Source organism: Flavobacterium magnesitis, from assembly GCF_041729735.1.
Classification (GTDB): domain Bacteria; phylum Bacteroidota; class Bacteroidia; order Flavobacteriales; family Flavobacteriaceae; genus Flavobacterium; species Flavobacterium magnesitis.
In genome coordinates this window covers 346,029-403,699 of the sequence record NZ_JBCFQK010000001.1, presented here as the reverse complement: position 1 = coordinate 403,699, position 57,671 = coordinate 346,029, and the positions used below count along the sequence as shown (strand labels likewise).

Sequence of the window (57,671 nt, the reverse complement as noted above, 5' to 3'; positions counted from 1 at the left end):
TAATGATCCTAAGGTAAGCAAAGTTACTGTGCTTAAAGTTCAGGCCTCTATTTCTGCTTTAGAATATAAACCCAATCGCGTTGCACAAAGATTAAGAAGTTCTAAAGGCAAGACTAAATTATTAGGCTTGATCATTCCAGATATTCAAAATCCTTTTTTCGTAGATGTGGTAAGAGGTGTGGAAGATTATGCTTATCAGCATAATTTTGCGGTTATGATTGGTAATTTTGGTCAGGACGAAAAGAAGGAAAAATTATACTTAGATATTTTTCAATCTGAAAATATTGACGGTTTGATTGTTGCACCCATTCATGGTAAAGACAAAGGAATTGAAAACTTAGTAAAAAAAGATATTCCTGTTGTTTGTATCGATAGAGGTTTGACCGAAATTGATGTCGATGTTGTAAAAGTAGATAATGAAAATGGTGCTTTTAATGCTATTGATCATTTGTTGAGCATGGGGCATAAAAGAATTGCATTTATTTCGGGAAATTTTAAAATTCCAACTTACATAGAACGTTTATCGGGTTATAAAAGAGCACTAGATAAATATGGCATTGCTTATGATGAAAGTTTAGTTTTTGCCAGAAATTCAGATTATAAGAGTGGATTTGAAATTGCCAATAAAATTTTAGAGTTGGAAAACCGACCAACAGCTATTTTTTCAGGAAATAATCTATTAACATTAGGAGCGCTTGAGGCTATACATGCTAAAGATATTAATATTCCAGAAGAGATTTCGATTATAGGTTTTGATGATATGCCTTGGTCTATTTCGTTGAATCCGCCATTAACTGCTGTTCGTCAGCCAGGTTTTGATATGGGTAAAAAAGCGGCAGAAATGCTTTATGAAAGAATGGTGGATCCAAGTAAGAAAAAAGAAAAAGTGATATTAAAAACGGAGTTGATGATTAGAAAGTCGACTGCTCGAATAGAGTAATTTTTTTTTACATCAAAAATGTAAACGTTTACATTTTTGATGTAAAAAAAATAGAGTTTAGGTTGTTGTGATAGAGTAGTTTATGTTAAAATAAAAAGAATGAGAGAAATTGTGGTTTTAAATCCTAATCGTGTTGTTTTCGGGGAGGGAAGTATGCAGCGGTTTGTTAGTGATTTTGTAGAAAAAGGTTTTAAACGAATGTTTTTATTGAGTATAGTAGAGCTTAGGACTACTTTAGCACCTTTTCTGGAAGAATTAAAATCACATGGAATTGCAATTATTACCGATGAATCTATAGTAGGAGAACCTACATTTGATGATTTTAGTGCAGTGTTGCTAAAAGCAAAAGATTTTGATGCTGATAGTGTTGTAGGTATCGGCGGAGGTAGTGTTTTAGATGTTGCAAAATTAGTTGCGGCTCAGTTAAAAAATACACAAACCTTAGATGAAATAAAAGGTATTGGGAATCTTAAAGAAAGAAAAATTTATGTGGCTTGTATTCCCACAACTTCTGGAACAGGAAGTGAGGTTTCTCCAAATGCTATTTTTGTAAATAATCTGGGAGAAAAAGTAGGAATCATAAGTCCGTATTTAGTACCCGATGCGGCTTACATAGATCCTGTTTTAACCGTTTCTTTGCCAAAAAGTGTAACGGCTGCAACAGGAATTGATGCTTTAACACATTGTTTAGAAGCATATACTAATAAATTTGCACATCCTTTTGTGGATTTGTACGCCTTAGAAGGCGTTCGAATTATTGCAAAATATTTAAAAAGAGCCTGCGATGATGGAACGGATTTAGAAGCCAGAAGTCAAGTAGCATTAGGAAGTATGTATGGCGGTATGTGTCTTGGCCCAGTAAATACGGCTGCAGTACACGCCTTGTCTTATCCTTTAGGAGTAGAATACCATATTCCGCACGGATTGTCAAATGCTTTGTTGTTGCCTTATGTGATGGAATATAATATTGAAGCTGATGCGAGTAAATATGAGCGAATAGCAGAGGTTTTAGGAGCAGAAAAGAAAAGCAATTCGAGAGAAACCGCTCTGGAAGGAGTAAAAATCATGAAACAATTAATTGTTGATTGTGGTTTGCCTATTTCGTTAAGCGAGGCAGGAGTCAAAGAAGAATTGATTCCTCAATTAGCAGCAGGAGCCATAAAAGTACAACGATTGTTAAAAAATAATATTAGAGAAATTGCGGTTGATGATGCTATTGCCATTTACAAAGCCGCTTTTTAACAGAATAAAATGAAAAATATAAAGAAATATAGTGGAGTGGTTGTGCCAATGGTAACCCCATTGCATACCGATTTGAGTATTGATTTAGATGCTGTTAGTGTCTTAGTTAATCATCTAATTGACGGTGGGTGTCATCCTTTTGTATTAGGAACTACTGGTGAATCAAGTTCAATTACTTTTGAAAGTAAAGTAGCATTAGTGCAAAAAACGGTCGAAGTAGCTAAGGGAAAAGCAATGATTTATGCCGGAATTTCTGGAAATTGTTTCCAGGAATCTTTAGACCAAGCTAAAAAATATACGGAACTTGGCGTTGATATTCTTGTAGCGCACGTGCCTTACTACTATCCATTGAATCAAAATCATATTTTAAATTATTATCAGCAATTGGCATCGGCAGTTTCATTGCCGCTTATTGTTTATAATATGCCAATGACAACTAATATGTCTATTGATTTAGATATTGCGGATGAATTGAGTAAACATCCTAATATTGTTGGTTACAAAGAATCAGAACGAGGAGAAGAGCGTATGGCAAAAGCCATCGGACTTTGGAAAGACCGTGAAGATTTCTCTTATTTATTAGGTTGGGCTGCCAAATCTTATGAAGGAATATTGCTTGGAGCTGATGGATTAGTGCCAAGTACAGGGAATCTAACACCACAATTGTACAGTACCATTTACGAAAGTGTGCTTTCAGGCAATAACGAAGCTGCTCAAAAAGCTCAAGAAAAAAGTGATGCTATTTCTAAAGTATATCAGGAAAACCAAATTTTGTGCAATGCTATTCCCATTTTGAAATTCTTATTGGCAAAATATAATTTATGCTCAAAAGCTGTTTTGTTGCCTATGATTGCTCTAAATGAAGCTGACGAAAAGATAGCAACAGAAAAAATAAATAATTACGGAACCAATTTAAAAAGCTTAAACAGTATTGAATAATGGAGAATAGAAAGCCAATATTAGGAATCACAATGGGAGATCCCGCAAGTATAGGACCCGAAGTAGCTGTTAAAGCCTTGTTGGATTCTAAAGTGTATGAGGTTTGTCAACCTATTTTAGTTGGCGAAGCCGATGTTTTTGAAAAAGCTATCGAGTTTTGCGGATTGGATTTAAAAGTAAATAGAATCTCAAAAATTACCGACGCTAAATTCGAAAAAGGAATTGCCGATGTTTTTGATTTGAATTATATGAATATCGCCGATTTAAAAATGGGCGAAATTACAGCAGAAGCCGGTGATGTTGCTTTTAGAACCGTTGTGAAAAATATCGAGTTGGCTTTAGCCGGAGAAATTGACGGAACCGTTACTGGCCCAATCAATAAAGAATCCATTCAAAAAGCAGGTCATGTTTTTGCTGGACATACGGAAATATACGCGCATTACACCGATACTAAAAAATACGGAATGTTATTGGTGGAAGAAAATCTAAGAGTCATTCACGTTTCTACGCATGTGTCATTGAGACAAGCTTGCGATTTGGTTAAGAAAGATAGAATTCTAGAATGTATTTCTCTTATTGATGAAGCTTGTAGAAAAATAGGAGTTGAAAATCCTAAAATTGGTGTGGCAGGATTAAATCCGCATGCGAGTGATGGAGGACTTTTTGGTTATGAAGAAGAGCAGGAAATACTTCCGGCAGTTCAGGAAGCTTTAAAAAGAGGATTTAATGTAGAAGGCCCTATTCCAGCGGATACGATGTTTCCAAAAGCTATTGGTGGTGTTTATGATGGCTGTGTTGCCATGTATCACGATCAAGGACACATTCCTTTTAAAACGGTAGGCTTTAATTGGGATCAATCCAAAGGGCAAATGAAAAGTGTAAGAGGAGTGAACATCACCTTGGGATTACCTATTATTAGAACTTCTGTAGATCACGGAACTGCAATGGAAATTGCAGGAAGAGGAATAGCCAGTCCTGATGCTATGGTACTTGCCATAGAATATGCTGCCAGATTACATAGAAATAAACAAGACAATCAGTAGTAATGATAGCGGTTATATCAGATGATTTTACAGGTGCTGCCGAAATAGGCGGAATTGCGCTTCGCAACGGATTTAGCGTTACGATAGATACTTGCGTAAATGCAAATTACAACTGTGATGTTTTGGTAATAGCAACAAATACAAGGTCTTTATGTAAAATTGACGCACAAAAACAAATTAAAGAAGTTACAGAAGAATTACTTAAATTACATCCCGATTTTATTTATAAAAAGACCGATTCTTTATTAAGAGGAAAAATAGGAGACGAATTAAATGTGCAATTAGCAATTTCAGGAAAGAAAAAAGTATTGCTCGTTCCTGCCAATCCAGCGATGAACAGAACTATTGTTAACGGAATTTATTATATCAATAATATTCCTTTGATGGAGTCTAATTTTTTTGGTGAAGAGTTTGACAAAGGAACCACTTCCAATGTATTAGACATGATTGGGAATGAATATAAAGACCAATCGTTTTCTATTTCTTTAGGACAAAAAATTCCACATGAAGGTTTTATAATTGGCAATACACCAACGAATGAAGATTTAATGGGTTGGGCAAATGTGATTGATGACACAATGCTGCCAGCTGGAGGTGCTAGTTTTTTCAATGCTATTTTAAAGAAAATTAAAACAGAAAAAGAGCAAATAAAATCCGCATTATTATTTGGTAAAAAAGCTTTGTATGTATGCGGAAGCAATCATTTGCCAAGTAGAGAAGTAGTGCAAAAAGTAAAAGAAGCCGGCGGAAGTGTTTTGTATATGCCAAAATCTATTTTTTGTAAAGAGAATTATAACGGAATTATACAAGATTGGGCTGATGCCATTGTACTTGAAATAGAAAAAAAAGAAAAGGTTATTATTGCAATTGATACCTTAGAATGTGATGATGTTGATGATATTCCTTCTAGAATAAAGGAAATTTTCGCAACAGTTGTAAAAAAAGTGCTTGAAAAAGTAAATCTGGAAGAATTATTGATAGAAGGTGGTGCAACGGCTTATTCGATTATTGAACATTTAGAATATAAAAAGTTTTACCCTGAGCAAGAATTAGCGCAAGGAGTAATCAGAATGAAAATAGAACAAGTAAAAGAAATGCATCTAACCCTAAAACCAGGAAGTTATCAATGGACTGAGTCTATCTGGAAATTTTAATTTTTTTAAATTATGAATCAAGCTTCGTTACATTTTATTGATTATCTAATTATTGCATTGTCATTGGTACTTACTTTTTGGGTAGGGATTCGTTTTTCTAAAAAGCAAACCAATACACAACAATATTTTGCAGCAGGAGGAGATGTTCCAGCCTGGGCAATTGGAATGTCTATATTTGCCACATTAATCAGTAGTGTTACTTTTTTAGCTTATCCAGGAGAAGGATACAAGTCGAATTGGATTCTTTTGGTTCAAGGTTTTATGGTGCCATTGGTACTATTGTTTTCCATTCGGTTTATTGTGCCTTTGTATCGTAACGTAATTGGTTTAAGTGCCTATGAATATTTTGAAAAACGGTTCGGCTATTTAGCCCGGGTATATGGTTCATTAGGGTTTATTTTTGCTCATTTTTCTAAAATGGGTTCGGTATTGTTTCTTTTAGCCTTAGCCTTGTCATCTATGACAGGCGTTGATCCATTAGCAATAATTTGGGTTATAGGGATTGCTATTATTTTTATTACGCTTTTTGGCGGAATGGAAGCCGTAATCTGGTTGGATGTAATTCAAGGTTTTTTATTGATTTTAGGAGGTTTATTAGCCATCGGGGTGATAATTTTCAAAACCGATGGAGGTCTTGGAGCTATTGTAAATTATGCCGTTGATAATGATAAAATAGGGTTTGGGCCTTATGATTTTGATTTTGTCAATCTTACTTTTTGGGTAATGGTGATTAATGGTATCTTTTATGCTATTCAAAAATACGGTGCTGATCAAACCATTGTACAACGTTATCTTACCGCAAAATCAGACAAAGATGCAATAAAAGCTTCCATTATGGGAATTGCTATTACAGTTCCTGTTTGGACCGTTTTTATGTTTATAGGTACGGCTTTATTTTCTTTCTATGCTTTAAATTCAGGTTTGGGATTGCCAGAAGGAATCAAACCCGATGCAGTTTTTCCTTATTTCATTACTACCCAATTGCCTCCAGGATTAGTAGGCTTAATTTTATCAGCATTGATTGCAGCAGCCATTTCTAGTTTGGATGCCGATTTAAATTGTTTAGCCGCAGTAGGAGTGGATGATTATTATAAAAGAATTGTACCTAATAGTTCAGGAATGGATCAACTCCGAATGGGAAAAATTCTAGTTGTTCTGGCAGGATTATCAGCAATTTTAGTAGCTACTGTTTATGTATATTCTGGAGAAAACGAAGGAATTTTGTCAACAGTTTTCATGTTGTATGCTATCTTTTCAGGAGGAATTGCGGGAATGTTATTATTAGGACTTTTTGTAAACAGATCCAACAGAAAAGGATTGAATATTGGAATTGTTGCCTGCGTATTGTTTACAGGATATTCTTTGTTGACTTCTACATATACAGGTTCAGGTAATGACAGACATCTTTTATTAGATATGGGCGCTTACAATTTTACGCACCATAAATACATGCTAGGAGTTTACAGCCACGTTGTTTTGTTTTTTGTGGGCTGGATTGCTAGTTATTTCTTTCCAAAGGTTGAGGTGCCTAACAATCTTACTTATTACGGTTATTTAGAGAAAAAAAGAAAAGGATTGATTTAGAAAAAAAATAATAAATATGGAAAAGCCTTAGTTGTTTATACAAAATAACTAAGGCTTTTTTTGTGTAATTTTATCCAAAATATTTGTAAAGTAAAGTTGGAATAATTAACTCCTATTTATGAAATTAGGTCTTATTTTTGTAAAGTAAAAAATGACTATTTAACCAATTGAATATAAATCGAGTCTAAAATGAAAGATCAAATTAAAAAGTTTTTAAACGAGGAGCAAGATCCCAAGGCTATCGAAAAAATCACTTCAAAGCTGAATGATTTATTAATGAAAAATGAAGAAATAGGGTATATAGGAGTTCAGAAAAAACCAGCAATCACTGTTTTTCCGGATAGTATTGTTTTGACCAATAAAAGAATCATCATTTGCCAGCCTAAGAATTTAGGTCTTTCGATGGATTTTGTAGATTACACCTGGGATCAAATTGAAGGCACTTTTGTAAAAGAGAATATTTTAGGTTCAGAGTTTTCTTTTTCGACAAAAACGGATATGACAGTTTCGATTGATTATATTCCGAAAACCCAAGCCCGAAAGATTTTTACCTATGCTAAGGAACAATTGGATATTTTAAAAACAGGTTCTACCCAAAACCCAGTAGCTGCTCCTGAAGAAGTTGTTGAGGAAGTGGAAGAAATAGAAACTGAAGAAGTAACTCATTATGCTGAAATCATTCCAGCAGCTTCGAATTATGCTGAGCCTATACAAGAAAATACCGCTTCATCAGTAGAAAAACCTACAAGCGAATTGACGCAAGACGAACTTTTTGCCAAGCTTCAGAATTACAAAAAACTCCTTGATAACGGATTAATTTTGCAAGGAGAGTACGATGCTTTTAAGAAAGAGATTTTGAGTTTGATGTAAAAAAGGATAAGTTTTTTAAAAATCAAAATCCCGACAAATTAAAACTTGTCGGGATTTGTTTTTTATAATTATCAAGAAAAATAAATTTCAATTATTTTTCTTAGTAAGCACCTAAGTAGAAACTACCAGAAGCAGCTTTTAATTTAGCTCCTTTTGTAATAGCTTTAGTTTTTGTATTTACAATATAAATATTACCATCTTTTCCAGCAGGAGTTAATGGAAGATATACGTTGTCTCCAATAACACCAATGTTTTGGTATTGACCTAATGTTGTAGATAATCCTGCATCTGTTTCAATTTCGGTAGTTAATTTAGTAGCAGTTTTATCAGTTAGATTTACTAAAGCAACATATCCACCATCAGTACCTGAAATAGTATATAAAACTACAGCGATCCCATCCTTAACATATCTCCAAGCTTTAATTTGAGCACCGGTGATACTCAAAGCTGTATTCAAATTGAAATGGTAAGAAGCATCATAATCATTAGTTGTTTTACTGATACGTAAGATATCTGGACCACCAGTTGCAGTAGCTTGATAAACATGACCATCTGTACCCACATATTGTGTCATGGTACGGTAACCGTGGTTGTTAGTTTTTGTTAAAGTAGAAGTAATAACTTTAGGATTTCTTAATAAAGGATAATCTACTACTAAAGTTTTTGTACCATTAATGTTAGCAGCATCAGATGGCCATACAGGTAGGCCATTAGCATCGATAGTTGGAGCTTTTGTAGGGTCTACTTTACTTACATTACAACCAATATATAATTTGTTTTTAGCAGCATTTAATATAGGAACATCAATACGACTTACACCATAACCAGCTGCTCTTTCTTCATCTGTCCAAGGAAAATTAAATATAGCAGTATTAATAATATATGTGTCATTCAAATCTATTGTTGCAATTTTTACTTCACTATCTCTGTTTTTATAAACAAAGTTTGGGGCAGTTCCTTCATAAGTCAATGTTGCAGAACCTGCATAAACACCCACACCAATGCCTTCTGCTGCTTTAACCCAGCGAGGAGATGTTCCTAAAATAGAGGCGGTATTTACTTCAGAACCTACTTCTTCATATTTTCCTGCTCCCGAAACTTGGTATTTATTAAACACACCACCTTCTGTTCCAGTGTATTGAATATTGTATAAAAATTTACCATCTTCAGATGCTTGTACACGTGCAGTACGACTTGATTTTAAAGCAAAACCTTCAACATAAGCTGCTCCGTTCATTTTAAAAAGATCGACTTCATAGTCTGGGTTGGCAGCATTTTCTGGTGTGATAGCATAGGCACGTGTACCTCCATTACCTGGGGTTCCAGTTGCGTCAGGAAAAGACCCTGTTAATGAAATCCAACGTGTACCGTCATCTATTGGATCAGTTCCTGAATCGTTGTTGTTATCATTACTACAGCTGCCTAATGTTAAGGCTGTAATGGTACTAAATAATACTATTCTAAATAGATTTTTTTTCATGATATTTATTGATTTGATTATAAAAATTTACTAAAAGTGTAATTCAATTTGAAATAGATTCCTCTACCGGGTTTTTGTATTTGAAAATTATCATAGATTTCAGCGTTAAACAGATTTTTTATATCTATACTAGCTACTAATTTCTTAGAAGGAAAACGGTAACTTGCACCTAAATCATGTATAAATTGGTTTGGAGTTAAAGACCAGTCAGGTTGTCCCCACACGATGTAATATTCACCTACATATCCCATCGTGTAATATGCGTTAAGTATGGATTTCTTTTGGAAAACATCATTAAATCGGTATTGACAGTTGGCGTTAACTGTAAAATAAGGTTCGTTAGGTACTTGTTGACCAAAAAAGCTATGTGCCTCACCATTATTGTCTGTTTCCTGTTTGAATACATTATTGAATTTGGAAAAATTCAAAGAAGCATTTAATCTATTGTTATAGATGTAGATGATTTCCGCTTCAAAACCTCTTGATTGTGTTTTACCAAGATTTACATATCGGGTGGTTTGGATGTCGGCATCCTCTTCTTCAAATTCAGGATCTGATGCATCAACTACTTGTTGCGTAATTTTATTAAAACCATTACGCCAGAATGCATTGGCATAAAACGAGATTTTATGCTTACCAAAATCCAATGCTCCATAACGGAAGCCTAAGTTGTAGTTAACGTTTTTTTCTGGATCTAAACTAAGATTTGGTAAAATATTGATTTCAGGAGCTCCAAATAATTGATTTTCAGTAGGCATGATATAAGAGTTCTCTGTTGTGCCAATAATAAAAAGATCGGGAATTATATTGTAAGAAACTGTAGCTCCGTAACCAAAATTATAATCCGTTCTAGTCGTGTCTTTTTTAACTATTGTATTTGCACCTCCGTTAGATACGATCTCATATCTTGTTTGATCGGTACGATTGTTTGTGTATTTTCCTAAAATATTAGTTCTTACTTTTCGATTAAAAGTTTCTGCTTCATAATTCATTGAAATAATATGCTTAGAAACAATACTTTTAGTCGCCAGGTCTCTAGCACCTGGATTCAATAAATCTTCATCTTTTCTATCTGTTGATTCATATTTGTGATTCAATGAAATACGATGCCCGTGAGTAATCATATACCCTAAATTAGAACGGGCATTGGTTATTTTTCTATCGGTATTGGTGATGGTTTTTGGCCCTTGTTGCCCTCCTTGAAGTGTATTTAATGGTATATGTATTGTTTCAGTTACTGGTATTTGATTACCATTTGCATCTGTTGTTGATTGTTCATTACCATTTTCATCAAGAACAGGTATTAAGACAGGTCTGGTTCTTACTTTTCCATCCCAGTTATAAGCAAGTCCAACCGTATCTTGAATGTAGGTACTTCTGTTACTTCGTACTGCATTAATATTTAAAGCCAAGTCTTTTAATAGAAAATCTTTTTTAGTGTAATTTAGGATTAAAGCATGTGCATCAGTTTCATTAAATCGACCCACATAAGGTACTGCCATTGTGGTTCCATGAGGAATTTCAGTATAGTTACTGGATCCATTGTATCCAATAAAAAATTGATCGGCCCATTTGGTATCGGTAAAACCAACTTCAAAACGTCCTCCAAAAGATTTATAGTCGTTGTTAAATCTTTTTGCTCGATACGGTCTAATAATCTCTTGACCTTGATTCACGTATGTTGTAGATCTACCCCATGTTTCATAACTATTGTCAGTGTATGTATAAAAACCTGAACCTCTAAAAGAAATCCCTGTTTTTTTATCACGATAGGTTGCGCTTAAATCGGACTGGAAAGTATTGAATGACCCATAAGATACAGCAGCAGTAGCATTGTTTTGAGATACATCTTTTTTCAAAACTACATTGATAGCACCACCAACATAATCTCCAGTTAAATGAGAAGGTAAAATTCCTTTGTAAACTTCTATACGCTCAATCATTGAGGGAGGTATGTTGTTTAGATTGAAAGATGAACCAAAAGTAGAAACTTCGATTCCATCAAGAAATATACCTATAGTACTTCCAGACATCCCATTAAGATTGTACTCAACATTAGATCCTAATCCTCCATTTTGTCTTACACGAACCCCAACGGATCGGTCGAGTAATTCATTAGTAGTTAAATTCCTTAAAGATGCTTCCTTAGTTTCTATAACATTAACAGCAAAACCGCTAGTTTCTACTTTTTGCTTATGTGATTTCCCTTTGATACTTACATCTTTTAACTCTTCCGCTTCTTCTAAGTCTTTTTTGATTTTCTTTTCTGTTTTCGTCACTTTTTCATTCGCTTTTTTTTCTTGTGAAAAAACAGCGAAGTAAAGTAAGAAAATTACCGTAGAAAAAAGTAGTTTTGTGTTCATTATTAGATTAATATGTATTTTTATTGAAAATCTATTCTTAATTAGATTTATTATAAATAAATTTGTGCAAAAATACTATCAGCATCCAGAAGATGAATAGGGAAAAACGGATTATTACTTTGTAAAAACGGATTATTATTTTGAAATTCAAATCGAAAATTTTAGGACATCAAGAACCTCTCATATTAATTGAATTGGGTGATTTTTACAATCAGAAAAGTCATTTTATAGAAGAAAGAATGACTATAAAAAATGATAAGATCGAAGAAATTACTATTCATAATCAGATTACGGAAGGGATTTTAATTCTGGATACTAAAATGTTTCTTTCCAGTCCGCAAACTATTCAAAACGAAATTATTGGCGAGTCGATAGTAATGAATTTTATTTGTTCTGATAATATAGAAACTCATATTGATGAAGTAGAAAGCGAACAATTTTCAACCCAAAACACGCACAATATTTTGTATGCTTCTAAGTTAAATGCTACTTTTAAAATTCCTGCTTTAGAAGAAATAAATTACCTGTCGATTATTCTATCTCCTGAGTTTTATTCTAAATTGATTAATGAGGACTGGGCGCTTCACAAAAAATTCTCTGAAAATATCAATCAGAAAAAAACAGGATATTTAACTCCTAAATATGCTCCTTTTACTTCCGGAATTCAGTGGGTTATTCACGAAATTAAAAACTGTACTTATCAGGGTGCCATGAAAAAAATGTATATAGAAGCCAAGATTAAGGAGCTTCTTATTTTTCAATTGGATTCTTTGATGGAAAAAACTCAAACTAAGGAACAAATAAGTGAGGAAGAAAGAAATAAGCTGTTGAAAGCCAAATTAATTTTAGAAAAAAATTTTACAAATGCGCCTTCTCTTGCGGAACTTTCGAGATTAATATCGCTCAATGAGTTTAAATTAAAAAAAGGTTTTAAAGCTTGTTTTAATGTTACTATAAAAAGCTATGTTACCCAACTCAGGATGGAATATGCTAAGGATTTATTTAAAAACGAAGTCTCAAATGTAGGTGAGGTAGCGTACAAATGTGGCTATAAAGATGTATCGCATTTTTCGGCAGCCTTCAAGTTTTTCTACGGATTTACTCCTGCCAGTTTTAGAAAAATTAATCTTGGAGCAAAAATATATCTTTTGTGTTGGGACTTTTTTGATATTTTTTATCTAGACTTTCTTTCCGTTGATTGTTGCTTGGCTTAGCCATTTTTCTGTTTCTAATGTTATCTTATTGTAATCAAAATCTTTTATTTAGTCTGGATTGATAACAATAGCTTAATTTTTTTCGGTGTTTAAATTAATGGTTGACGCCTAGTTTTGCCTCAAAATTAATTAAAACAAGAACAATGAAAAAAAATTATTTAGTCGTGATGTTTTTTTTACTAGCACTAGCTGGTTATGCCCAGAGAGGGGTTATATCTGGAAAAGTGCTAGATGGCGATGACAAAATGCCATTGCCAGGTGCGATGCTTCAATTAGAAGGAATGAATAAATATACCATTTCTGATTATAACGGACGTTATGAATTCTTAAATGTGCAGGAAGGTTCTTATACTGTTAAAGTAACTTATATAGGATATGCTGCGGGTTCAGCTACACTTACAGTTGCTAAAGGTGTAAATGCAGTTCAAAATTTTGCTTTAAAAGCTTCAGGAACAGAATTGAATGAAGTAGTTGTGGGTGATATCTTAAAAGGTCAAGCCAAAGCCTTAAGTCAACAAAAACACAATAAAAATATTGGAAACGTAATTTCCTCAGATCAGGTAGGACGTTTTCCAGATGCTAATATTGGAGATGCCTTGAAACGTGTTCCCGGTGTTACTATGCAAAATGACCAAGGGGAAGCCAGAAATATCATCATTAGAGGTTTAGCGCCATCATTGAACTCAGTAACTTTGAATGGAGACAGAATTCCATCTGCTGAAGGAGACAATAGAAATGTACAAATGGATTTAATTCCGTCAGATATGATTTCGACTATCGAAGTAAATAAAACTTTAACTTCTGATATGGATGCGGATGCTATTGGTGGTTCGGTTAATTTAATTACCAGAGCGACTCCTAATGGAGAAAGAATTTCGGCTACTGTAGCGGGAGGTTTTATGCCAATTCGAGAAAAAGCAACTTATACTGCTGGTTTGGTTTACGGAAATCGTTATTTCAATGATAAATTTGGAGCTGTTGTAAGTGGTTCTTATAATAATGTAGATTACGGTTCAGATGATGTTGAAAACGAATGGACAAGAGATGAATTTGGAAACGAATATTTACAAGCTTCAGAAATTAGAAGGTATGATGTACAGCGTATTCGTAGAAGTGGATCGATAGCTTTAGATTATAAATTCAATGAAAACAATACCATTTTTGCTAATGCAATTTACAACTGGAGAGACGATAGAGAAAATCGTTTTAGAACGACTTATGATGATATCGAAGCTATTTATGATGGAGAAAACATCGTGGGTTATGAAGGACGTGTAACTCGTCAAACTAAAGGTGGAGTGGATAACAACCGAAATAAAAACAGAAGATTAGAAGATCAACGTGTACAAAATTATTCACTTCGTGGAGAGCACTTAATCAACTCTAAACTGGATTTAGACTGGTCAGCTAATTATTCTAAAGCCAGAGAATACCGTCCAGGCGAGCGTTATTTAGATTACCGTCAAACAGGTATTGCTATGACTCAGGATTTTTCAGAACACAAATTTCCTTTAGTAACATCTTCTGGAGAAGCATTGAATGCTCTAGAATTTGATGGATTGTCTGAAAACACAGATGAGACTACAGAAAGTGAATTTGGGGCCAAAGTAAATATCCGTGTGCCTTTTAGTATTATTCCAAGTGAAAAAGGAAGATTTAGAACAGGTCTTAGATTGAGAATGAAAGAGAAAATGAGAAACAATATTTTCTATACTTACGATCCAATCAATAACAATATGGCTTCGTTATCTGATGTTCCAACAAGCTTTTTTGATGGAAAAGGATTTAATCCAGGAGAAAAATATGTAGCAGGAACTTTTGCCTCAGCAAATTATTTAGGAAATCTAGATTTGAACAATGCTAGTTTATTCGAAAAAGAAGCAGATCCATCAGAGTATTTAGCAGTAAATTATAATGCTAAAGAAAATATTTATGCAGCTTATGTAAGATGGGATCAGGATTTTAATGATAAATTATCAATGGTGTTAGGAGTTCGTTCAGAAACAACTCATATTGATTATTCTGGAAATCGTGTATTAGACGAAGAAGAATTAGAAGGCGAAATCACTACAACTAATAATTATACTAATATTTTACCAAGTATTACATTGCAATACAATGCTACTAAAGACTTGATTTTAAGAGCAGCGGCAACTACAGCTTTAGCAAGACCTAATTATTACGCATTGGCTCCGTTTGTGAATAACATTGCTGCTGATATGGAAATTACTGCTGGAAATCCAGATCTTGATGTTACTTATTCTTATAATTATGATTTCATGGCTGAGAATTATTTCAAATCAGTTGGTTTGATTTCAGGAGGTGTTTTCTACAAAAGATTAAATGATTTTATCTACAACTACAGCGATAACCAATATACAACAGCTAAGTTTGCTACTGATTTTCCAGATCAAAGCAACCCAATTCCAACAGGTGAAAACTGGTCATTTGTACAATCTAGAAATGGAAAAAGCGTAGATGTTTACGGATTTGAAGTTGCTTTACAACGTCAGTTGGATTTCTTTGAAAGTAAATTTCTAAAAAGATTCGGAGTGTATTTGAACTATACCTATACTAAATCAGAAGCAAAAGGAATTGCGGATGAAGACGGAAACGAAAGAAGAAACATCAGTCTTCCTGGAACAGCACCACACATGTTCAATGGTTCATTATCATGGGAAAACAAACGTTTCTCAGCCAGAGTTTCTACTAACTTTGCTGCTGATTATTTAGATGAATTAGGAGCTGATGACTACCAGGATAGTTATTATGACAAACAATTTTTCTTAGATGCTAATGCTGCTTACAAAATCACGCCAAACATTCGTCTTTTTGCAGAAGCCAATAACTTAACAAACCAACCGTTACGTTATTACCAAGGTGTTGAAGCTAATACAAAACAAGCAGAATACTATCAGGCACGTTTTAACTTTGGTTTGAAATTTGACTTTTAGTACTAACATAATAATTTAGAATAAAGCTGACAGGATTATTTGATCCTGTCACTTTTTCGTTTAAAAAAATGATGAAAAATAAAATTTATAGTATTTTCTTTTTACTGCTTTGTGTCATTGCAACAGCGCAACCCAAAGAAGAAAGAGAACTTTCAGGATATCAGGGCGGATACATTCCGGAATTGCAAACCTTAAGCAAGAGTTTGAATTTTTTATTAATGGGTGATTTTGGTCGTTACGGACAGTTTTTCCAAAAAGAAGTAGCGCAACAAATGGGGAAAGCAGCTGCCACCATCGAGTCTGATTTTGTGGTTGCAGTAGGCGATAATTTTTATCCTAATGGTGTGCAAAGTACTCAGGATTATTCCTGGATTGCTTCTTTTGAAAGTATCTATACCCATTATAATTTACAAGATCCATGGTATGTAGCCTTAGGAAATCATGATTATCGCGGCAACATTCAGGCTCAGATTGATTATTCTAAACTCAGCCGCCGTTGGCACATGCCATCTGCTTATTTTTCTAAAACTTTCGAATTGAAAGATGGAAATAAAGTATTGATGGTCGTGATGGATACTTCGCCATTTATTGATAGTTACCATGAAAAGGGATCGGATATGTATGAGAACATTATTGCTCAGGATACCACTGCTCAAAAAAAATGGATTGAAAAAGAATTAGCTAACACTGATAAATCTATCAAGTGGAAAATTGTAGTAGGACACCATCCATTATATAGCGGAGGAAAACGAAAAGACAATCCTGATACTAAGGGTTTTGAAAAGAAATTTGCTGCTATGTTTGATAAATATAAAGTAGATGCTTATTTCTGCGGTCACGAACATGACTTGCAAATTATAAAACCAAAAGGACGTTACACTACCCAATTTTTGTCGGGTACAGCTTGCGAAGTCCGTCCTACAGGAAGTAGAGAGGGAACTTTATTTGCTGCACAAACAGCTGGTTTTATGACTTTCTCCTTAAATGATTTGAATTTATTGGCACAAGTAGTAGATGTTAACGGAAAAATAATTCACACCACAACAATTAAAAAAACGAAATAAAAATGAACACAAAATATATAGCCATTGCCCTTTTAGGATTAACAGTAGCCTCTTGCGGCAGCAAATTGGCAGCAGTTAGAAAAGATGCTTTAAAACCAGCAGTAGTCACACAAGCATTACCTCATGATACTGATGATCCTGCTATCTGGATCAACCCTGCAGATGCTACAAAAAGCATTATTATTGGTACTGATAAAGATACCGATGGTGGGTTGTATGCTTTTGATTTACAAGGGAAAATCATCAAGAAATCTATTGTGTTACAAAGACCAAACAATGTTGATATTGCTTACGGATTAGTAATAAATGGTAAAAAAGTGGACGTAGCTGTTACCACTGAGCGTGAAACCAATAGCATTCGTGTGTTTAGTTTGCCAGATTTAGAACCAATAGATAATGGTGGAATTGCTGTTTTTGAAGGCGAAGCAATGCGTGCGCCAATGGGAATTGCATTGTACACACGCCCTAGTGATCAGAAAATTTTTGCTGTTGTAGGTAGAAAAAATGGTCCGTCGGGAAGTTATTTATGGCAATACGAATTGACCGATGTAGGTAACGGAAATGCTGGTGCCAATGTGGTGCGTAAATTTGGTAACTACAGCGGCAAAAAAGAAATTGAAGCTATTGCCGTGGATAACGAATTAGGTACTATTTTATATTGCGACGAGCAATTCGGAATCAGAAAATATGTTGCTGATCCAGCCGCTAAAAACGATACTGAATTAGCACTTTTTGGTCAAAAAGATTTTAAATCAGATAATGAAGGAATTGCCATTTATAAAAAGTCAGCTACCGAAGGGTATATTTTGGTTTCCAATCAGCAAGCCAATACTTTTATGGTGTATCCAAGAGAAGGAGCCAATGGAAATCCAAATGAATATCCATTATTAGCCGAAATTCCAACTTCTACCGTAGAATGTGATGGCGCCGATGTAACGAATGTTAACTTAGGTGGAGCTTATAAAAACGGACTTTTTGTAGCCATGAGCAACGGAATGACGTTTCATTATTACAACTGGGATAGCATTCAGCAACTGATTGATGCAGCTAAAAAGTAAATTAGTTTTTAACCACAGATTACACAGATTAGCACAGATTATTTTCTGTGTAGTTTACTCTTTTTTAATTCTTGAAAACTCTCTGCTGGCAGACAGTTCTGTGGCTTTTATAAAAATCAATAGAAACGGGTTTTAACCCGTTTTAAAATTAAAATATTTAATAGGCTTTAGCCGAAATCTACATAAAGATTTGGCTAAAGCCTTATTGTTTTACAAATCATAATCATCTGGCTAAAGCCAGACGCAATTGATAAAAACGTCTATATCCAGAAACTAGAAATCCAGCTTGAAACCTTGAGAGAAATAATGCACAAATAATATAATGAGCTGAATTTTTGTAGGATTTATTTATATATTAGCAAAAAAAATAATATGCTATAAATTAGCTGCAATCTACCCGAATTTAGGTGTATAATAGTGACTATGTTATTACTATATACAAGTTGTGTGCAATTTTTGACAAACATAACGCAGACTAAAATGAAACTATTTTACACTTTAATAATTCTAATTTTATCGTTAAACTTAAATGCTCAAAATTGTAAATGCGAGAATGAGTTAAATTTTGTCATAAACTATTATGAAGAAAATCTTCCTGGATTTATTGATAATGTTGATGACAAGAACTTAAAATTCTACAAAAAAATTAAAAAAGAATTAATAGAACAAACAAAAATTTACTGTAATAAAGAAACTGATTGTTATAAAATTCTTTTAAAATATGTAGAGTTTTTCAAGGATAATCATTCTTCAATATATCAGAATAGCGAAAATATTGATGATACAAATAATGAAAATGTAGAAAATTTTTTAAACTCAAATATTTATAAAGAAAGAGAAGTTATTGATTTAAAATTTCAACCAAAAAATAAAATTGAAAGAATTGAAAATGTATATGAAACAGAAGATGGAACTTATAGAGTAGCAATAGTAAAAAATAAAAATACTTTTAGAGATTATGTCGGGATTATTATTAATTCAAAAACTCTTTTGTGGAAAAATGGTCAAGTCAAGTTCGAACTAAAAAAAGTAGGTAACAATACATTTGATATGTTTATGTATTTACGTAACCATTCAATAAAATATTATACAAATGTTAGGCTTAAAGATGGCGTTTTAAATGACAGTTGGTTTAATATAGAATTAAAAAATAAAAAATCTTATATCTTAATCGTCGAAAGAGAACTGATTTTTAAACAAATAGACAGTGAAACAAACTATTTGTTTATACCAACTTTTAGTGGTAATTTGTATGCAAAGATTAATGAGTTTTACAAAAAAACGATTCAATCATTCAATCAAAACCTTATTTAATTATTGATGTTAGAAATAATGGAGGTGGTAGTGATGCTTGCGTAGGACCATTATTAAAGTATATTTATACAAAGCCATTTTATGACGATAATGTTGATGTTTACTCGACAAAAGAGAATATCCGAAAAAGTATCGAATGGTATGAACAAAACAAAAATGACACAATAAATTTTGACAAAAAAAAATTTAAAGAAATAACAGATGAGATTGAAAACATGAAATCTGTGCCAAATAAAACCTTTATAGCGAGAAGCAAAGGTGAAATAATAAAACTTGACTCAATTTTTGAAAACCCTACTAAAGTTGCAATAATAATGAATAAATATTGTGCAAGTTCTTGTGAAACACTTTTGTTTTGGGCAAAAGAAAGTGATAAAACAATTTTAGTTGGCGAAAATTCTGGTGGTTATGTTGGATACGGGGAAATAAGCGAAGTTAATACACCAAATTTCAATTTTGAATTAGGTTGCACAATGACACGATATAATAAACAAAGAGAATTTGAAGTTATTGGAATTAGTCCTAAATATTATTTAACCAACCAAAAAGACTGGATTGAACAAACAATTGAACAATTGAAAAAAGAATAAAACAGTGTCTTGTCCTAAAATAGGTTTACACTTTTGTGTAAACCTATTTTAGGACAAGACAGTCATAAAAAACCAAAACCCGACATAAATACTTGTCGGGTTTTCTGTTTTATAAAAAAGAAGAATTTACACTTCAGGAGCTCCCGCAAGAATTTCTTCATTAGCATACGACTCAAATTGTAAAAAATTTGCTTTGAATTTTTGAGCTAATTCTATTGCTTTAGTATCGTATAAGTTTTTGTCTTCCCAGGTGTTTCTGGGATTTAAAATTTCGGCAGGAACTTCAGGACAAGATTCAGGAATAGCCATTTTAAAAACAGCGTGATTGTGATACTTCACATGGTCTAGTTCGCCGTTTAAAGCCGCTGTAATCATAGCGCGGGTGTATTTTAATTTCATTCGGTTTCCAGTGCCGTACGGACCTCCCGTCCATCCGGTGTTGATTAACCAAACTTTTACATCGGCATCTTTCATTTTTTTGCTTAACATTTCGGCATATCTTGTAGGATGCAAAGGCATAAATGGCGCTCCAAAACAAGCCGAGAAATTAGGCTGAGGTTCGTTGATTCCTGCTTCGGTTCCAGCAATTTTTGCAGTATATCCCGAAATAAAATGATAAGCCGCCTGACCCGGAGTCAATCGGGCAATAGGAGGGAAAATCCCAAAGGAATCAGCAGTTAGGAAAAAGATATTTTTAGGATTGGTACCAATAGAACCGGGCTGAATGTTATTGATAAATTCAATAGGATAGCTCACTCGGGTATTTGGCGTAATCGAAATATCGGTATAATCGACCTCATTTGTATTTTCTTCTAAAACTACATTTTCTAGTAACGCTCCTTTTTTAATGGCTCTAAAAATATCAGGTTCGTTTTCTTCATTCAGGTTGACAACTTTGGCGTAGCAGCCACCTTCAAAATTGAAAACAGTATTTTCGCTTGTCCAACCGTGTTCGTCGTCACCAATTAATTTTCGGTTTGGATCAGCAGAAAGTGTTGTTTTTCCAGTTCCTGATAATCCAAAGAAAATAGCGGTTTCTCCATCTTCTCCCACATTGGCACTACAATGCATCGATAAGGCATTTTTAAAAACAGGAAGTATGAAGTTTAAAGCAGAGAAAATCCCTTTTTTCATTTCGCCTGTATATCCAGTTCCACCAATGATGATGGCTTTTCGGGTAAAATTTAATATCGCAAAATTTTCCTGACGTGTTCCATCCGTTATAGGATCAGCTAAGAAACTAGGAGCACAAATTAAAGTCCAATCAGCTATAAAATCAGCCAGTTCTTTTGCTTCTGGTCTGAGAAACATATTGTAGCAAAATAAATTCGCCCAGGGTGTTTCAGTAATCACACGAACATTCAATCTATAATTAGGATCAGCACATACATAAGCATCTCTAATAAAGATTTCTTTATTTGATAAATAGTCGGTTATTTTAGTGTATAAAGCGTCAAATTTTGCAGATTCAAAAGGAATATTGATGTCGCCCCACCACACTTCGTTTTCAGTAATGCTGTCTTTTACAATAAAGCGATCCTGAGGCGAACGACCTGAAAATTTCCCCGTATTAATAGCTAAGGCTGCTGTTGCAGTTTCAGTTCCTTCTCCACGACTCAAGGTCATTTCGTGCAATTGGTCTGGCGTTAATTGATAGTGAATTTTGGCGTTTTTAATTCCGATATTTTCGAGTGAAAGAGGATAATTAGTATTCATGAGTAATTGAATTTATTGGCTTTTAGCTTTCTATAAAGATAAAACATCTGTACTAAGTAATGGCTAAATTGATAAGCTTTTTGGATGATATTTTGACAATATTCTACAGATTAGCAAGGATTATTTTCTACTTAGTTTAAAATCTTTTTAATCCATTAAATCCGTGGCAAAACTTTTTATTTACTTAGAGTCTGTTTAGATTTATTAAAAAAATAAATTTTATTTCCCTATCCCTAAAGGGTGGAAAATTTATTCAAAATTCATCAAAATTACACCCTTTAGGGATTTGGGGAATTAATTTTGATGAATTTTAAACAGGCTCTTAACTTTTATCTGATTTTTTTATGATATTAAACAGCAAAACTGTCCAGGCACTGATTAATAATAGTCCTCCAATAGGTGTTACGGGACCAATGAATCTAAAGTCAATAGGAGTAAGGTTATTTGTTGCTAATAAATAAATGGAACCCGAGAATAACAGCACTCCCGAAAGCACTAAATTATAAATGATGTTTTTTGCTTTCAGAGTTAAATTCGGAATTAATCCAATGAATAATAAAAACAAGGCGTGATACATTTGGTAACGAACTCCCGTTTCAAAGGTGGCTAATTGTTCGATGCTGAGTACTTTTTTTAGTGCATGAGCGCCAAAAGCACCTAAAATTATGGCAATCATTCCGAGTAAAGCCGCTGTTGAAATTGTTTTTTTATCCATTTTTGTTCAGTTTAGGTTCTATACAAAAGTATTCGAAATCAAAGGATTTTAAAAGGTTTTTGGAGGATAGTTTGCCGCTTATTGTGCTAAAGTTTTGTGAATTTTGTTCGAGAAATTTGTTTCGCAAAGATTCGCAAAAGTTTCACAGAGTTACGCAAAGATTTTTAAAAAAATTAATTGTTTTCAGAGAAATTAGTGCAAATGAGTTTGTTTTAAAATCAAAAAAATAAAGGTTTTAAAAATCTGCAACCCGAGTGATAGCGAATAGGCGAAGCAATCTGCGGTTTTTTTTTATCCCATTATTTAATAGCTGTCATTTGGCTTAGCGCAAACATTTCCTTATTTTTGAGTTCTATTTTCCAGCTATGAGAGATATTTTAATTATTGGTGCAGGTCGGTCCGCTTCTTCGCTGATTGAGTATCTTTTGGAAAAATCTGAAAAAGAGCAATTGCATCTTGTAATTGCCGATTTGTCTTTGGAATTAGCTCAAAATAAAACCAATAATCATCCTAATGCCACTCCAATTGCTCTGGATATTTTTAATAAAAACGAGCGAAGAGCCGCCATTGAAAAAGCCAGCATTGTCATTTCGATGTTGCCGGCGCATTTACATATCGAAATTGCAAAAGACTGTTTACTTTTTAGGAAAAATTTGGTCACTGCTTCCTATATCAGTGATGCAATGAAGGCGTTGGATGCAGAGGTGAAACAGAACGGACTCATTTTTATGAACGAAATGGGATTAGATCCCGGAATCGATCACATGAGCGCCATGAAAGTAATTGACGAAATTAGAGAAAAAGGCGGAAAAATGCTTTTGTTCGAATCTTTTTGTGGCGGACTCGTAGCTCCTGAATCGGATACTAATCTTTGGAATTACAAATTTACCTGGGCACCTCGAAATGTGGTTTTGGCGGGACAAGGAGGTGTGGCTAAATTTATTCAGGAGGGAACGTACAAATACATTCCGTATGATTCTTTGTTTCGACGAACGGAATTTTTAGAAGTTGAAGGTTACGGTCGATTTGAGGCATATTCGAATCGGGATTCTTTAAAATACAGAAGCATTTATGGTTTAGATGACATTCTTACTTTATTTCGCGGAACAATTCGTAGAGTTGGTTTTTCCAAAGCCTGGAATATGTTCGTTCAACTCGGCATGACTGATGATTCTTATGTTATGGAAGATTCCGAAAACATGAGCTATCGCCAGTTTATCAATTCGTTTTTGCCGTATCACCCGACTGATTCGGTAGAGATAAAAACTCGTTTGATACTCAAAATCGATCCCGACGATATTATGTGGGATAAATTATTGGAGTTGGATTTGTTCAACGATAAGAAAATCGTCGGACTTAAAAATGCCACTCCAGCCCAAATTTTAGAAAAAATCCTCAATGACAGTTGGAAACTCCAGCCCGATGACAAAGACATGATTGTGATGTATCACAAGTTTGGCTACGAAATCGACGGCGAAAAAGTCCAAATGGATTCCCAAATGGTTTGCATAGGACAAGACCAGACTTATACCGCGATGGCAAAAACCGTTGGACTGCCTGTTGCCATGGCGACTTTATTAATCCTAAACGGAAAGATTACAACTCCCGGAGTGCAACTCCCAATCTATAAAGAAGTGTATTTGCCAGTTTTAAAAGAATTGGAAGAATACGGAGTTGTTTTTAAGGAACAAATGCTGCCTTATTTGGGGTATAAGTATAGTTGATGATTTGGGCGTTTCTCGCCAGATTACTTTCTAGTTCCACCTCGAAAGTTGATAAGATTACATTTTTTTAGTGTTTTTAGGTCAAAAAAACTATTGTTTAAATGCTAACTTTAGTATGTAGTGAAGTTGGAGCAATAAACTTACTTTGTGCTAACTATAGTGTACTCAATGAACATAGAATTATCACAGAATTTCGGTAAAATTATTAGGGAACTTCGAAAAGAAAAAAAACTTTCTCAAGAAGAATTAGGTTTTAAATCTAATCTACATCGAACATATATTGGAATGATTGAAAGAGGAGAAAAAAACATTACTCTCGAAAATATTGAAAAATTGTCAAAAGGTCTTGATGTATCTATGAAGTTAATTTTTGAAAAACTTAATAAAATACATTAATGAAAATTACATTTTTAGGACAAGGTTTTGAGTCCGAATCTAAAAAGTCTGTTGGTAACACAATGATTAAATTATTCAAAGAAAATAAATTCACTTCTTTTACTGGAATTTCTGCATTTGCAAGTGAAGCTGGTGTTGTCGGACTTTCTGAATGTATTGCAAGTGGTGCTGATTTTTATGAAACCTTAAACTTAATAGTAGGAATCGATCAAGAAGGAACTTCTATAAAAGCTCTAAAAGAGATTAATGACCTTGGAATAAACAGTTATATCTTCTATCAAAAAGAATCACCAATCTTTCATCCGAAAATATACTTATTCGAAGGTGAAAATGATACAACTTTAATTGTTGGTTCATCTAATTTAACAGCAAGAGGTTTATTTGGCAATGTGGAAAGCTCATTAATGGTTGAATTCAAAAATGACAATCCAGATGGAATAAGATTACTTACAGAAATAAAGGATTATTATAAAACATTATTTGATTTTACAGACCAAAATTTATTTAAGATTTCACTGGAAATCATCAATCAATTTGTAAGTGAGGGAATTGTTCCAACAAGAAAAGTTTGGCAGAAAAAACACAAGAAAAATACATCAAACAAAACTCCACAAGAAGAAAATAACTTGGTAATCCCCAAAAGACCAACAGTTAAAATTCCATTAAATTTTAAAGGCAGATACAAATCAAATAAAATTGTTTCTAAATTAATCACAGAACTTGAAATAGATAGAAGCTTTGAATTTGAAAACGAGGAAAACAATCAAGTTTTATGGCAAAGTGGTGCTTTGACAGAAAGAGACTTAAATATTCCTAAAGGAACAAATACAAATCCAACAGGTTCAATGCTTTTCAAAAAAGGTACTTTAAAAGATATAGATCAAAGACATCATTTTAGAGATAATGTTTTTAATACTCTTGAATGGGAATTTGACACAACAGCTGGAAAAACACATTTAGAAAGAGCAACTGCTCAAATAAGATTTGTAATTAATGGAACAGATTATGGAATATACCCAATTATAATAACTCATAATCCCAGAACTGATACAGCCTCTTACAAACAAAAAAATTCAATGACGCATTTAAGTTGGGGAGAAACAAAAAATTTAATAGCCCAAGATGATTTAATTGGGAAATCAGCAACTCTCTATAAAGACGTAACTGTTGCAGATGCGTTTACGTTGATTATCGAATAAATATTTTCATAGTTAAAAAATTTAATTTACTTTTGGACTGAAGTTGTCCAAAATATTATGGAAATAAAAAAATCATTCGGGGAAACAATTAGAGATTTGCGTATTGAAAATCATCTAACATTACGTGAAGTTGCAGATTATTTAAAAATTGACACTTCAATGCTTGGTAAAATTGAAAAGAACAGTCGTAATCCATCGAAACAATTTATTAAGGATATTTCAAATTTATTTAGCATTGATGAAGACTTACTTACTGTAGCTCATTTAAGCGATACTGTTGCATATTCAATTTTAGATGAGGAATTAGCAACCGAAGTTTTAAAAGTTGCAGAAGAGAAAATCAATTATTACAATAAAAATAAAGCTATCAAATAATGCAATTAATTAAAGAAGCGTCAGACGAAAAATTAAGAGGTGGTTTTTACACACCTGAACCAATTGCAGCATTTATTTTAAAATGGGCTTTTAATGGGAATAAAGAATTAGACATTTTAGAACCAAGTTGTGGAGATGGTATTTTTTTAAAAGAAATTCAAAAGAAAAATTACGAATACAATTCTGTTACTGCAATTGAATTTGATGCAATTGAAGCCGAAAAATCAGAATCAATTGGATTAAATAAATCAACTGTAATCAATGAAGATTTTCATAAATATTGCATTAATACTGAGAGAAAATTTGACTTAATTGTTGGGAATCCACCATACATTAGATATCAATATTTTGATAGAGAACAACAACAATTTGCAGCTGATATATTTAATAAAGCAAATTTAAAATATTCAAAATTAACAAACGCTTGGGTTTCATTTGTTGTTGGTTCATCTTTACTTTTAAAAAAAGAAGGTAAAATTGGTTTTGTTTTGCCAGCTGAAATTCTTCAAGTTTCTTATGCTCAACCTTTGAGAGAATTTTTAGCTCATTTTTATAACAAGATAAACATTGTTTCTTTTGAGAAACTTGTATTTCCTAATATTCAACAAGAAGTAGTTTTGTTGCTTTGCGAAAAAAACAACTCTAGTTCTCATTTAATTGAGCATTTAGAGTTAAGAGATGCAGAAGAACTTAAGAAACTAGATGTTTCTAAATTGAAAAGCCCGAAAAAGAGAATTGATTTCAAGTCAAACAAATGGACTTTTTATTTTCTTGAACAGGAAGAAATTGATTTTTTAGAAAGACTTCAATCTGATAAAAAAATCAAACAATTAGGAAAGTTTGCAAAAGTAGAAGTAGGAATTACAACTGGCTCAAATCCTTTTTTCACGGTTCCACTTTCTACAGTACAATTCTATAATCTGGAAAAGTACGCAAAACCATTAGTTGGGAGAAGCGTACAAGTTCCTAGTGCAATCTTCACAACCAAAGATTGGGATAAAAATAGAGATAAAGAAGCTAGAACACATTTTCTGTCCTTTCCTAAAATAGCAGACTTAAATGGTTCAATTGGTGCAAGAGATTACATAGCTTGGGGAGAAGAGGAAAAAATTAATGAAGGCTATAAATGTAGAATACGAGACGAATGGCAAATTGTTCCATCTCAAAGAATTTCAGAAGCTCTTTTTATTCGTAGAAATAATAAGTATCCGAAATTAATTATTAACGAAGCTAAAGCGTTTACGACAGATACGATGCATCGTGTTACAGTTAAACCAAACATTGAGCTAAAAGCTTTGACAGCTAGTTATTACAATTCTTTATCATTAGCCTTTTCAGAAATTTGTGGAAGAAGTCATGGGGGAGGAGTTTTGGAATTGATGCCAAATGAAGTTGAAAGAATATTATTGCCTTATAATGAAAATAATGCTGATTTACTTCCTCTCATTGATAAAATGATAAGAGAGAAAAAAGATATTTCGGAAATATTAAAAATAACAAATCAAAAAGTGTTAAAAGATAATTTTGGACTTTCTGATTATGAAATAGAATTAGCTGATAGCATTTGGAAGAAACTATCAAAACGAAGATTGAATAGAGGAAAGTAAAACCAATGCTTGAGGGCATACAGATTTACAATTCTATAAACTCAATTCTTTCTTCCGTAACGTGGATAGCTACAATAAAAACGAATTTCTTTCATGAAAACCCATTCGTTTGCGTTAGGGATAGAAGCGGCATCCTTTTTATTTTTTTAAATAAAAAGATACAGCGGATAGCCTGCCCGTAGGGAACGCCCAAATAAAAAATCCGCTCATTGCTGAACGGATTTTGGATCTTTGAACTTGCTGTACTTTGCGAAAAACTTTGCGCACTCTGCGGTTAAATTATTTCGATAACTCCACAAAATAGTTGTAAAACAACGGAATGGTTTCGATTCCTTTTAGGTAATTGAAAATTCCAAAATGTTCGTTGGGAGAATGAATAGCGTCGCTGTCGAGTCCAAATCCCATTAGTATGGTTTTGCTTTTTAGTTCTTTTTCGAATAAGGCTACAATGGGGATACTTCCCCCTGAACGCACCGGAATGGCAGGAATACCAAAGGTTTCTGTATACGCCATATTAGCTGCTTTGTAGCCAATGCTGTCAATAGGGGTTACATATCCCTGACCGCCGTGATGCGGAGTTACTTTTACAGTAACCGCTTTGGGAGCAATAGCGATGAAATGTTTGGTAAATAATTCGGTGATTTCTTCCCAATCCTGATTCGGAACCAGTCGCATCGAAATTTTGGCGAAAGCCTTAGACGGAATTACAGTTTTAGCTCCTTGGCCAATGTAACCACCCCAAATTCCGTTGACATCCAGGGTAGGACGAATGGCGTTTCTTTCATTGGTCACATAACCTTCTTCGCCATAAACATCCTTTAAATCGAGTGCTTTTTTATACTCTTCGATATCGAAAGGCGCTTTTGCCATTTCGGCTCTTTCTTTCAGTGATAATTCTTCTACCTTGTCATAAAATCCCGGGATAGTAATGCGATTGTTTTCGTCATGCAGCGAAGCAATCATTTTGCTTAGAATATTAATCGGATTGGCTACTGCACCACCATACAATCCGGAATGTAAGTCTCTGTTAGGGCCTGTAACTTCGACTTCAACATAACTCAACCCTCGTAATCCTGTAGTTATGGATGGTTGTTGATTAGAAATCATTCCCGTATCGGAAATTAAAATCACATCGTTTTTTAGTTTTGCTGCGTTGTTTTCGACAAAGCTTTTTAGGTTGACGCTGCCTACTTCTTCCTCGCCTTCAATCATGAATTTTACGTTGCAAGGCAGGGTTTTGCTCTGAACCATGTATTCAAATGCTTTGACGTGCATGTACATTTGGCCTTTGTCATCACAAGCACCACGGGCAAAAATAGCGCCTTCGGGATGAATGTCGGTTTTCTTGATTACGGGTTCAAATGGAGGAGAGGTCCAGAGCTCGATTGGGTCTGGCGGTTGTACATCATAATGACCGTAAACCAAAACAGTTGGCAAATTAGGATCAATTATTTTTTCGGCATAAACTATTGGGTAGCCGTCGGTTTCGCATATTTCGACTTTATCACAGCCTGCTTTCTCCAAACTTTGTTTTACCGCTTCGGAGGTGTCAATTACATCCTGAGAATAAGCAGAGTCAGCACTTACAGATGGGATTTTTAGTAATTCAATTAATTCGTTAATCAAACGCTCTTTGTTTTCTTGTATATAATTTGTGATGTTTTCCATTGATTGTGCTGGGTTTTGATACTTTCAAAAATACAAAAAACAGAATTATAATTTTTTTTAATTTTTTACTTTGAATATTGGAACTTATCCTTATATTTGCACCCACAAACACCAGTTCAATGAACTCCTCTTAAAATAAGAGTTTAGTGAATTAATTGAGCGGATATGGTGAAATTGGTAGACATGCCAGACTTAGGATCTGGTGCCGCAAGGCGTGTAGGTTCGAGTCCTATTATCCGCACTTTAAAAATCCTTTAAACGTAATAAACAAGCGTTTAAAGGATTTTTTATTTTATTTTTCCCCCGTTTTTCCCCAAAAATTTTGGATAAACCCAAAAACCTGTAGAGTTTGAAAAAAAATTACCGCAGAGAGCGCTAAGTTTTATACCCTTAGTTTTTATAAAAAGACAAAGTTCGCAAAGCTTTCTATTGACTTAACTTTGCGAACTTTGTGCTTTTAGAAGCATTCCTAGTTGAAAAACTTTGTGCTCTCTGCGGTAAAAAATAATTAGAGCGTTTTTATGTTTCTCCACAACATTTAGCGTTAATCCCAACTTTTGGAATTGGTACCTATTTAATCTCTTTACAATGTATTGCGATATCTAATTTTTATTTTAAACTTTTATAATTATGATATTGATAATAGATGTTAGTACTATAAAAATTATGTGTAATAATATAAAATGGATAGGGCTAGAGTATATTATTTTTACTATATTATTGACTTTATGCTGTTTCATGATTTTTTGAACGACTAAAGTTGAATTAATACTCTTTTTTAATTTAAGGAGTTTGCTAGGTTTGAAAAAGAATGCTTCACCCGAAAGGCAATTATTTACAACTAACAACTAGAAATTTTTTTAAGAAGTTTTAATTATAAAATAAAATATTTGTGATGAACAAAACAATAATAGTATCCAATAGATTACCAGTAGATTTAAAGTTTGACGATGAAAAATTAGTAGTTAAATCCAGTACAGGAGGTTTAGCAACAGGAATGAAATCAGTTCATTCAGAAGGCAATGGAATTTGGATTGGATGGTCGGGATTAGCACAGGAAGAGGTGTCAGAAGAATTGCAAGTTGAGGTGGATGAGGCATTAGCTAAGGAAAAATGCATTCAGGTTCCGCTTACAAATGCTGATATTGATAATTATTATCATGGTTTTAGTAACTCTGCATTATGGCCACTTTTCCATTATTTTCAAGCTTATACCGAATTTGAGTGGAATCATTGGAAATCCTATGTAGAAGTAAATGAGAAATTTGCTAAAGTTATTTTAGAACATGTTAATGATGGCGATACCGTTTGGGTTCATGATTATCAGTTGCTTTTAGTTCCTGAATTGCTTAGAAAGAGCAATCCTAATATTACCATTGGTTTTTTTCTACATATTCCGTATCCATCTTACGAACTTTTTATAACCTGTCCTTGGAGAAATGAATTGTTGCAGGGAATGCTTGGGGCAGATTTGATAGGTTTTCATACTTACGATTATGTTAGGCACTTTTTGAGTTCAGTAAGTCGTATTAAGGATGTGGAAATAAGTTTTAATGAGATTTCTTATGGAAATAGAATTATAAAGGTTGACTCATTTCCTATGGGAATTGATTACAATCGCTATCATGATGCTGCGCTAGAACATGACAAATATCTGGAAGATTCCAAATCAGATTTTATGAAAAGTTTAGATTTTCATAATAAATCGAATGAAGAGAGTAAGTTGATTTTGTCTATTGATAGAATGGATTATACCAAAGGAATTCCAAACAGAATAAAATCTTTTGAATATTTCCTTAATAAATACCCGGAATACAAAGAAAAAGTCAGGCTTGTTATGCTTGCAGTTCCGTCCAGAGAAAATGTACCACAATATCAAAAATTAAAAAGAGAAACAGATGAGTTAGTAGGTAGAATAAACGGGCAATTGTCTACAATTAGTTGGACTCCGGTTTGGTATTTTTACAGGTCTTTGCCTTTTCATGATTTGATAGATTTATATGTTTCTTCAGATGTTGCAATGGTTACACCCGTACGAGATGGAATGAATTTAGTAGCAAAAGAATATATAGCAACCCGAACCAAGGAAAATGGTGTACTTATTTTGAGTGAAATGGCAGGTGCGGCTAAAGAAATGCATGAAGCTCTTATTGTAAATCCTAATAATTTTGAACAAACTGCTGATGCTATTAAAACTGCATTAGAAATGCCGCAAGAGGAACAAAAAGAAAGGCTAGCTGCTTTACAAAAAAGAATTTCCCGTTATGATGTTGAGCGATGGGCAGGAGAATTTTTGAAAGCACTTGAGGTTGCTAAAAACACCGAGCCTATTCAAGTTGCAAAAAAACTTACTGAAGATAAGATTAGTGATATCTCCCAGAGTTATAGAAAAGCTTCCAAAAAGCTATTTTTACTGGATTATGATGGAACTTTAGTGGGATTTAAAAACATTCCTAGTGAGGCTAGTCCAAATCAAGAAATTTTTAGGGTTCTTGATAGAATTCAATCCCAGGAAAATACAGAAGTAGCCATTATTAGTGGGCGTGATCGTAAAACTTTAGAAGCCTGGTTTGGTCATAAAAATTATACACTAATTACAGATCATGGAGCTTCTATGAGAAAAAGAGGAGAGGATTGGGAAATTTTAGATAATCTTAAATCCAGTTGGAAAGAAAATATTCGTCCTGTAATGGAGACTTTTGTAGATAATACTCCGGGTGCTTTAATAGAAGAAAAAGAATATTCATTAGCTTGGCATTATAGAAAAGCAGATGCAGAAATGGCTACTGTGAGAACTATGGAGTTAAAACATGTTTTAAAAAGCTTGTTGTTTAATAATGCACTTTCAGTACTTGAAGGAAATAAAGTATTAGAAGTGAAAAATAGTTTTATTAATAAAGGTATGGCGGCTTCCAAGTTGATTGCAAATGATCAATATGATTTTATCTTTGCTATAGGTGATGACTGGACTGACGAATTTATGTTTGAAGAATTACCTGAAGACGCCTATACTGTAAAAGTAGGGAATGTACAAACGGCTGCTCATTATTACATTAATGATAATTCGGAGGTTTTACATCTTTTAGAAAAAATTATTTCAATAGAATAACGCTTTACATTTATTTAAAAACAATAAAGCCGCAATTGACTCCAATTGCGGCTTTATTGTTTTTATTAAAGAGACTTCATGATAATCGCTGTTCTGCTGGAGGAGCATCATTTTCTAATGCATCGAGTACTTCTTCATCATCTGTAATATTTGATAAGTTAATTGCTGTTTCTACAAGGGCTAAATGAGAATAGGCTTGCGGAAAATTACCTAACAAACGTTTGGTTTCAAAGTCGATATCTTCACTAAATAAACCTAGATGGTTGCTGTAAGTGAGTAATTGTTTGAACAGTTTTTTTGCTTTTTTAGTTTCACCAATTTTGTACAAACTATTAATAAACCAGAAGGTGCAAATGGTAAATGAAGAGGATGGAAGTCCAAAATCATCTTTGTTTTTGTAGCGGTACAAGAGACCATCATTACTTAAATCGCGTTCAATAGCTTTTACTGTAGCAATATATTTAGGATCTTTTGCTTCTATGAAACCATAATTTTCCATTAATAAAACGGAGGTGTCAAGATCTTCTGAGCCATAAGATTGTGTAAAGGATTGTGCTTTTTCATTCCAGGCATGTTCCAGAATATCTTTTTTAATAGCTTCGGCTAGCGGTTCCCATTTAGAAACATGTGCTTTTTTACCAAAAATAGTAGCTACTTTAATTGCGCGGTCTATTGCTGTCCAGCATAATATTTTTGAAAATGTAAAATGACGCTCTTCGGTTCTAAATTCCCAAATTCCTTTGTCTGGCTCTTGCCAGTGTTTAGCAACTACCCATACAATTCCTTTTGTGATGTTCCAAAGTTCTTCTCCATTTTCAATATCATTACTAAAAGTAATGAGTTGTTGGTGAATTACATCCATTAATATTCCATAAATGTCATTTTGACGTTGAGAATAAGCAGCATTTCCAATACGAACAGGCTTGCTTCCCATATAACCACTCAGGTGTTCCAGTGTTTCTTCTGTTAGTTTTTTCTCCTTATTGATACCATACATAATTTGTAGTTTTTCATCCTTATCAGGAATCAAATCAACAATAAATTGCAGGTAATTTTTTGCCATTTTTTTATGCCCTAATTCAGAAATTACTTTTACAACCATTGAGGCATCACGAATCCAACAAAAACGATAGTCCCAGTTTCTTACTTCTCCAATTGTTTCTGGAAGCGAGGTAGTAGCAGCAGCTAATACAGCTCCTGTTTTCTCATAACTAAGTAGTTTAAGGGTTATAGCACTTCTTATAATTTCCTTGTTGAATTTTTTATATTCTGTGGTTTTGTCAGTCCAGCCTAGCCAATAAGTTTTGGTTCTTTCAAATTCTAAATTGATTTTAGAAGTTGTAGGCATTAGTATTTTTTCATTATAAGCTAATAGTATATAACTATCCTCATTAAGATTAATAGGTATTCCTTCTTTAATTAAGGTAAGATTAAAGTTGCTATACAGAAAAAGGGAATCAAATTTAGTTGTATTGCTAAGGCTTACAAGATGGTCGTCTTTAACATAACTTATGGTTTCTCCAGAGGCATATTCTAGCTTAGGATTGTACAATACAGAAAAGCTGGGGGAACCGCTTATTTTTTTAAAATATCGGATGATTTCTGGGGGAACCATATATCCTCCTTTTTCTTTTCGATAACGAGGCATAAAATCATTAATTTCAAATGCATCAGTTCCATTATTAAAAGTAGTAACCAGAATACTAGTATTTTCTAAGTATTTTTGAGATATTTTATAATCATCTGTAGTGTGAATTTCAAAACTCCCTCCAATTTCGGTATCTAAGAGTTTAGCAAATACTGATGAGGAGTCAAATTCAGGTAAACAACACCACTCAATTGCTCCTTTGTCTGAGATTAATGCAGCGCTACGGCAGTTACCTATTATTCCATAATTTAAGTTCTTCATAAAGTATATTTTTATATAATTCGTTGTATGCTAATTATATAAAATTAATAAAAGAATGTCAGGAAACCAAGGTAATCATTGCTAAAAAAAAGGTAAATCTTTGAATTGGTGCTTGAAAATTGAAAATAAATTAGATAAGAGGTGAGTTTTATAACCGTAATTTTGTTTTATATACTACTCTTTAGTAGCTTTTTAAAGAATAATTGAAACTAATTTCAGGTAATTCATACTAATTGCCTGTTAAATAATAAAAACTTTTTGTTTCTGTAAAATGGATCATTACGAAAAGAGGATTTGAAATCTAAAAGGTAGTAAATAAGCATAAAAAAAGCTGCCCGAAAATTACTTTACGGACAGCCCTTTTTATTAACCAACAAAATAAATTTTAGTTTGCGTATCCTGGATTTTGCCAGGCTCTAGCCTGTGCTTCTGATAAATTTGATCCATCATCATTTCTTAAGCCGTCAATAAAAGATTGTGGAATTGGACGAAGTTCGTGTTTATTAGCAGTAATATTAGGAGATGCTTCAGTGTTGAATGCTTTCGCACGACTAATTAAAGTTCCTGTACGGGATAAAGTCTCCCAACGTTGCCATTCTCCTAATAATTCACGTGTTCTTTCGTTAAGAATAAAGTGTAATGCACGCTCATATTGACTTGCTGCTCCAACTCTAGCTATAACTGCCTCATCTTCTGCGGGTAAGATAGTAGGAAATGAAGTTAATTGTAAGCTAGAGGCTGCTGTAGTAACAGCAAGTGTTGGGTTAGACAAATAATAGGTATTCATATTCAAATTAGAATTGATGTAATTGGTTGCATTTGCTCCTGTATTTAGTCCGTTAGTTTCAAATGCTTGAGAACCATCTCTGTAGTAGGATCTGTTTTCTCCATTTTTCCATTCTGCACGAGCACGAATGATGTTCAAATCACCCATTGCTTCAGCAAACTGTCCTAAGCGAGCGTAACATTCAGCTCTAACTAAGTACGTTTCTCCAAGACGCGCCATTGTAACATCACGACGGGAATCTCCTCTTTCTGCCTGGCGAGATCCATCTTCAGTTTTATTGATACCCGCAAAGAAATTGCTGAAACTAGTACCTGTTCCAAATGTTGGAGCTACATAAGTTCCATTTTTATACAATACTAAAGAGTTAGGAGCAAACTGTCCTACTTTCGTAGTCAATGAACCAGTGCTTGCGGTTTGACGAGAACCTACTGTCCATTCTGGCAAACGACTGTTGTCATCTCTCCATGTTGGACTTTGGTTAGTTGATCCAAAAGTGTAGCTGTTATAAGTTGCATCGTCTTTTGTATTCAAAATCATTACAATGGCTGGATCTCCAAGTTGAACCCCATTAGGATTTGCTCCTACAACAGTATTCGCTCCATAAACGGTTTTGAATGTTTTCCACATACGAGAATCGTTTACGTGATCGTAAACAGCATAGCTGTATTCAGTAGGACGACAACGTTGAAAGTCCATGCTTCCAATCCATACGCCACGTCTTACCCAACCTCCTGCAAAATTGGAGAATTGAGGTGCAAAGTAGTTGTAGGTACGGTTACCAAAACGACCTGTAGTAATAGGGTCTGCGTTATGTCCTGCAGCCATAAGGATTTCGTTTTGTTGCTCCGCAGCTGAATCTACTCCTGTCCAGTTACCAAATAAATCTCTATAGTTACTGGTTAATGGACCACGAGCATTTATAGCGTAAGTTGAAGCATCAATAGCTTCATTCAAATCGGCATCTTTATAAGCACTGTTCCAGGCATCATTACGTTCTGATGAACGGAACAATAATGCTTTTGCTAGGAAATGTGCAGCGGTAGCTTTTGTCCAAGTAATCCCTTTTCCGTAAGTAAAAACTTCTCCTTCAAATAAATTGTAAGCATTACGGAAGTCAGAAATTACTTGTTCCCAGCATTGTTCGTCAGTTGAACGGGTAAAATTACGTACAACTCCAACAACTGGTGTTGTTTGCAATACCACACCTCCATACTGAGCTGTTAAGCGGTAATAATTGTATCCACGTAAGAAATAAGCATGTGCAAGACAACGGTTTCTGATAGTTACATCAGTGATTTTATCTGCATTGGCAATAATTCTATTGGCTGATGCAATTCCAAAATACATTTGATCCCAAAGAGCTTCTGGTCCAGTTGCGTTATTGTTAGCCGCACCTAATGCTGGGGTTGCTCTAAAAGGAGCTAATCGATTGTCATAATTGTTCCACATTTGATTGGTTAAGTCATTGGCATTGGTGAACTCATCTGTTCCATAAAGTGTAATTCCATAAGCCCATTCAAAACCAAAATGCCACCTGATATTACCGTAAAGCGATAGTGTTAAAGCCTCTAATCCTTCTGGGGTTTCAAAATAATCAGTGGTAAGACGGTTCGTTTGTTCTTCGTCCAGAAAGTCTTTGGAGCAAGAGTTGAAAGACAGTCCTGTTAATAACAGCAGACCGATTCCTATATTTTTAAATGTATTCATTTTGTTGTATTTTAATGTTATTACTTTGTAGATTCGTTATAACTTATTTGTATTAAAATCCTACTTCAATTCCCATTACAAAACTGCGGTTGAAGATGGTTGAATTAGTATCAAAATCATACCAGTCAACCGATTGATAGATACTTCCAGGGTTCACTGCCTGAGCATAAATTTTCAAATTAGCCAAGCCAATTGCGGAAGTGTACTCTTTAGGGAAATTATACCCTAGAGAAATGTTACGGATTTTTACAAAAGAAGCTTTGGTAAATCCAAGCAATCCTGAGTAAGGATCTCTTGATCCAGCAGATGCTTGTCCTAACAATGGTTTTTGAAATTCGGCATTTGGATTATCAGGTGTCCAGTAATCTAACTGACGTTGATTGCTTGTTCCTGTCAATGCTTCTCCACCTAATGAGGCTGTATAACCCATACGTCCATATAAAAGTGCTGATAATTCAAAACCCTTATAGTTAAAAGTATTATTCCATCCCATAGTCCAGTTTGGACTGCTATTGCCAATGATAGTCCTATCTTCAATAGTCATATCGTAGTCTCCGTTTTGATCTTTGGGACGTACGTTTCCTGGAGTAAAGTTATAGCCATTAGCGTTCCATAGAGCCATTTCTGCCTGGTCTTCTGGTGTGTCTTGCCATAAGCCTAAATTATCAAAACCATAGAGTACATTGATTTGTTCGCCTATGAACCAAGAATTATCAACCATATCATTTTTACCGTAAGCCAATTCTTCAATTTTATCTTTCTGCCAAGCTGCATTTACACTACTTTCCCATGTAAATCCACTTGTTGTTTGGACAGGAGTGAAGTTTAAAGTAACTTCAACTCCTTTATTGCTTGTTTTTCCAATGTTAGCAAGAGTTTGATTGTAGCCTGTCAATGTTGGTATAATTGTGTTTAATATTAAATCATTTGTAAAGGATCTATAAAGTTCTATGGTACCGCCAATTCGGTTTTTAAGGATTCCAAAATCAACCCCAAGATTGTATTGGGTAGTTTTTTCCCATCCTAGGGCAGGATTTGCCATTGGAGTTAAATTAGCTGTATAATAAGGTTCGTTGGTAGTAAAGCCTATTTGGTTGCTTATTCCGTTAAATGGTAGGTTTATGTTTCTGATGTTTCCTAGTGTGGCATATGGGTTAACTGAAGAGTTTCCAACAGTACCGAATCCTAAACGAAGTTTAAGGTTGTTAATCCAGTCAGTGTTTTTTATGAATTCTTCCTGATCGACACGCCAGGCTAAGGCTGCTGAAGGAAAGAAATCCCATTTGTAGCCCTCGGATAATTGAGTTACAGCATCATAACGTCCTGAAATGGTTAGTAAATAACGGTCGTCAAAGCCATAATTAAAACGTCCTAAATAGGAATAAATTCCACGTTGAACAATATCAGAACTCATACTTGCTCCATTGTCAGCATTCGTTAGATCAATATCGCCTAAGGCATTCCATAAGAAAGAAGGTCTGGCAATGTTACTTGCAGCTAAAGAGGAGAATTCTTCATCCCAAAAAGAAGCGCTTTGTACTACAGTAGCTCCTACTTTGTGTTTGCCAAAAGTCCGATCATAGACAATCATGTTATCCAAAGTCCAAGAGAAATCACGTTCGTTTCTCAATCGGGCAAAATTTCTACCTGGAGTACCATTAGAGTTAATTCTGTGTGAAGAAGTACCGTCAATATAAACTCCTTCTCTAAAATGACGGAAATCAGGTCCAAAATTGAATTTATAACTCAATCCTTGTAGTGGTTCCCATATTTTTCCTACTTCAATAGTGGCAGTAATGTTACCTAAAGCACGCATGGTTTGTGACAATTGAGTGCTTTTTTCCCATTCGTTCATTATGGTATAGATTCCATTTTCTCCACCTGGATTTATCAATAAGTTGCCATCTGCATCATAAGGGACAGCCATGTTAAATATAGATTTAGCCGCTCCGTAAATTGCATTAGGTACGGATCCGCTGCGTCCTCCAAGAGTTGACATACCGAAATCTTGTTCGCTCCAGGAAATGTTTAAAGAGGCGTTTAACTTAAACCAATCTACAGGTGTAATGTTGGTTGTCAATTTTGTAGTGTAACGAGAATAGTCTTGCCCTCTTTGTGTTCCTTTGTTGCTTAAGTAACCAAAAGAAGCGTAGCTATTCACTTTTTCAGATCCGCCACTACCACTGATTACGTGTTCATTCATGATTCCTGTACGTGTTACAAAGTCTGTCCAATCCGTATTGGTTACCTTAGAAGCATCAAAATTACCATTTTCCCAACCTTTCAGTACATTATCTCTAGTAGTATTACCATCTAATGAACTGGCAAATAATTGTGTGTCACTTGCAATAGTAGGAGAGTTTGGGTGTGCATATTGAAATGAGGTTGGATCAAGCATACTCGAATTATATCCTGCCCAACGTTTGAATTGGATAAAATCAGCAGCACTCATGGAAGGTGAACGATCTACAATGTTAGTAGTAGTTAATGTAGCTGAGTAATTCAAATTGAATCTTCCTGACTTTCCTTGTTTTGTTGTAACGATGATAACTCCATTGGCTCCACGAGAACCGTAAATAGCAGTAGCAGAAGCATCTTTAAGGATGTCAATAGATTCAATATCTCTAGGATTCAAGGTTTCAATAGCTGAAGAAGATAACAATGGTACTCCGTCAACTACATAAAGAGGATTGCTATTAGCAGTTAATGAACGTTGTCCACGAATACGAACTGTTCCAAGTGTTCCTGGGCGTTCGCTAGTGGTAATGTCCACACCGGCGGCTTTTCCTTGCAAGGCCTCCATGGCATTGCTTACAGGTCGGTCGTTTAATTCTTCTGCACTAACTCTCGTAACAGCTCCAGTTAAATCTGATTTTTTAACGGTACCATAACCAATAACAACTACTTCTTCTAGTTGAGATTGAGTTGGTACTAGAGAGACATTGTAAGTGTTCGATTCGGTTACTGTTTTTTCTACAGTTGTGTAACCTAAATAGGTGAAGACGATAACATCGCCTGGTGTTGCTGAAATGGAATAATTTCCATCCATGTCTGTTGTACTTCCTTTAGTTGTTCCTTTGATAACTAAAGAAGCTCCGGGAACAGGAAATCCTGACTCGTCAATGATTTTCCCTTTTACTAATTTTTCTTGAGCATAAGTTGTAGTGCTTATAAAAGCAACTAATAGGAAGCTCAACAAATAAAAAAGTCTGTTTTTCATAATTAACTTGTTGTTATGGTTAGCATTTTGTTCAAAGTTAATTTTTTTGATATTTTTAACTGTCCTGTTCTGTCTGTTAATCTTGTTTTTTGTTTTTTAATTTATTGATATATAGAAACTTGTGTGTTTGTTTCTTAATTAGTTCTGTTCTTTTTTGTTGCGATTAATTTATTTTTTTAAATTATTTTTTTTATTTTTTTATTTTTTTTGTATTTTATATTGTTTTTCATTCAATTTAATGTTAATCTTTTTATGAATTATGCAAAATCATTTGTTTTAAGGCTATTAGGTGTGTTTTTGTCTTTTTAAAAACAATACCTAACTAGTGTTTTATGTTAATAAAAGGTCAATTTAATGGGGCGATAAGTAGAAAAAAGTCGTTTAATAAGTTTTAGAGCTTGTTTAAATCTATAATAAAAAAAGAAATTTTCTTTTTCCCCATCCCTAAAGGGTGAAAAATTTCTTGAAAATTCATCAAAATTATATCCGCCGCGGCGGATATAATTTTGATGAATTTAAACAGGCTCTTATTGCTCTTATTGTCAATTGAGATTAGTAATTAAATAGGATATTAAGTTGTAGAGTTGTTTCATACAAGTGTAAATGATGTTGGTTGTGTTTTTAAAGATTCTGTTTTGAGTAGTGCAGATAGATTCGACAATCAAAAAATTAAAAAACAGTAAAATTATTTTTTGAAATTGAAACAAATGAAGCATTTCTAAGTGGCATTATTATTGATGATGTGGCAGTCGAAAATTAAAAAACTTTTATTTCTTGGTTCTAGACGAGTTTACTAACAGGACGGGGCAGGATGCTTTAGAAAGCCAAGTTTGATAATTTTATATTCTAAATAAAATTTACTCAAATTTTAAAAATAAGGAGGCTAGATTGTTTAATACAAATCAAAACCCCACTAATTTTAATATAAAATCAATGAAAATTAAACTTAATTATCTTCCGTTTGTTATCGGGATTCTTTTTTCTCTAAACGGTGCTGCTCAAGTAAATAAGTCAAGTACAGCTTGGGCTGAAGCTAAAAACGTGAACAAGCCATGGGCACGCTGGTGGTGGATGGGAAGTGCAGTAGACCAACCTAATTTGAAATCTAGTTTAATCGATTTTCAAAAAGTCGGAATTGGAGGAGTTGAAATTACACCTATATATGGGGTAAAAGGTGAAGAGAATAATTTTATTGATTATCTATCACCAAAGTATATGGAAATGTTGGGCTACACGGTAAAAATTGCCGATAGTTTAGGTTTACAAGTTGATATGGTTTTAGGAACAGGTTGGCCTTATGGTGGTTCTCAGGTTACGCTTCCACATGCAGCAACTAAATTAGTAGTTGAGAAATATGAGGTTAAGAAAAATGAACAATTTAATAAGGAAATCAATGTAGATTCAGCAAAGGAGAAAGTGCCAGCACAATTATTAGCGGTTTCGGCTTACGGATCTGATGGTTCTTACGTTGATTTAACAAGCCAATTGAAAGGAAATATACTAAACTGGAAAGCTAAAAAAACAAATTATACGATCTATGCTGTTTTTGCTGGAAAAACAGGTCAGCAGGTTAAACGTGCTGCACCAGGTGGAAAAGGCTACACTTTAGATCATTTTTCTACAGAAGCGCTAAATGCTTATGTCGCTCCTTTTGATAAAGCATTAGTAGGATTTGAAGGAAAACTGAGAGCTATTTTTAATGATAGTTACGAAGTATATGGTACTGATTTCACCCCTTTATTTTTACAGGAATTTGAAAAACGCAGAGGCTATGATTTGAAAAAATACCTTCCGCAGTTGTTGAGTAAAGAAGATTCTGAAATTGGAAACAGAATTAAAAGCGATTATAGAGAAACAATTTCTGATTTATTGTTAAATAAATTTGATTTGCCTTGGACGAAATGGGCAAATTCGAAAAATTACAAAACCAAATTACAAGCGCACGGCTCACCAGGGAATTTAATTGATTTATATGCATCTGCTGATATTCCTGAATGTGAAACTTTTGGTTCAATGCCTTATGATATTCCGGGATTCAGACGTGAAAAAGAAGATATTAGAGACGGTGATGCCGATCCTGTAATGTTGAAATTTTCTTCTTCGGCGGCGCATATTGCTGGAAAACCATTAACTTCTTCAGAAACTTTTACTTGGCTGAGAGACCATTTTAAAACAGCATTGTCGCAATGCAAACCAGAAGTTGAGGATTTGATGCTTAACGGAATCAATCATGTATTTCTTCATGGATCTACTTATTCGCCTACAAGAGCGGAATGGCCGGGATGGAAATTTTATGCTTCTGTAAATTTTAATGCTACTAATTCTATTTGGGAAGATGCTCCAGGATTGTTCGATTATATTGCTAATTGCCAGTCGATGTTGCAAGCTGGAAAACCGGATAATGAAACCTTGTTGTATTATCCAGTTTATGATACTTGGGGAAAAAATTTAGGAGGAAATTTATTTTTCCAATTCAAGATTCACTCGTTAAAAGAATGGTTGCACGGAACTCCGTTTTATGATACCACTAAAAAATTGATGGATAACGGTTATGGAGTTGATTTTGTTTCGGATAGTTTTATTGCTCAGGCTTCGGTAAAAGACGGAATGCTAGTTTTGCCTGGAGGTAGTTATAAATCATTAGTGATTCCAAATTGTGATAAAATGCCATTGGCTACTTTAGAGAAATTGATTGCTTTGAAAAAAGCGGGAGCTCATATTATTTTTGAAGGTTTGCCAAAATCAGTTCCGGGATTTAATGATTTCGAAGCTCAAAATACCAAATTAACGGCGTTACTTTCTTCAAAATCGGCGATTATAAGTCCAGTGAGTGATTTATTTAAAGCTTTGGCTGATGCCAATGAACAACCAGAAACATTAGTAAAAACGGGTTTGAAATTCATCAGAAGAGATTTAGATGGAGAAAAAATCTATTATTTAGTGAATCATACTGCTAAAACAATCGAAGGATTTATTCCTTTGGCTGTAGCCAATAAAGAAGTGTTGATTTTAGATCCATTGAATAGAAATGTTGGTAATGCGATGGTTAAAAAAGAAGGACAAATTACTAGGGTAAAACTTCGCATAGAATCTGGAAAATCATTTATTCTGAAAACAGAAAATACGGCTTCTGAAAAACCTTGGAAATATTATGAAGCCACAGCAGAGCCAATTGTTTTAAAAGGAGATTGGAAATTGACTTTCGAAAAAGGAGGGCCAACTTTACCAGCTCCGGCAAAAGTAAGTACTTTAGAATCCTGGACTAAAATTAGCCCGGAAACGGAAGCTTTCTCAGGAACAGCCTTATATACCTTGCAATTTGATGCTCCAAAAATAGCTGCCGATAACTGGAAATTAAATTTAGGCGATGTTAGAGAAAGTGCTAAAATCTGGTTGAATGGAGAATATATTGGCGATGCTTGGTCAGTACCTTTTACTATTAATTTAGGGAAATTGAAGAAAGGCAAAAACGAATTGAAAGTTCAGGTTACTAATCTTTCTGCAAATAGAGTGATTGATATGGAAAAGAAAGGTAAGGAGTGGAAAATTTTCTACGAAATCAATATGGTGGATAAAGATTATAATAAATTTGATGCTACTAAATGGGCTCCAATGCCTTCAGGATTAACAACTCCAGTTACTATAACTCCTTTAAAGAATTAGAATTCATTTTAAATTTTTTGAAATGAAAAAACTTCCTAAGTGCTCCATTTTATAGAGTATTTAGGAAGTTTTCTTTTTAATATGTATTGTTAAGAAATTTTCCACCCTTTAGGGACGGGAAAAAAGAAAATTTCATTTTTTAAACCATTTAGCATTTTTAATATTAGAACTTGAACGAACAATAATCGAGTCACAAAGTTCTCCTTTGATGTCAAGTTTTGCAAATTTCGGTGTTTTGAAATTAATTTGGTCAAAAACAATATTTCTAGAATCTAATAAAAATAATGTTGAATCTTTTGTTGTAATAGACATGTTTTTAAAAGTAGCATCCCGAAGATCGTGAGCGTTGAATAACTCCGTAGAATTTACAGTAGCATTTTCAATAGTCAAATTGCTTACTGGCGATTCAGGAATACCGAAAATTTTTATAAAAGTGGAGCAGTTTTCGATAATAATATCTTTAATAGTGATGTTTTGAAATTTTGGTGTCAGTTTATTAATTGCTCTTGCTGGCAAACGATCGGCGAGATCGCCAACACTACCAGATGAGCCCAACATATCCCATTTAATAGCCGTTTGGTCAAGGTTCATTCGAATGCGTTCGTAAGTTAGGTTTTCACCACCACCACCGCGAGATCTTCTGGTTTTAAAACGGATACCAACACCATCAATATTAAATACACAATCATGAACATATAAATTACGAATCATTCCTGCTGTTTCGCTTCCGCAAGTAATTCCGCCATGTCCTTTTAACGCAAGACAGTAACGCACCACTACATTTTCGGTGGATTTGTTTACTCTGATACCATCTTCTCCTCTTCCGGCTTTCATAGTAAAACAGTCATCACCAGTGCTTAGATTACAATATTCGATTAATACATTTTTGCTGGATTCAATGTCAATTCCGTCACCACGTGCTATTCCCACTGAGTTGACGGTTACACCACGAATAATTACATTATCACAATAAATAGGAACAATATTCCAAAAAGCAGAATTTTCTAAAGAAACGCCTTCGATATAAACCTTTTTGCAATTAATAGGAGAAATAAACATAGGTGGAAAAATCCAGTCTTGTTTCTTCCCATCAACAATTCGTTCGGCTACAGGAGTATTCGGATCAATTACATTGTCGATTACATCTTTTGTTAAAATTCGGTCTCGAATAGAGCCTTTTTGAGGTCCTACCAGTTTTCCGTTTCCGGTTACGGCAATATTTGTAGCGCCATTAGCATAAATACAAGCACCGAGTGACATCACTTCAATTCCTTCAATTCGGGTAAAAACTACCGGAAGAAAATCTTTTATTTCACCGCTAAAAATAAGTTGTGCTTCGTTTTCCAAATGAAAATTGATGTTGTCTTTCAGTTGAATTCTTCCTGTAATCCATTTTCCATTAGGGACAACAATAGTTCCTCCTCCTTTAGCACTTAATTGGTCAATTGCTTTTTGAATTGTAGCAGTGTTTATTTCAGTTTTAGAAAGTGTTAATGTGATTTTTTCAGATGGAAAAGTCGGTTTTGTAAATTGGATGGTTTTAAAAGGTGCTTTTACAGTTTCAATTTCTGCTGAAAGCATTTTTACACCTACTTCATTTTCAGTTGGAATAGTTACTAATGTTTTTGAATTATTTGTGTTTTTCTTTGTGTTGCAACAAAATAAAGTCACCGTTGCTAAAGCAAGTGCAGTTACTGTTTTTAGTTTATTCATTTTAGATTATATTTGATTGTATAAATAAGTTGTTCAGATTTATTTAGAATGAAGAGTTTGTGTTTTTATATTTATTTTGAAAAAATGATTGTTTTTGTTTTTTTGGCAGAATTATTGAGTAATGCCAAGTCATTATTTTTTTAATTTATTCGAAATAATTTTTTCCTTCCAGTCGCAATTTTAATGCCGAAAATCAATTGTTAATTTAATTTAACAGGATGCTACAGGACGGGAAATAGAGAGTCTAAAACTATTTTTACCTAATTAATTATTTTTTATCAAAAATATAAACTTTAAATCCATTATTAATCCCAAAAAAAAGTAAACAAATGAAGAAACTAGTTTTAATCTTTACGTCCTTTTTATTATACAGTTCCGTTTCGGTAGCTCAACAAACTTTTGACAAAAAAGTAGTTTTGGCTCAAATGGAATTGGCTAATAAATATTTTATGGATAAATGGCCTGATACAGGTAAAACTATCATAACAAATAAAGAGCGTCCAAGTAATATTTGGACACGTGGGGTTTACTATGAAGGATTAATGGCTTTGCACGAAATTTATCCTAAAGATGTATATTACAAATATGCTTACGATTGGGCAGAATCACACAAATGGGGCTTTAACGGAGGAAACACCACTCGTAATGCCGATAATTATTGTGCAGCCCAAACTTATATTGATTTGTATGTTTTAGAACCAGATCCTAAAAAATTAAAAAACACAAAAGCAAACATGGATATGTTGCTGAATACGCCTCAATTAGACGATTGGTCTTGGATTGACGCTATTCAAATGGGAATGCCAGTATTTGCAAAAATGGGGGTTTTAGAAAAAGACAATCGTTATTATGAAAAAATGTACGATATGTACATGTACTCCAGAGACAAACATGGTGATAACGGATTGTATAATCCAAAAGACGGATTGTGGTGGCGTGATGCTGATTTTGATCCTCCTTACAAAGAACCAAATGGAGAAGATTGTTACTGGAGTCGTGGAAACGGTTGGGTAATTGGAGCTTTGGCAAAAGTATTAACAATTATTCCAGAAAATGCGCCACACAGAGCGCAATATGTAAAAGATTTAAAAGCGATGGCAAAAGCATTAGTGCCTATTCAAAGAGCCGATGGTTTCTGGAATGCAAGTTTGCATGATCCAAATAACTATGGAGAAAAAGAAGCTTCAGGAACGGCTTTGTTTGTTTACGGAATTGCTTATGGAATCAATAATGGAATTTTAGACAAGAAAACCTATTTACCAGTTATTGAAAAAGCCTGGAACGCATTGGTAACTGAAAGTTTGCATAAAAATGGTTTTTTAGGATATTTGCAATCTACAGGAAAAGAACCAAAAGATGGTATGCCACTAAGCTATGATAAAATTCCTGATTTTGAAGATTATGGTTTGGGTTGTTTCTTGTTAGCAGGATCTGAGATCTACAAAATGAAATAATTAAGAACCCTATTTTGCTTTCTTTTTATAAGTAAGTTTAATAGTTTGTAATAGAAAAAGGGAAGTTTAACAGCTTCCCTTTTTTATGAAAATGAATTACTGAAATTCAAACACACACACACATAAAATTAATTAGTGTAACATGAAATCTAAAATCCTAATTGCCGTACTATTTTTAAATAGTTTTTTTTGTTTAGCAAAAGAATTCTATGTTGCTCCTTCAGGAAATGATTTCAATAATGGAACAATCAAAACTCCTGTTGAGAGCATAAAAAGAGCACAGGAATTAGCCAGTTCAGGTGATACCGTTTTCATAAGAGGAGGTTTTTATTTGATGCGAGAAGAGCAAATTACTCAATCAAGAGGAATTTGGGCTTATGTAACCCAATTAAATAAAAACGGAATTTCTTATTTAGCTTATAAAAATGAAATTCCTGTTTTTGATTATAAAAATATTAAACCTGCTGGAAAGCGTGTCATTGCTTTTTTAGTTGATGGCAATAATATTCATATTAAAGGAATTGAAGTTGTAGGCGTTCAGGTTACAATTAAAAAGCACACACAATCAGAATGTTTTGAAGTTCGTGGAAGCAACAACACCTTGGAACAATTAAGTATGCACGACAATATGGCTATTGGAGTTTACATGCTTAGTGGGTCGAATAATTTGGTTTTAAATTGTGATGCTTACAATAATTATGATTCGGTTTCTGAGGGTGGAAAAGGCGGAAATAGTGATGGTTTTGGTGCTCATCTTGAAAAAGGAAGCGTAAATAATGTTTTTAGAGGCTGTAGAGCTTGGTTTAATAGCGATGATGGTTTTGATTTAATTAATAATACCGAACCCGTTTTAATAGAAAATTGCTGGGCTTTTTATAATGGATATTCATCAGGTTTTATTTCTAGAGCAGATGGAAACGGATTCAAAGCAGGAGGATATGGAAAAGGAAAAAATCCTTATAATGAATTGATCGAAAAATATACTTCCATACCTAAAAATACCATTCGTTTTTGTTTAGCCGTTAAAAACAAACAAAGCGGATTTTATGCCAATCATCATTTAGAAGGTAATTATTGGTACAACAATACTGCCTATTTGAATAAAAGAAATTACAATATGCTCAATTGTGTGGCTTTAAATCCAAATGATTTTGGGATAGATGGACCAGGATGGAATCACGAAATGGCTAATAATTTAGGTTTTGCGGCTACAACAGCCGAATTAACAGATATTGATAAATCGCGTTGTGTCTTGAAAAATAATTATTTTGATTTAAGCGATATTAGTGTTTCTGTTGCTGATTTTTTAAGTATTGATGAGAAATTATTAATGGCTCCAAGACAAGCAGATGGAAGTCTTCCAAATAATGATTTTTTAAAATTAGCAGCTTCAAGTAAACTAATAAATGCAGGGGTTGATATCGGATTTCCATTTAATGGTTCCGCTCCTGATTTAGGTTGTTTTGAAAAAAAATAAATAGTAAAACGATTATATACTATTTTTGAGTCAACTCAATAAAGAATTAGATTTTTTTTACGGATAATTGCGTATTGTAGAAATAGAATTTTATAAGAAAAATGAAACTTAGCATGAACACAACACTATTTTTTGGACTAGTACTTTTTTTAAGCATGTCCATCAACAGCTTTTCACAAGAAAGCGCGGCATTTCCATTGTGGGATAAAATCCCGGGAGCTATTAAAAATGAAGCCTACAAAGAAGAACCTCGAGTAGATGCTCAAGGAAATCGAACAGGGATTAGAAAAGTAATTGAACCTACTTTAATACCTTTTTTGGTCGAAAATAAATCAGCTAAAAATGCTGCGGTAATCATCTGCCCAGGAGGAGGATATTCGGTTTTGTCTATTGATAAAGAAGGGATTAATGTGGCGGAATGGTTCAATTCCATTGGTGTTTCGGCTTTTGTGTTGAAATACCGTTTGCCATCAGATGACATTATGAAAGACAAAACGGTTGGTCCATTGCAAGATGCACAAGAAGCCATACGTGTTTTGCGTAGAAACGCAGCAAAATGGAATTTGGACGAGAATAAAATTGGAATCATGGGATTTTCGGCTGGAGGTCATTTGGCTTCAACAGCATCGACGCATTATTTAGATAAAGTGTATGAAGCAAAAGGAGATATCAGCGCTCGTCCTGATTTTTCAATGTTGATTTATCCAGTAATTTCAATGGAAAATGGAATTACACATAATGGTTCGAAGGAAAGCCTTCTAGGAAAAACGGCTTCTAATGAATTGATTGCTAAATATTCGAATGAAAAAGAAGTAAACGAAAATACACCACCAACATTTTTAGTTCATGCTACAGATGATCATGCTGTTCCTGTTGAGAATAGTGTCAATTATTACATGGCTTTAAAGAAGAATAAAGTGCGTGCCGAAATGCATATTTATGAAAACGGAGGTCATGGCTTTGGATTGGGAACAAAAGGAACCAATACTGATTGGTCAGCTTCTTTAGAACATTGGTTGGTAGCTAATAAAATAATTGCCGAAAAATCAGTCTATCTTTTTTCTTATTTCAAAGGAAATGGAGAAGATGGTTTGCATTTAGCGTACAGTGAAGATGGTTATAAATGGCAAACATTGAAAAAGGATGCTTCGTTTTTAACTCCTGAAGTTGGAAAAGACAAACTCATGAGAGATCCTTGTATTATTAAAGGTGGCGATGGTTTGTATCACATGGTATGGACTGTAAGTTGGACAGATAAAGGAATTGGATACGCTTCTTCAAAAGATTTAATTCATTGGTCAAAACAAGAATTCCTGCCTGTAATGGAGCATGAAAGTGGAACACGCAATACTTGGGCTCCTGAAATTACTTATGATGAAGTGAATAAAGAATACATGATTTATTGGGCGAGTACTATAACAGGGAAATTCCCAGAAACACAATCTACTGAAGATAGCGGTTACAATCACAGAATATATTACACCACTACAAAGGATTTTAAAACATATAGTCCAACAAAATTGCTTTATGAGCCAGGATTTAATGTAATTGATTCTTCTATTTTGAAAGATGATAAAGGCTATATTATGTTTTTAAAAGATGAAACAAAAGTTCCCGTGCAAAAAAATCTTAAAGTAGCTTATAGTGATAAATTGACAGGACCTTACACTAAAGCAAGTGCTGCAATTACTGGAAATTATTGGGCAGAAGGACCAACAGCTATTAAAATTGATGGTAAATGGTTGGTTTACTTTGATAAATACAGAGACCATAAATATGGTGCTTTAAAACAAACCGATAAAGGTTGGGAAGATGTTTCGGATAAGGTTAGTTTTCCGCAGGGAACACGTCATGGAACTGTTTTAGAAGTTCCAAAATCAATGCTTTTGAATCTTATGAAAGAATAAAAGTCATTTGTTTTAAATTAAAAATAATTCTTAACCTCATTAAAGCCAGTAGATTTTAATGAGGTTTTTTGTGTTGAATAATTTATGAAATTAACTTTTAAAAATCGGTTTTGATAAAATATTGCTTACAAACTAAATTAGTTAATTGATACTTAATTAATCTGGTTTTTGCATATATGATATATTTTATAGTAAATTATAACATTTTTTGTTTTATTTTCAGCTTTTTTATTTTTAATACTAAATTTATTTTTATATTTGGTAATCGATTACAAGTTTTTTATTTGGAAATATTGCTTTTTTGAAATTGAGATAGGGATTTTGTTGGTATGGAAAGGTAAAAATATAATTTACAGGGAGATGGAAAAGTTTTTGACAAAAGAAATGATAGATGAAGGGGTTTCGTTCTCAATGAGTTTAAGTGAGAACTCTAGAATCCCAAAATACAAACAAATTGTAGATTCGATAATTGACAGTATTGCTACTGGAAAATTACAAATGGATCAGAAACTTCCGTCCATTAATATGCTTAGCGAAGAATTTTATCTTTCTCGAGATACAGTTGAAAAAGCCTATAATATTTTAAAGAAAAGAAAAATAATAACTCCTATTAGAGGGAAAGGTTATTATATTACTCGTACAAAACTAATTGCTAAAGTCAATGTGCTTTTTTTGATTAACAAGTTGAGTTCTTATAAGATGAGAATTTATAATTCTTTCATCAATAATATTGGAGGAAATTCTCAAACCGATTTACACATTTACCATTGCGACCAAACCTTATTCCTGAATTTAATAGATAAAAATTTAGGAGCGTATGATTATTATGTAATTATGCCTCATTTTAAAACCGATAATCTAACACATGTTAGTTCTGGCGAAAGTGTTTTAGAAGCCATTAATAAAATTCCAAAAGAGAAATTAGTTATTTTAGATAATAATAAAGGGATAGAAAACTCCGCAATCGAAGTTTGTCAAGATTATGAAAATGATATTTATGGTGCTTTGAAGCAAGGAATTGAGAAAATCTCTAGATACAATAAATTGATTTTAATTTATCCTGAAAGTTCTGTTTATCCTTATCCAAGACGAATTTTAAATGGTTTTAAACGATTTTGTGTAGATTCAGGATTAGAATATGAGGTATTGAGAGAGGTTTATGATGATATTGTCTTGAAAAAAGGAGATTTGTTTATTACAATAGAAGAGTCTGATTTAGTGAGTCTTGTGAAACAAATTAGAGATAAGAATTTTGAATTAGGCAGAGAAATAGGTGTGATATCCTATAATGATACACCATTAAAAGAATTATTAGGAATTACAGTAGTTTCTACTGATTTTAAAATGATGGGAGCTACTGCAGCAAGCATGATTTTGAATAAAGAAACAGGTAAAATAAAAAATCCATTCAACTTTATTGATAGGAATTCGATTTAAATTTTTTTATTAATGTAATACAAAGCCTTGTAAATCTTTTGGTTTATTAGGTTTTTTTTGTTTTTGGAAAGAATTAATATAGGTAAAAAAAAGTGGAGGTTTAAGGCCTCCACTTTTAATATTTTCTTTTTTGGTTTAATAACCAGGATTTTGCATTTCAGTTTTTTCTGCAGTAGTTAATGGACGACCATCTTTAAAAACGGCATCAAGAAATTCTTGCGGTAGTGCTCTTAATATATGAAAGTCTTTTATATTAGGTTCAGCATCAATGTTGTATGCTTTGGCTCGTGCTACCAATGTTTTTGTTCTACTTAAGTCTTCCCAACGGTGAAATTCACCACAAAGTTCTCTAGCACGCTCATTTAATACTAAACAAAGCATACGGTCATAATCAGTTGTGTAGCCTAACTTAGTAATTACTGCTTCATCTTCTGCTGGTAACGCACCAATACTTCCAATTGTTAAGTTAGTAGCTGTAGTAGCAACTGGGATATTGTTTGACTCATAGTATGAATTTTCAGGCATAAAAGAACTAGCTCTTCCTCCTTGAACAGCAGTTGTCCATGCTGCAGAACCATCAGTATAAGCTTCACGATTTTCACCTGCTTTGTAAGTTGCACGATTACGAACAGCGTTTATGTATGTTAGGGCATCACTATATGAACCTGTACCTAATTTTGCTAAGCGTACTTTAGCTTCTGCCGCAAACAAATAAGTATCTGCAGAACGTGCTAAAATAACATCACGACTTCCTTTCGTGGCATTAAAATCAAGTCTTGATCCGTCCATATATTTACTTAACGAAGGGAATCTCACATCACTACTTAAGCCTTTTCTGTTATTTATAAATGAATCTCCAGCATAAGCAACAAACACAACGGGGATTGTTTTTCCAGTTTTAGAGTATATTATAGAGTTGTCATTTCTAGTAAGAGCAAAACGCGTATCTGAAGGCTTGTTGATTATATACATAAAACCTAAATCACCATTAACATAGATATTACCTGACCTATTATTTACTGCAGCTTTTGTTTGGAAGCTTTTCCAGAAACGAGAGTCATTAACTTTATCAAAAACATCAAAAGTAAAGTACGTTGGTGCTAAACGGCTAAATGGTCTACCACCTGCTGTATTACGAATCATTTGCGGTAATTGATCATAGGTAGAAAGGAAATATAAATGTTGTTGATTGCCGCCAGTTGTTAATTGATTGGAATTAAAATCGGCGGATAGTATTAATTCTGGTAATCTTTCATTAGCACCGTTTGGGACTCTAAAATCCCATAATTCACCAAAATTATTTGCTAAAGGATGGCGAGATATAACATCATCAGCTAGTGTAACTACTTGTTGTAAATCTGCAGTTTTTGTTGAAGAGTTCCATGTATCATTAATTTCACTAGCTCTAGATAAATACGTTTTTGCTAAATAATGAGCTGCTGCGTCTTTGGTAATTTTATTTGGGCCACCTGTATTGCTTAATAAATTGAAAGCCTGTGTAAAATCGTCAATAATTTGACTAAATATTTGTTCAGGAGTAGCTCTAGTGTATTCTAATTCTACTGTATTACTAACAGTTAATTTTAGAGGTACGCCACCATATTGTCTTACTAATTTTAAATAGTTATAAGCTCTCATAAAGTAACCTTCACCTAAAGCTACTTTTTTAATAGCATCATTAGTAGAAGCAATGTTAGTAGCTGATTCAATTAATTGATTAGCGTTACCAATACCTATGTATAAATCGTTCCAATTTGTTTGGGCAGCTACGGTATTTGAGTTGGATACAGTTACAAACGAACCAAAACCAGCTTCATAAGAATTCCATAGTCTATTTGAAGGATCTCCCCCAAGGCGAAATTCATCTGTTCCAGATTCATTTGCTGTAAGTGGAACTTCTCTATTCATATCTAACGCAAATACTTGATAGTAAGTGCCAACAGCTAAGTCTAGTATTCCTTGTTCTGTATCATAATAAGCTTTGCTGTATGCAGTTTCTAATTTTTCTTCAAGAAAATCTTGATTGCATGATGTGCTAAGTCCTATTGAAGCAACTAGCATTAAATTAATATATAGTTTTTTATAATTTTTCATGATTTGTCTTTTTAATTTTCTTAAAATTGAATATTTAATCCTAATGTGAATCCTCTGTTAGAAAAACTAGTACCTGTGTCTAAATCTATGAAATCTACTTTAGAGAAAATCATCCCCGGATTTGTAGCTTGCAAATAAAATCTTAATCTAGAAATACCAATTTTTTCTAAAGTGTCCTCATCAAAGTTATATCCTAAAGATATGTTGCGTATTTTTAAGAAAGAGCCATTTCTGTACCCTAAAGTACCGTTGTAAACATCTCCAGTACCTGCGGAGAAAATTGGCTTTTGGTATTCAGCATCGGTATTGTCATCAGTGTAATAATCAATTACTCTTTGGCTTGTTTTTCCACTTAAGTTTTCGCCCCCAGCATTGAATATATACCCCATACGGCCGTACACAAAGATGGATAATTCAATGTTTTTGTAGTTAAATGTATTGGTGAGTCCTGTAATAAATTTAGGCTCTGTATTTCCAATAATTACACGGTCGTTATTAGGATCAATTAAGTAATCTCCATTTTGGTCAACAGGTCTTGCGTTTCCAAATGTAAAAACAGTTCTACCAGCAGCATCATTAAATTTTTGCATTTCTACGGCGTCTTCAGGTCTCCAAATTCCATTCGATTCAAAGCCATATATAACACCTTGAGGCCTGCCTATAAAACGGTTATTAACAATGTCATCAAACTTACCATTTTGTAATTCCGTTATGGCGTTTTGTTGCCATGAAGCACTTAGACTAGAGCTCCACTCAAAATCTTTTGTTCTTGCATTTACTGTATTTAATGTAAGTTCAATACCTTCACTTTCAGTTTGTCCAATATTTGCAGTGGTATTTGTAAAACCACTTACACTTGGAATAGTTCTTGCTAAAAGTAAATCATTGGTTTGACTGGTGTAATATTCTAAGCTTCCGGAAATTCTATTTTTAAATATTCCAAAATCGATACCGTAGTTGTATTGTGTAGTTCTTTCCCAACCTAATGCAATGTTTCCTAATTTTGCATTGTTATTAACGCCAGAAAATGTTGAGTATAATACTTGTGCCAATGGTGGTTGTGTCTCAAAAGCTGGTACAGCAGCATTACCAACAACACCGAAACCGACTCTTAGTTTTAATTGATTTAACCAAGAAATGCCTTGTAAAAAGTTTTCTTTGTCTATACGCCAACCAATTGATGCACTAGGAAAATAAGCACCTTTATTACCTTCTGCTAATTGTGAAGCAGCATCATAACGAAGAGATGCTGTTAGAAGGTACTTATCATCAAAACCATAGTTAATTCTACCCATATAGGAAAACAATCCAGTTTCGAAAAAATTTGATGAATAGCCTAGTAAACCAACATTTACAGGAGTTAATGCATTCCATTTACTTTGCGTAATTGGTATATTTTGTGCAGACATAGCACTTGACTCTTCTGCATATTGCGTTTTACTTTGTAATAACGTTAACCCAAAATCGTGTTTGCCAAGTGTTTTGTTATAGAATATTAAATTATCTAATGTGTATGAAATTATTTGTTCTTTATTTAACGAAGCAAAATTAGTGCCTGAACGTGCTGAAGATTGACCATCTAAAAATACACCATTGCGGAATGATGTTAAATCTGGACCAAAATTCACACGGTATTTTAAACCTGTTAGTGCAGGAGTAAGTCCGCCGAAATCTAATTGTGCATAAAAACTACCAAAAGCACGCAAGGTTAAACGTTGATCTTGTGATAATTTATGTTCGTCTAAAACATTTCTAATGGTAGAATCTGCTCCTGGATTTTGAATTCTATTACCATCAGCATCTAAAGGAAATGCATAAGGAAGATTTTGTCTTGCAGTATTGTAAATACCAGCAGAAGTTGCTACAGCCGATCTACCTACGGTTGATTGACCAAATTCAGTCTCACCATAACTAACATTAAGATTAGCCCCCATTGAAAACCATTTGGTAGGGGTAATGTCAATATTAGCAATACCTGTATAACGCTTGAATCCTTGTCCTTTTAATGTACCTGTATTATTTATATATCCAAAAGAACCATAAGCTTTCATTTTTTCAGTACCGCCGCTAACGCTTAATGTTTGCTGTCTGGTAATGCCTGTTTGTGTTACAAATTTAGCCCAATTGGTTGTGGTTAATTTAGAACCATCCCAAGTGCCGCCAGCCCATCCTTTCTCGATATTTGCCCATGCAGTTGGATCGCCATCAGCAAAAAATATAGTACGGTCGTTTTCAATAGTCGGAGCATTCCCTTTTGGAAATACTGTAGGTGTTTCATAATGTTTTGCCCAACGACGTAATTCAATATAATCGCCAGCACTCATTATAGGTGCTCTTTCGAAAATGCTTTCTGTTGTAACAGCAGTGTCGTAATTTAGGGTAAATTTCCCGCTTTTACCTTTTTTGGTTGTTACAATAATAACTCCATTAGCACCACGCGATCCAAAAATGGCGGTTGCAGAAGCGTCTTTTAATACGTCTATAGATTCTATATCTACTGGATTTATAAAATCAATACCTCCAGAATTTAAAGGAATTCCATCAACAACATAAAGAGGACTGTTTGATCCAGTAATAGAACGATTACCACGAATTCTTATTGTTCCTACTTGACCTGGTCTTTCATTTGAAGAAATATCTATACCAGCAGCTTTTCCTTGCATGGCTTCGACGGCATTGTTAACTGGACGAGATGCAATATCTTCGGATGATACACTAACAAGAGCTCCAGTAACGTCTCTTTTCTTTTGAACCCCATAACCAACTACGACTACTTCTTGAAGATTATTGCCTTCTTCTTCTAATTTGAAGTTAACGTTAGTTTGGTTGCTTACTTTAATTTCGATTGTTTTCATACCAATAAAAGTAGCTACAAGAATATCTCCTGAGCTTGCTTTGATAGCAAATTTTCCGTCAAAATCTGTCTGTACTCCGTTGTTAGTGTTTTTAACTAATACATTGGCACCAGGTATGGGCATGCCACTGTTGTCTTTGATGGTTCCTGTGATAGTATTGGTTTGAGCTAAAGTTGTCATGGTGGTTAACATGATACTAAAGAAAACCAGATACTTTACGAATGAATGTTTCATAAAAAAAATAGTTTTTTGGTTAATTAATTGGTTTGTTGTGTAATAATGGTTAAAAATTTATATCGCAAAAAATTTAGATATTTTTTTAAAACTACAAAAAAATACCATTAAATTATTGTTAATGTAAAACTAAAATTAACTTTAATTTAACGTATCCTGTACTTACCTGTTTTTTTGTGTTTTTATAAAATTTTGCTTCAAACAAAACGGTTTTGTAAAATATAATTTACATGCTATTTTCCTTTAATTTTTTTCTTGATTATTTCGGTTTAAGTTTGTTCTTAAAAGAATGTCTTTTTGAAGTATTTCGTTTGGTACTGTTTTTGTTAAAAATAAACTCCCTCTTCAATAGACCTAGTGTTGATTATTATGACTTATAGGTGTAATTTGACTTGTTACCTAACAGTGCAGGATACTAATTTGTATTGAAAACAATACTTTAGTCCATTCTTTAAAATAAATTTGATATTTTATGATTCAAAAAGATAAGATTATTTTTCTGCTGCTTTTGGTATTCAGTTTCCAGGTTTCAAATGCCACGATAATAACTTCAAAAACAACAGAAAAGAAAGTTTTTTACTTTGGTAAAAAAGTAAAAAAATCTAAAGAAGCAATAGTAGTAAGTAAATCTCTACCTTTTGATTCCGCTGTAGGTTATGGTTTTGATTTTAATACTGCAACTAATGTAAAAATGAATAAAAATTCATTTGCTACAGAACTCCCAACTTATTTTTCGGTACAACTTCCTGAAGGAAATTATCAGGTTTCAGTAACTTTTGGTAGTACAACTAAAAATACCAATACTACCATTAAAGCTGAATCAAGAAGATTAATGCTCGATCAGCAACAGCTTAAAAAAGGAGAAACTGCTATTAAAACTTTTAACGTAAATGTTA

At 33.7% G+C, this 57,671-nt stretch carries 36 protein-coding genes and 1 tRNA gene (2 of these 37 cut by a window edge); 26 read left to right on the top strand and 11 right to left on the bottom strand.

What is annotated here, in order from left to right:
* The 7 genes from AAGV33_RS01660 to AAGV33_RS01630 form a co-directional block, all read left to right on the top strand.
* Nucleotides 1-940, top strand: partial view of a LacI family DNA-binding transcriptional regulator gene (locus AAGV33_RS01660; protein WP_373390163.1) — the 3' portion only. It extends 68 nt beyond the left edge of the window; only the last 940 of its 1,008 coding nucleotides appear in the window; its start codon lies off the left edge, out of view; its stop codon occupies nt 938-940.
* A gap of 99 nt (nt 941-1,039) precedes the next feature.
* Nucleotides 1,040-2,182, top strand: coding sequence for an iron-containing alcohol dehydrogenase (locus tag AAGV33_RS01655; RefSeq protein WP_373390162.1), 1,143 nt, complete (start codon nt 1,040-1,042; stop codon nt 2,180-2,182).
* Between the two features lie 9 nt (nt 2,183-2,191).
* Nucleotides 2,192-3,121, top strand: a complete 930-nt coding sequence (locus tag AAGV33_RS01650; RefSeq protein WP_373390161.1) for a dihydrodipicolinate synthase family protein — start codon at nt 2,192-2,194, stop codon at nt 3,119-3,121.
* Nucleotides 3,121-4,164: a 4-hydroxythreonine-4-phosphate dehydrogenase PdxA gene (pdxA, locus tag AAGV33_RS01645; protein WP_373390160.1), complete on the top strand. Its 1,044-nt coding sequence runs from the start codon at nt 3,121-3,123 to the stop codon at nt 4,162-4,164. Before AAGV33_RS01650 ends, pdxA begins: the two co-directional genes overlap by 1 nt.
* 2 nt (nt 4,165-4,166) lie before the next feature.
* The gene (locus AAGV33_RS01640) at nt 4,167-5,318 is read left to right on the top strand and encodes a four-carbon acid sugar kinase family protein (RefSeq protein WP_373390159.1); all 1,152 of its coding nucleotides are present in this window, start codon (nt 4,167-4,169) and stop codon (nt 5,316-5,318) included.
* Nucleotides 5,319-5,330: 12 nt separating this feature from the next.
* Complete coding sequence (locus tag AAGV33_RS01635; RefSeq protein WP_373390158.1) at nt 5,331-6,902, top strand: sodium:solute symporter family protein; 1,572 nt, start codon at nt 5,331-5,333, stop codon at nt 6,900-6,902.
* A gap of 189 nt (nt 6,903-7,091) precedes the next feature.
* Nucleotides 7,092-7,772 (top strand): PH domain-containing protein, encoded by a 681-nt coding sequence (locus AAGV33_RS01630; RefSeq protein WP_373390157.1) that lies wholly within the window; start codon nt 7,092-7,094, stop codon nt 7,770-7,772.
* 100 nt (nt 7,773-7,872) lie between these two features.
* On the opposite strand, the gene AAGV33_RS01625 is transcribed toward AAGV33_RS01630, so the two are convergent.
* Nucleotides 7,873-9,252: a hypothetical protein gene (locus AAGV33_RS01625; protein WP_373390156.1), complete on the bottom strand. Its 1,380-nt coding sequence runs from the start codon at nt 9,250-9,252 to the stop codon at nt 7,873-7,875.
* 17 nt (nt 9,253-9,269) lie between these two features.
* Entirely contained in the window at nt 9,270-11,615 is a 2,346-nt protein-coding gene (locus AAGV33_RS01620; protein WP_373390155.1) for a TonB-dependent receptor, read from the bottom strand.
* A gap of 140 nt (nt 11,616-11,755) precedes the next feature.
* On the opposite strand from AAGV33_RS01620, the gene AAGV33_RS01615 reads away from it, so the two are divergent.
* From AAGV33_RS01615 to AAGV33_RS01590, 6 genes are all read left to right on the top strand, one after another.
* Nucleotides 11,756-12,829, top strand: a complete 1,074-nt coding sequence (locus AAGV33_RS01615) for a helix-turn-helix domain-containing protein (RefSeq protein WP_373390154.1) — start codon at nt 11,756-11,758, stop codon at nt 12,827-12,829.
* Between the two features lie 143 nt (nt 12,830-12,972).
* Nucleotides 12,973-15,783: a TonB-dependent receptor gene (locus AAGV33_RS01610; RefSeq protein ID WP_373390153.1), complete on the top strand. Its 2,811-nt coding sequence runs from the start codon at nt 12,973-12,975 to the stop codon at nt 15,781-15,783.
* A gap of 68 nt (nt 15,784-15,851) precedes the next feature.
* Entirely contained in the window at nt 15,852-16,847 is a 996-nt protein-coding gene (locus tag AAGV33_RS01605; RefSeq protein ID WP_373390152.1) for a metallophosphoesterase, read from the top strand.
* Nucleotides 16,848-16,849: 2 nt separating this feature from the next.
* On the top strand, nt 16,850-17,905 hold the full coding sequence (locus AAGV33_RS01600; protein WP_373390151.1) for a phytase: 1,056 nt from the start codon (nt 16,850-16,852) through the stop codon (nt 17,903-17,905).
* A gap of 480 nt (nt 17,906-18,385) precedes the next feature.
* Nucleotides 18,386-19,219, top strand: a complete 834-nt coding sequence (locus tag AAGV33_RS01595; protein WP_373390150.1) for a hypothetical protein — start codon at nt 18,386-18,388, stop codon at nt 19,217-19,219.
* Nucleotides 19,195-19,809, top strand: a complete 615-nt coding sequence (locus AAGV33_RS01590) for a S41 family peptidase (RefSeq protein WP_373390221.1) — start codon at nt 19,195-19,197, stop codon at nt 19,807-19,809. Before AAGV33_RS01595 ends, AAGV33_RS01590 begins: the two co-directional genes overlap by 25 nt.
* Nucleotides 19,810-19,935: 126 nt before the next feature.
* Here AAGV33_RS01590 and pckA read toward each other — a convergent pair whose 3' ends face one another.
* The gene (gene pckA, locus AAGV33_RS01585; protein WP_373390149.1) at nt 19,936-21,525 is read right to left on the bottom strand and encodes a phosphoenolpyruvate carboxykinase (ATP); all 1,590 of its coding nucleotides are present in this window, start codon (nt 21,523-21,525) and stop codon (nt 19,936-19,938) included.
* 322 nt (nt 21,526-21,847) lie between these two features.
* A complete protein-coding gene (locus AAGV33_RS01580; protein WP_373390148.1) occupies nt 21,848-22,240 on the bottom strand; it encodes a DUF423 domain-containing protein in 393 nt (130 codons plus the stop codon).
* A gap of 365 nt (nt 22,241-22,605) precedes the next feature.
* On the opposite strand from AAGV33_RS01580, the gene AAGV33_RS01575 reads away from it, so the two are divergent.
* The 5 genes from AAGV33_RS01575 (at nt 22,606) to AAGV33_RS01555 (ending at nt 27,541) form a co-directional block, all read left to right on the top strand.
* Nucleotides 22,606-23,964 (top strand): saccharopine dehydrogenase family protein, encoded by a 1,359-nt coding sequence (locus AAGV33_RS01575; RefSeq protein ID WP_373390147.1) that lies wholly within the window; start codon nt 22,606-22,608, stop codon nt 23,962-23,964.
* 168 nt (nt 23,965-24,132) lie between these two features.
* Nucleotides 24,133-24,360, top strand: a complete 228-nt coding sequence (locus AAGV33_RS01570) for a helix-turn-helix domain-containing protein (protein ID WP_373390146.1) — start codon at nt 24,133-24,135, stop codon at nt 24,358-24,360.
* On the top strand, nt 24,360-25,559 hold the full coding sequence (locus tag AAGV33_RS01565; RefSeq protein WP_373390145.1) for a phospholipase D-like domain-containing protein: 1,200 nt from the start codon (nt 24,360-24,362) through the stop codon (nt 25,557-25,559). The genes AAGV33_RS01570 and AAGV33_RS01565 overlap by 1 nt, the downstream gene beginning before the upstream one ends.
* Before the next feature lie 57 nt (nt 25,560-25,616).
* On the top strand, nt 25,617-25,934 hold the full coding sequence (locus AAGV33_RS01560; RefSeq protein WP_373390144.1) for a helix-turn-helix domain-containing protein: 318 nt from the start codon (nt 25,617-25,619) through the stop codon (nt 25,932-25,934).
* Nucleotides 25,934-27,541, top strand: coding sequence for an Eco57I restriction-modification methylase domain-containing protein (locus AAGV33_RS01555; RefSeq protein ID WP_373390143.1), 1,608 nt, complete (start codon nt 25,934-25,936; stop codon nt 27,539-27,541). Before AAGV33_RS01560 ends, AAGV33_RS01555 begins: the two co-directional genes overlap by 1 nt.
* A gap of 279 nt (nt 27,542-27,820) precedes the next feature.
* Here AAGV33_RS01555 and AAGV33_RS01550 read toward each other — a convergent pair whose 3' ends face one another.
* Nucleotides 27,821-29,209, bottom strand: a complete 1,389-nt coding sequence (locus AAGV33_RS01550) for a dipeptidase (protein WP_373390142.1) — start codon at nt 29,207-29,209, stop codon at nt 27,821-27,823.
* A 159-nt stretch (nt 29,210-29,368) separates the two neighbouring features.
* On the opposite strand from AAGV33_RS01550, the gene AAGV33_RS01545 reads away from it, so the two are divergent.
* Together AAGV33_RS01545 and AAGV33_RS01540 are read left to right on the top strand one after the other, a co-directional pair.
* Nucleotides 29,369-29,450, top strand: a tRNA-Leu gene (locus AAGV33_RS01545).
* 654 nt (nt 29,451-30,104) lie between these two features.
* Nucleotides 30,105-32,318: a bifunctional alpha,alpha-trehalose-phosphate synthase (UDP-forming)/trehalose-phosphatase gene (locus AAGV33_RS01540; RefSeq protein WP_373390141.1), complete on the top strand. Its 2,214-nt coding sequence runs from the start codon at nt 30,105-30,107 to the stop codon at nt 32,316-32,318.
* Between the two features lie 76 nt (nt 32,319-32,394).
* On the opposite strand, the gene AAGV33_RS01535 is transcribed toward AAGV33_RS01540, so the two are convergent.
* The 3 genes from AAGV33_RS01535 to AAGV33_RS01525 all read right to left on the bottom strand — a co-directional run bounded on the left by AAGV33_RS01535 (nt 32,395) and on the right by AAGV33_RS01525 (nt 39,941).
* Nucleotides 32,395-34,227 carry a glycoside hydrolase family 15 protein gene (locus AAGV33_RS01535; RefSeq protein ID WP_373390140.1) on the bottom strand — a complete coding sequence of 611 codons (1,833 nt, stop codon included), beginning with the start codon at nt 34,225-34,227 and terminating at the stop codon, nt 32,395-32,397.
* 385 nt (nt 34,228-34,612) lie between these two features.
* Nucleotides 34,613-36,721 (bottom strand): RagB/SusD family nutrient uptake outer membrane protein, encoded by a 2,109-nt coding sequence (locus AAGV33_RS01530; RefSeq protein ID WP_373390139.1) that lies wholly within the window; start codon nt 36,719-36,721, stop codon nt 34,613-34,615.
* Nucleotides 36,722-36,773: 52 nt separating this feature from the next.
* A complete protein-coding gene (locus AAGV33_RS01525) occupies nt 36,774-39,941 on the bottom strand; it encodes a SusC/RagA family TonB-linked outer membrane protein (RefSeq protein ID WP_373390138.1) in 3,168 nt (1,055 codons plus the stop codon).
* 933 nt (nt 39,942-40,874) lie between these two features.
* Here AAGV33_RS01525 and AAGV33_RS01520 point away from each other — a divergent pair.
* Nucleotides 40,875-43,604: a glycosyl hydrolase gene (locus tag AAGV33_RS01520; protein ID WP_373390137.1), complete on the top strand. Its 2,730-nt coding sequence runs from the start codon at nt 40,875-40,877 to the stop codon at nt 43,602-43,604.
* Nucleotides 43,605-43,736: 132 nt separating this feature from the next.
* Here AAGV33_RS01520 and AAGV33_RS01515 read toward each other — a convergent pair whose 3' ends face one another.
* The gene (locus tag AAGV33_RS01515) at nt 43,737-45,317 is read right to left on the bottom strand and encodes a glycoside hydrolase family 28 protein (protein WP_373390136.1); all 1,581 of its coding nucleotides are present in this window, start codon (nt 45,315-45,317) and stop codon (nt 43,737-43,739) included.
* A gap of 329 nt (nt 45,318-45,646) precedes the next feature.
* On the opposite strand from AAGV33_RS01515, the gene AAGV33_RS01510 reads away from it, so the two are divergent.
* The 4 genes from AAGV33_RS01510 to AAGV33_RS01495 all read left to right on the top strand — a co-directional run bounded on the left by AAGV33_RS01510 (nt 45,647) and on the right by AAGV33_RS01495 (nt 51,592).
* Nucleotides 45,647-46,771, top strand: a complete 1,125-nt coding sequence (locus tag AAGV33_RS01510; RefSeq protein ID WP_373390135.1) for a glycoside hydrolase family 88/105 protein — start codon at nt 45,647-45,649, stop codon at nt 46,769-46,771.
* 142 nt (nt 46,772-46,913) lie between these two features.
* Nucleotides 46,914-48,248 (top strand): right-handed parallel beta-helix repeat-containing protein, encoded by a 1,335-nt coding sequence (locus AAGV33_RS01505; RefSeq protein WP_373390134.1) that lies wholly within the window; start codon nt 46,914-46,916, stop codon nt 48,246-48,248.
* A 113-nt stretch (nt 48,249-48,361) separates the two neighbouring features.
* On the top strand, nt 48,362-50,155 hold the full coding sequence (locus AAGV33_RS01500; RefSeq protein WP_373390133.1) for a prolyl oligopeptidase family serine peptidase: 1,794 nt from the start codon (nt 48,362-48,364) through the stop codon (nt 50,153-50,155).
* A gap of 384 nt (nt 50,156-50,539) precedes the next feature.
* Nucleotides 50,540-51,592, top strand: a complete 1,053-nt coding sequence (locus AAGV33_RS01495) for a GntR family transcriptional regulator (RefSeq protein ID WP_373390220.1) — start codon at nt 50,540-50,542, stop codon at nt 51,590-51,592.
* Between the two features lie 135 nt (nt 51,593-51,727).
* Here the strand turns inward: AAGV33_RS01495 and AAGV33_RS01490 are convergent, their stop codons facing one another.
* Both AAGV33_RS01490 and AAGV33_RS01485 read right to left on the bottom strand, forming a co-directional pair.
* Nucleotides 51,728-53,686, bottom strand: coding sequence for a RagB/SusD family nutrient uptake outer membrane protein (locus AAGV33_RS01490; protein WP_373390132.1), 1,959 nt, complete (start codon nt 53,684-53,686; stop codon nt 51,728-51,730).
* A 20-nt stretch (nt 53,687-53,706) separates the two neighbouring features.
* A complete protein-coding gene (locus AAGV33_RS01485) occupies nt 53,707-56,775 on the bottom strand; it encodes a SusC/RagA family TonB-linked outer membrane protein (protein WP_373390131.1) in 3,069 nt (1,022 codons plus the stop codon).
* Nucleotides 56,776-57,247: 472 nt separating this feature from the next.
* On the opposite strand from AAGV33_RS01485, the gene AAGV33_RS01480 reads away from it, so the two are divergent.
* Nucleotides 57,248-57,671, top strand: the start of a protein-coding gene (locus AAGV33_RS01480) for a rhamnogalacturonan acetylesterase (protein ID WP_373390130.1). Its footprint extends 902 nt past the window's final position; only the first 424 of its 1,326 coding nucleotides appear in the window; its start codon is at nt 57,248-57,250; its stop codon lies off the right edge, out of view.

Bases quoted from the DNA above. Each gene is read 5' to 3' on its own strand.
- AAGV33_RS01655 (WP_373390162.1), top strand. From the start codon at position 1,040: ATGAGAGAAATTGTGGTTTTAAATCCTAATCGTGTTGTTTTCGGGGAG.
- AAGV33_RS01650 (WP_373390161.1), top strand. From the start codon at position 2,192: ATGAAAAATATAAAGAAATATAGTGGAGTGGTTGTGCCAATGGTAACC.
- pdxA (WP_373390160.1), top strand. From the start codon at position 3,121: ATGGAGAATAGAAAGCCAATATTAGGAATCACAATGGGAGATCCCGCA.
- AAGV33_RS01640 (WP_373390159.1), top strand. From the start codon at position 4,167: ATGATAGCGGTTATATCAGATGATTTTACAGGTGCTGCCGAAATAGGC.
- AAGV33_RS01635 (WP_373390158.1), top strand. From the start codon at position 5,331: ATGAATCAAGCTTCGTTACATTTTATTGATTATCTAATTATTGCATTG.
- AAGV33_RS01630 (WP_373390157.1), top strand. From the start codon at position 7,092: ATGAAAGATCAAATTAAAAAGTTTTTAAACGAGGAGCAAGATCCCAAG.
- AAGV33_RS01625 (WP_373390156.1), bottom strand. From the start codon at position 9,252: ATGAAAAAAAATCTATTTAGAATAGTATTATTTAGTACCATTACAGCC.
- AAGV33_RS01620 (WP_373390155.1), bottom strand. From the start codon at position 11,615: ATGAACACAAAACTACTTTTTTCTACGGTAATTTTCTTACTTTACTTC.
- AAGV33_RS01610 (WP_373390153.1), top strand. From the start codon at position 12,973: ATGAAAAAAAATTATTTAGTCGTGATGTTTTTTTTACTAGCACTAGCT.
- AAGV33_RS01605 (WP_373390152.1), top strand. From the start codon at position 15,852: ATGATGAAAAATAAAATTTATAGTATTTTCTTTTTACTGCTTTGTGTC.
- AAGV33_RS01600 (WP_373390151.1), top strand. From the start codon at position 16,850: ATGAACACAAAATATATAGCCATTGCCCTTTTAGGATTAACAGTAGCC.
- AAGV33_RS01595 (WP_373390150.1), top strand. From the start codon at position 18,386: ATGAAACTATTTTACACTTTAATAATTCTAATTTTATCGTTAAACTTA.
- pckA (WP_373390149.1), bottom strand. From the start codon at position 21,525: ATGAATACTAATTATCCTCTTTCACTCGAAAATATCGGAATTAAAAAC.
- AAGV33_RS01580 (WP_373390148.1), bottom strand. From the start codon at position 22,240: ATGGATAAAAAAACAATTTCAACAGCGGCTTTACTCGGAATGATTGCC.
- AAGV33_RS01575 (WP_373390147.1), top strand. From the start codon at position 22,606: ATGAGAGATATTTTAATTATTGGTGCAGGTCGGTCCGCTTCTTCGCTG.
- AAGV33_RS01570 (WP_373390146.1), top strand. From the start codon at position 24,133: ATGAACATAGAATTATCACAGAATTTCGGTAAAATTATTAGGGAACTT.
- AAGV33_RS01565 (WP_373390145.1), top strand. From the start codon at position 24,360: ATGAAAATTACATTTTTAGGACAAGGTTTTGAGTCCGAATCTAAAAAG.
- AAGV33_RS01560 (WP_373390144.1), top strand. From the start codon at position 25,617: ATGGAAATAAAAAAATCATTCGGGGAAACAATTAGAGATTTGCGTATT.
- AAGV33_RS01555 (WP_373390143.1), top strand. From the start codon at position 25,934: ATGCAATTAATTAAAGAAGCGTCAGACGAAAAATTAAGAGGTGGTTTT.
- AAGV33_RS01550 (WP_373390142.1), bottom strand. From the start codon at position 29,209: ATGGAAAACATCACAAATTATATACAAGAAAACAAAGAGCGTTTGATT.
- AAGV33_RS01540 (WP_373390141.1), top strand. From the start codon at position 30,105: ATGAACAAAACAATAATAGTATCCAATAGATTACCAGTAGATTTAAAG.
- AAGV33_RS01535 (WP_373390140.1), bottom strand. From the start codon at position 34,227: ATGAAGAACTTAAATTATGGAATAATAGGTAACTGCCGTAGCGCTGCA.
- AAGV33_RS01530 (WP_373390139.1), bottom strand. From the start codon at position 36,721: ATGAATACATTTAAAAATATAGGAATCGGTCTGCTGTTATTAACAGGA.
- AAGV33_RS01525 (WP_373390138.1), bottom strand. From the start codon at position 39,941: ATGAAAAACAGACTTTTTTATTTGTTGAGCTTCCTATTAGTTGCTTTT.
- AAGV33_RS01520 (WP_373390137.1), top strand. From the start codon at position 40,875: ATGAAAATTAAACTTAATTATCTTCCGTTTGTTATCGGGATTCTTTTT.
- AAGV33_RS01515 (WP_373390136.1), bottom strand. From the start codon at position 45,317: ATGAATAAACTAAAAACAGTAACTGCACTTGCTTTAGCAACGGTGACT.
- AAGV33_RS01510 (WP_373390135.1), top strand. From the start codon at position 45,647: ATGAAGAAACTAGTTTTAATCTTTACGTCCTTTTTATTATACAGTTCC.
- AAGV33_RS01505 (WP_373390134.1), top strand. From the start codon at position 46,914: ATGAAATCTAAAATCCTAATTGCCGTACTATTTTTAAATAGTTTTTTT.
- AAGV33_RS01500 (WP_373390133.1), top strand. From the start codon at position 48,362: ATGAACACAACACTATTTTTTGGACTAGTACTTTTTTTAAGCATGTCC.
- AAGV33_RS01495 (WP_373390220.1), top strand. From the start codon at position 50,540: ATGATAGATGAAGGGGTTTCGTTCTCAATGAGTTTAAGTGAGAACTCT.
- AAGV33_RS01490 (WP_373390132.1), bottom strand. From the start codon at position 53,686: ATGAAAAATTATAAAAAACTATATATTAATTTAATGCTAGTTGCTTCA.
- AAGV33_RS01485 (WP_373390131.1), bottom strand. From the start codon at position 56,775: ATGAAACATTCATTCGTAAAGTATCTGGTTTTCTTTAGTATCATGTTA.